Source organism: bacterium (genome assembly GCA_036382775.1).
Lineage (GTDB): Bacteria > Hydrothermota > Tepidihabitantia > SM23-42 > JAOAFX01 > DASVHD01.
This window is the reverse complement of the sequence record DASVHD010000035.1, coordinates 212,672-270,342: the sequence shown is the minus strand read 5'-3', so window position 1 is coordinate 270,342 and position 57,671 is coordinate 212,672. Positions and strand designations below refer to the sequence as shown.

General features: G+C 51.4%; 52 protein-coding genes and 2 tRNA genes (1 of these 54 cut by a window edge). 35 read left to right on the top strand and 19 right to left on the bottom strand.

Annotated features, from left to right (window positions below; translation table 11 throughout):
• Positions 1–160: 160 nt before the first annotated feature.
• Both VF399_08785 and VF399_08780 read left to right on the top strand, forming a co-directional pair.
• Positions 161–4,903 (top strand): alpha-2-macroglobulin family protein, encoded by a 4,743-nt coding sequence (locus VF399_08785; GenBank protein HEX7320435.1) that lies wholly within the window; start codon positions 161–163, stop codon positions 4,901–4,903.
• Positions 4,903–5,241, top strand: coding sequence for a cupin domain-containing protein (locus VF399_08780; GenBank protein HEX7320434.1), 339 nt, complete (start codon positions 4,903–4,905; stop codon positions 5,239–5,241). Before VF399_08785 ends, VF399_08780 begins: the two co-directional genes overlap by 1 nt.
• Positions 5,242–5,463: 222 nt before the next feature.
• Here VF399_08780 and VF399_08775 read toward each other — a convergent pair whose 3' ends face one another.
• Positions 5,464–5,952 carry a pyridoxamine 5'-phosphate oxidase family protein gene (locus VF399_08775; GenBank protein HEX7320433.1) on the bottom strand — a complete coding sequence of 163 codons (489 nt, stop codon included), beginning with the start codon at positions 5,950–5,952 and terminating at the stop codon, positions 5,464–5,466.
• A 94-nt stretch (positions 5,953–6,046) separates the two neighbouring features.
• Between VF399_08775 and VF399_08770 the strand changes: the two genes are divergently transcribed.
• Positions 6,047–7,252, top strand: a complete 1,206-nt coding sequence (locus VF399_08770) for a GWxTD domain-containing protein (protein HEX7320432.1) — start codon at positions 6,047–6,049, stop codon at positions 7,250–7,252.
• 12 nt (positions 7,253–7,264) lie between these two features.
• A complete protein-coding gene (locus tag VF399_08765; protein ID HEX7320431.1) occupies positions 7,265–8,593 on the top strand; it encodes a hypothetical protein in 1,329 nt (442 codons plus the stop codon).
• 24 nt (positions 8,594–8,617) lie between these two features.
• Here VF399_08765 and VF399_08760 read toward each other — a convergent pair whose 3' ends face one another.
• From VF399_08760 to VF399_08750, 3 genes are all read right to left on the bottom strand, one after another.
• Entirely contained in the window at positions 8,618–9,100 is a 483-nt protein-coding gene (locus tag VF399_08760) for an adenosine-specific kinase (protein ID HEX7320430.1), read from the bottom strand.
• 98 nt (positions 9,101–9,198) lie between these two features.
• The gene (gene era / locus VF399_08755; protein ID HEX7320429.1) at positions 9,199–10,065 is read right to left on the bottom strand and encodes a GTPase Era; all 867 of its coding nucleotides are present in this window, start codon (positions 10,063–10,065) and stop codon (positions 9,199–9,201) included.
• 75 nt (positions 10,066–10,140) lie between these two features.
• Positions 10,141–11,379: a hypothetical protein gene (locus VF399_08750; GenBank protein HEX7320428.1), complete on the bottom strand. Its 1,239-nt coding sequence runs from the start codon at positions 11,377–11,379 to the stop codon at positions 10,141–10,143.
• 199 nt (positions 11,380–11,578) lie between these two features.
• Here VF399_08750 and VF399_08745 point away from each other — a divergent pair, with 199 nt between their 5' ends.
• From VF399_08745 to VF399_08695, 11 genes are all read left to right on the top strand, one after another.
• Complete coding sequence (locus tag VF399_08745; GenBank protein ID HEX7320427.1) at positions 11,579–11,770, top strand: twin-arginine translocase TatA/TatE family subunit; 192 nt, start codon at positions 11,579–11,581, stop codon at positions 11,768–11,770.
• A gap of 38 nt (positions 11,771–11,808) precedes the next feature.
• Positions 11,809–11,897: transfer RNA gene (locus VF399_08740), tRNA-Ser, on the top strand.
• Between the two features lie 113 nt (positions 11,898–12,010).
• The gene (locus VF399_08735) at positions 12,011–12,739 is read left to right on the top strand and encodes a PASTA domain-containing protein (protein ID HEX7320426.1); all 729 of its coding nucleotides are present in this window, start codon (positions 12,011–12,013) and stop codon (positions 12,737–12,739) included.
• Complete coding sequence (locus tag VF399_08730) at positions 12,736–13,440, top strand: PASTA domain-containing protein (protein ID HEX7320425.1); 705 nt, start codon at positions 12,736–12,738, stop codon at positions 13,438–13,440. The genes VF399_08735 and VF399_08730 overlap by 4 nt, the downstream gene beginning before the upstream one ends.
• Complete coding sequence (rpe, locus tag VF399_08725; protein HEX7320424.1) at positions 13,437–14,087, top strand: ribulose-phosphate 3-epimerase; 651 nt, start codon at positions 13,437–13,439, stop codon at positions 14,085–14,087. Before VF399_08730 ends, rpe begins: the two co-directional genes overlap by 4 nt.
• Positions 14,072–15,382, top strand: coding sequence for a signal recognition particle protein (ffh, locus tag VF399_08720; protein ID HEX7320423.1), 1,311 nt, complete (start codon positions 14,072–14,074; stop codon positions 15,380–15,382). The genes rpe and ffh overlap by 16 nt, the downstream gene beginning before the upstream one ends.
• A 12-nt stretch (positions 15,383–15,394) precedes the next feature.
• Complete coding sequence (gene yidD, locus VF399_08715) at positions 15,395–15,778, top strand: membrane protein insertion efficiency factor YidD (protein HEX7320422.1); 384 nt, start codon at positions 15,395–15,397, stop codon at positions 15,776–15,778.
• A 3-nt stretch (positions 15,779–15,781) separates the two neighbouring features.
• Positions 15,782–16,525, top strand: a complete 744-nt coding sequence (locus tag VF399_08710; GenBank protein HEX7320421.1) for a hypothetical protein — start codon at positions 15,782–15,784, stop codon at positions 16,523–16,525.
• A gap of 130 nt (positions 16,526–16,655) precedes the next feature.
• Positions 16,656–17,405 carry a hypothetical protein gene (locus VF399_08705; protein HEX7320420.1) on the top strand — a complete coding sequence of 250 codons (750 nt, stop codon included), beginning with the start codon at positions 16,656–16,658 and terminating at the stop codon, positions 17,403–17,405.
• 165 nt (positions 17,406–17,570) lie between these two features.
• Complete coding sequence (locus tag VF399_08700) at positions 17,571–18,164, top strand: YIP1 family protein (protein ID HEX7320419.1); 594 nt, start codon at positions 17,571–17,573, stop codon at positions 18,162–18,164.
• A 154-nt stretch (positions 18,165–18,318) separates the two neighbouring features.
• Positions 18,319–18,792 carry a hypothetical protein gene (locus VF399_08695; protein HEX7320418.1) on the top strand — a complete coding sequence of 158 codons (474 nt, stop codon included), beginning with the start codon at positions 18,319–18,321 and terminating at the stop codon, positions 18,790–18,792.
• 372 nt (positions 18,793–19,164) lie between these two features.
• Here VF399_08695 and arcC read toward each other — a convergent pair whose 3' ends face one another.
• Entirely contained in the window at positions 19,165–20,106 is a 942-nt protein-coding gene (gene arcC, locus VF399_08690) for a carbamate kinase (protein ID HEX7320417.1), read from the bottom strand.
• Positions 20,107–20,198: 92 nt separating this feature from the next.
• On the opposite strand from arcC, the gene alr reads away from it, so the two are divergent.
• The 6 genes from alr (at position 20,199) to VF399_08660 (ending at position 29,372) form a co-directional block, all read left to right on the top strand.
• Positions 20,199–21,365, top strand: a complete 1,167-nt coding sequence (gene alr, locus VF399_08685) for an alanine racemase (GenBank protein ID HEX7320416.1) — start codon at positions 20,199–20,201, stop codon at positions 21,363–21,365.
• A gap of 31 nt (positions 21,366–21,396) precedes the next feature.
• On the top strand, positions 21,397–22,410 hold the full coding sequence (locus tag VF399_08680; protein ID HEX7320415.1) for a LysM peptidoglycan-binding domain-containing protein: 1,014 nt from the start codon (positions 21,397–21,399) through the stop codon (positions 22,408–22,410).
• A complete protein-coding gene (locus tag VF399_08675) occupies positions 22,407–22,871 on the top strand; it encodes a cyclic nucleotide-binding domain-containing protein (protein ID HEX7320414.1) in 465 nt (154 codons plus the stop codon). The genes VF399_08680 and VF399_08675 overlap by 4 nt, the downstream gene beginning before the upstream one ends.
• Positions 22,872–22,947: 76 nt before the next feature.
• Positions 22,948–26,673, top strand: coding sequence for a tetratricopeptide repeat protein (locus VF399_08670; GenBank protein ID HEX7320413.1), 3,726 nt, complete (start codon positions 22,948–22,950; stop codon positions 26,671–26,673).
• Positions 26,673–28,997: a tetratricopeptide repeat protein gene (locus tag VF399_08665; protein ID HEX7320412.1), complete on the top strand. Its 2,325-nt coding sequence runs from the start codon at positions 26,673–26,675 to the stop codon at positions 28,995–28,997. The genes VF399_08670 and VF399_08665 overlap by 1 nt, the downstream gene beginning before the upstream one ends.
• Before the next feature lie 12 nt (positions 28,998–29,009).
• Complete coding sequence (locus VF399_08660) at positions 29,010–29,372, top strand: hypothetical protein (protein ID HEX7320411.1); 363 nt, start codon at positions 29,010–29,012, stop codon at positions 29,370–29,372.
• A gap of 24 nt (positions 29,373–29,396) precedes the next feature.
• Here the strand turns inward: VF399_08660 and VF399_08655 are convergent, their stop codons facing one another.
• Positions 29,397–30,098, bottom strand: coding sequence for a VTT domain-containing protein (locus VF399_08655; protein HEX7320410.1), 702 nt, complete (start codon positions 30,096–30,098; stop codon positions 29,397–29,399).
• A 99-nt stretch (positions 30,099–30,197) separates the two neighbouring features.
• Between VF399_08655 and VF399_08650 the strand changes: the two genes are divergently transcribed.
• From VF399_08650 to VF399_08615, 8 genes are all read left to right on the top strand, one after another.
• Positions 30,198–30,800 carry a hypothetical protein gene (locus VF399_08650; protein HEX7320409.1) on the top strand — a complete coding sequence of 201 codons (603 nt, stop codon included), beginning with the start codon at positions 30,198–30,200 and terminating at the stop codon, positions 30,798–30,800.
• Positions 30,800–34,873, top strand: coding sequence for an acyl-CoA dehydratase activase (locus VF399_08645; protein HEX7320408.1), 4,074 nt, complete (start codon positions 30,800–30,802; stop codon positions 34,871–34,873). The genes VF399_08650 and VF399_08645 overlap by 1 nt, the downstream gene beginning before the upstream one ends.
• A 44-nt stretch (positions 34,874–34,917) precedes the next feature.
• Positions 34,918–35,400 carry an OmpA family protein gene (locus tag VF399_08640; protein HEX7320407.1) on the top strand — a complete coding sequence of 161 codons (483 nt, stop codon included), beginning with the start codon at positions 34,918–34,920 and terminating at the stop codon, positions 35,398–35,400.
• 36 nt (positions 35,401–35,436) lie between these two features.
• The gene (ybgF, locus tag VF399_08635) at positions 35,437–36,147 is read left to right on the top strand and encodes a tol-pal system protein YbgF (GenBank protein ID HEX7320406.1); all 711 of its coding nucleotides are present in this window, start codon (positions 35,437–35,439) and stop codon (positions 36,145–36,147) included.
• A 105-nt stretch (positions 36,148–36,252) separates the two neighbouring features.
• A complete protein-coding gene (locus VF399_08630; GenBank protein ID HEX7320405.1) occupies positions 36,253–36,924 on the top strand; it encodes a MotA/TolQ/ExbB proton channel family protein in 672 nt (223 codons plus the stop codon).
• Positions 36,911–37,321, top strand: coding sequence for a biopolymer transporter ExbD (locus VF399_08625; GenBank protein HEX7320404.1), 411 nt, complete (start codon positions 36,911–36,913; stop codon positions 37,319–37,321). Before VF399_08630 ends, VF399_08625 begins: the two co-directional genes overlap by 14 nt.
• Before the next feature lie 9 nt (positions 37,322–37,330).
• A complete protein-coding gene (locus VF399_08620) occupies positions 37,331–37,957 on the top strand; it encodes a TonB family protein (GenBank protein ID HEX7320403.1) in 627 nt (208 codons plus the stop codon).
• On the top strand, positions 37,954–39,183 hold the full coding sequence (locus VF399_08615; GenBank protein ID HEX7320402.1) for a Tol-Pal system beta propeller repeat protein TolB: 1,230 nt from the start codon (positions 37,954–37,956) through the stop codon (positions 39,181–39,183). The genes VF399_08620 and VF399_08615 overlap by 4 nt, the downstream gene beginning before the upstream one ends.
• 67 nt (positions 39,184–39,250) lie before the next feature.
• Here VF399_08615 and VF399_08610 read toward each other — a convergent pair whose 3' ends face one another.
• The 12 genes from VF399_08610 to rfbD all read right to left on the bottom strand — a co-directional run bounded on the left by VF399_08610 (position 39,251) and on the right by rfbD (position 48,900).
• Positions 39,251–39,703, bottom strand: a complete 453-nt coding sequence (locus VF399_08610) for a hypothetical protein (GenBank protein HEX7320401.1) — start codon at positions 39,701–39,703, stop codon at positions 39,251–39,253.
• A complete protein-coding gene (locus tag VF399_08605; protein HEX7320400.1) occupies positions 39,703–41,151 on the bottom strand; it encodes a cytochrome c biogenesis protein CcdA in 1,449 nt (482 codons plus the stop codon). The genes VF399_08610 and VF399_08605 overlap by 1 nt, the downstream gene beginning before the upstream one ends.
• 233 nt (positions 41,152–41,384) lie before the next feature.
• Positions 41,385–41,457, bottom strand: a tRNA-Lys gene (locus tag VF399_08600).
• 364 nt (positions 41,458–41,821) lie between these two features.
• Positions 41,822–42,046 carry a type II toxin-antitoxin system HicA family toxin gene (locus tag VF399_08595; protein ID HEX7320399.1) on the bottom strand — a complete coding sequence of 75 codons (225 nt, stop codon included), beginning with the start codon at positions 42,044–42,046 and terminating at the stop codon, positions 41,822–41,824.
• The gene (locus VF399_08590) at positions 42,046–42,252 is read right to left on the bottom strand and encodes a type II toxin-antitoxin system HicB family antitoxin (protein HEX7320398.1); all 207 of its coding nucleotides are present in this window, start codon (positions 42,250–42,252) and stop codon (positions 42,046–42,048) included. The genes VF399_08595 and VF399_08590 overlap by 1 nt, the downstream gene beginning before the upstream one ends.
• A 530-nt stretch (positions 42,253–42,782) precedes the next feature.
• Entirely contained in the window at positions 42,783–43,454 is a 672-nt protein-coding gene (locus VF399_08585; protein ID HEX7320397.1) for a class I SAM-dependent methyltransferase, read from the bottom strand.
• A gap of 26 nt (positions 43,455–43,480) precedes the next feature.
• Positions 43,481–43,900, bottom strand: coding sequence for a formylmethanofuran dehydrogenase subunit E family protein (locus VF399_08580; protein HEX7320396.1), 420 nt, complete (start codon positions 43,898–43,900; stop codon positions 43,481–43,483).
• Between the two features lie 240 nt (positions 43,901–44,140).
• Entirely contained in the window at positions 44,141–45,163 is a 1,023-nt protein-coding gene (rfbB, locus tag VF399_08575) for a dTDP-glucose 4,6-dehydratase (GenBank protein ID HEX7320395.1), read from the bottom strand.
• A gap of 216 nt (positions 45,164–45,379) precedes the next feature.
• Positions 45,380–45,850 carry a dTDP-4-dehydrorhamnose 3,5-epimerase family protein gene (locus VF399_08570; GenBank protein ID HEX7320394.1) on the bottom strand — a complete coding sequence of 157 codons (471 nt, stop codon included), beginning with the start codon at positions 45,848–45,850 and terminating at the stop codon, positions 45,380–45,382.
• Between the two features lie 43 nt (positions 45,851–45,893).
• Entirely contained in the window at positions 45,894–46,892 is a 999-nt protein-coding gene (locus tag VF399_08565; GenBank protein HEX7320393.1) for a hypothetical protein, read from the bottom strand.
• 15 nt (positions 46,893–46,907) lie between these two features.
• Positions 46,908–47,975 carry a glucose-1-phosphate thymidylyltransferase gene (locus tag VF399_08560; protein ID HEX7320392.1) on the bottom strand — a complete coding sequence of 356 codons (1,068 nt, stop codon included), beginning with the start codon at positions 47,973–47,975 and terminating at the stop codon, positions 46,908–46,910.
• 70 nt (positions 47,976–48,045) lie between these two features.
• A complete protein-coding gene (gene rfbD, locus VF399_08555; protein ID HEX7320391.1) occupies positions 48,046–48,900 on the bottom strand; it encodes a dTDP-4-dehydrorhamnose reductase in 855 nt (284 codons plus the stop codon).
• Positions 48,901–48,971: 71 nt separating this feature from the next.
• Between rfbD and VF399_08550 the strand changes: the two genes are divergently transcribed.
• From VF399_08550 to VF399_08525, 6 genes are read left to right on the top strand one after another with little or no spacing between them, the layout of a single operon-like run.
• On the top strand, positions 48,972–49,640 hold the full coding sequence (locus VF399_08550) for a YIP1 family protein (protein HEX7320390.1): 669 nt from the start codon (positions 48,972–48,974) through the stop codon (positions 49,638–49,640).
• Between the two features lie 29 nt (positions 49,641–49,669).
• A complete protein-coding gene (locus VF399_08545) occupies positions 49,670–50,905 on the top strand; it encodes a TolC family protein (protein HEX7320389.1) in 1,236 nt (411 codons plus the stop codon).
• Between the two features lie 48 nt (positions 50,906–50,953).
• Positions 50,954–52,096 (top strand): efflux RND transporter periplasmic adaptor subunit, encoded by a 1,143-nt coding sequence (locus VF399_08540; GenBank protein ID HEX7320388.1) that lies wholly within the window; start codon positions 50,954–50,956, stop codon positions 52,094–52,096.
• Positions 52,097–52,110: 14 nt separating this feature from the next.
• Positions 52,111–52,788: an ABC transporter ATP-binding protein gene (locus tag VF399_08535; protein ID HEX7320387.1), complete on the top strand. Its 678-nt coding sequence runs from the start codon at positions 52,111–52,113 to the stop codon at positions 52,786–52,788.
• A complete protein-coding gene (locus VF399_08530; GenBank protein ID HEX7320386.1) occupies positions 52,785–54,029 on the top strand; it encodes an ABC transporter permease in 1,245 nt (414 codons plus the stop codon). Before VF399_08535 ends, VF399_08530 begins: the two co-directional genes overlap by 4 nt.
• A 47-nt stretch (positions 54,030–54,076) precedes the next feature.
• A complete protein-coding gene (locus VF399_08525; protein HEX7320385.1) occupies positions 54,077–57,226 on the top strand; it encodes a diguanylate cyclase in 3,150 nt (1,049 codons plus the stop codon).
• Between the two features lie 75 nt (positions 57,227–57,301).
• On the opposite strand, the gene VF399_08520 is transcribed toward VF399_08525, so the two are convergent.
• Positions 57,302–57,671, bottom strand: partial view of an OmpA family protein gene (locus tag VF399_08520; GenBank protein ID HEX7320384.1) — the 3' portion only. 1,697 nt of this gene lie beyond the right edge of the window; the window shows 370 of its 2,067 coding nt (coding positions 1,698–2,067); its start codon lies off the right edge, out of view; the stop codon is at positions 57,302–57,304.

The window sequence follows — 57,671 nt, the reverse complement described above, 5'->3', positions numbered from 1 at the left end:
TAATACTAAGTTGGATTTGATCGTAAAATATATCAAATTCCATGCATTGGGAATATTTACAGACCGAGTTTGTATTATCAGATATAAAATGAGCAAAAATATATGACAAAACGTCAAAAATACGCAAAAAATCATGCAATAACAAACATAAGGAGGAGTCATGGCTAAATTTTTATCAGCAACCTTTATTATCGGGATCATGGTTTTGGTCGTGGGCATTGCCATGTCCAAGACCGATAATGAAATGCGTCTGAATATCCCCCTGGGCGAGTACCAGGGTGAGCTCGGCAAGCGCAAGGTTGAGCTTATCGATCCCCAGGACAGCGTCGTGGGTACGGCTTCCAAGTTTGTGTATGTGAAAAAAGAAAACTATAGCCTGCCCATCACCGTGACAATGAAAGAGAGCGTCGAAGATCTTGATCTGCTGAGGGTACGCGTCACCTTTAAAAGAGACGTCACGGTCTATTCATTATTCCAACTCCAGGACCGGATGATCGTCAAGATCCTCGGCCAGAACGAGTTCATCAAGGGGACGCCGGCGAATTTCCGGATCATCGTGAAGAACCAGCGCAGCAACGAGCCGATCAGCAGCGCCAGGATCAGGGTTATGATCGAGGCTTCAAGCGGCGACAATGAAATTAAAAAGGACGTGTTCGACGGCGTGACCGATAATTCCGGCACGTGCAACACGGTATTTGACATCCCCGACAACGTGGAACAGGCTTCGGTTTATTTCGACGTGACTTCTGATGTCGGTCGCGATACTTTCAACACCAGCATCAAGGTTCTGACCGGCAACATGACCTATCTGGTGACGGATAAACCCATATACCAGCCCGGCCAAACCGTACATATCAGGACCCTGTCCCTGCATAAACCCGAGCTTTCCGCGGTGAAAGAAAAAGAACTGGTTTTCGAAGTGGAAGACAGCAAGGGCAACAAGGTGTTCAAGAAAACAAACAAGACCGATGAATTCGGCGTAGGCTACGTGCAGTTCCTGCTTGCCGACGAGGTGAATTTCGGCAACTACACGATCCGCTCTATCGTGGACGGCGAGAAAATAGAAAAAACGGTCAAGGTCGAGAAATACGTCCTGCCCAAGTTCAAGATCTCGCTCAAGACGGACAAAGAATTCTACCTCCCCGGCGAAAAGATGACCGGCGACGTCGACGTGCAGTACTTCTTCGGCAAGCCGGTTGCCGAGGGCAAGGTAAAAATTTCGGTTTACAGGTTCGATGTCGGATTTAACGAAGAGAGTGTCATCGAAGGAGCGACTGCGACGAGCGGCCTGTACCATTTTGAGTACAAACTGCCCGGGTATTTCGTGGGCGAACCACTGGAAAAAGGCGATGCCTTTGTCCGGCTGGATATCGAGGTCATCGACAAAGCGAACCACAGCGAAAAAGTCAGCTTGACCAAAAAGGTCGTCCAGGACATCATAACCATATCGGTCGTGCCTGAGGGCGGTGCGCTTAAGCCCGGCCTTGAGAACCGGCTTTACGTCCTGGCCAATTATCCGGACGGCTCGCCGTGCACGGCGCAGGTGGAAATGGAGATCGATGGCGCGAAGATGGTCCCGGCCAAGACCGATGAGTTCGGGATCGCCGAATTCTTATGCACGCCCAAGAACAACCAGGTCAAACTCGACGTGCGTGTGACCGACAGTAAGGGCGAATCCGCAAGTTTGAAAAAGGAGTTCTCGCTCGATGTCGACCGCGATCAGATCATCATGCGCATGGCACGCGGCATCTTCAAGGTCGGCGAATCAATAGACCTGCAGTTCTTCACAACCAAGAAAGCCGGCCGCGTGTACCTTGATATTATCAAAGACAACCAGACCGTGCTGACCAAGTCGGTCGCGATCAGTGCTGGTAAAGGTACGCACAAGCTTTACCTGGGCTCTGACCTGAGCGGTTCGATCTGGCTGCACGCGTACATCGTCACGCCAGGCAGCGATATTATCCGCGATACGCGGTTCTGCTTCGTGCACCCGGCGAACGATCTTGTGATCAATGTCAAACCCGATAAGAACGAGTACCTGCCCGGCGAGGACGGTAACATTCTGTTCACGGTAACCGACCGGGCGGGAAAACCCAGGATCGCGGCATTGTGCGTGGCGATCGTCGACGAAGCGGTATTCGCGGTGTCTGAACTGCAGCCGGGCCTGGAAAAAGTATATTTCATGCTTGAAAAAGAAATCATGGAGCCGCGCTACGAGATCCACGGTTTTGAACCGGCAAACATCGTTAAAAAGGGACCGATCGAACCGCGCGCCGAGAACGTGATGTTCTCGACCCTGGTGCCGAAGGAACCTTTCCCGGTCAACTACACGACCCCTTTGGAAGTGAACGAAAAGGTCTATTCCGCGTTCTACAACCGGCTCTACCAGGCGCGGGATAACATATATGGAGCGATCAATAAATATTACGAAAAGCACAATCAATATCCCAAAACCGAAGACGGCATAGCCGTTCTGATCGAAGAGGGAATGCTCAAGGGAAAAGACCTTTATGATCCATGGATGCGCAAGTACCGCGTCACCATACCAGAGGGCAACGAATACTTCTCTTATTTTACGCTCGCGTGCGCGGGTCCTGACGGCGCGTTCGACAATGCCGACGATATAACCGAATGGGGCTGGGGCGGAGGACGCGGTGACATCATGTTCGACGAGGCTGAGATGGCAATGCCCATGGCGGCAGCCGGAGCGCCGCCGCGCATGGAAAAGCGAGCAATGGCAAAGAGCGCGACGATGGATGACCGCAGCCGCGACAAGGATAAGGGCGGTCCGGGCGAGCCGCGGGTGCGTGAGTATTTTCCCGAGACTTTCATATTCGAACCGGCGTTGATAACCGACTACGCCGGAAAGGCGACCCTACCGGTAACCATGCCGGATGCGATAACGACGTGGCGCCTGACCGCTTTTGGTTCCAGCCAGAATGGCGAGCTCGGTTCGCTTCTGTCCCAGATCAAGGTTTTCCAGGAATTTTTCGCCGACATCGACCTGCCGGTCGCGTTGACCCAGGGCGATGAAATATCGATACCGGTCGCGCTCTACAATTATTTGCCCAAGAAGCAGACCATCAAGGTCGAACTGGAGACCGGTGATTGGTTCGATATCCTGGAAAAGAGCGAGATATCAAAGACGCTAAATAAGGACGAAGTGAGCGTGGTCTATTTCCCGATCCGGGTTAAAAAGCTGGGCGTCAATGCTCTGACCGTGAAGGCGTACGGCGAGGCGAAGTCGGACGCGATCAAGCGCAGCATCGAGGTCCTGCCCGACGGCAAGAGGTTCGACGCGATCATATCAGACCGGCTCGAAGGCGCGGTGGCAAAGACCGTGGCATTTCCAGACAACGCGATAGCGGAAGCCAACAAGCTCTATCTCAGGATCTACCCGGGCATCTACTCCCAGGTTGTCGAAGGACTGGACAAGATGCTGGGCATGCCGTACGGGTGCTTTGAGCAAACATCGTCCGTGACCTACCCCAATATCTTGATCCTGAACTACCTGCGTCAGACCGAGCAGATTAAACCCGAGACCGAAATGACGGCCGAACAGTATATAAGCGTCGGCTATCAACGGCTGCTTTCGTTCGAGGTGAGCGGCGGCGGTTTCTCGTGGTTCGGCGACGCGCCGGCCAACAAGATCCTGACCGCGTATGGCGTCATGGAGTTCCACGATATGTCGAAGGTTTACGAGACCGACGAGCGCGTGATCCAGCGGACCGCTCAATGGCTGAAAGATCAACAGGACAAGAACGGTTCCTGGGCTCCTGATCCATCATACCTGCACGAGGAATCATGGGGCAGGATCCAGCACAGCGAGCTGATGCCGACCGCATATATCTGCTGGGCTCTCGGCGAGATCGGCGACAAGGGGAACGAAGTATCGCGCGGGCTCGATTATCTGTACAAGAACCTCGCGTCCGCCAAGGATCCGTATGTGCTGGCCTTGGTCGCCAATGCTTTTGTCGCAGCCGAGCCCAAGTCTGAGCGGACGGTCGAGGTCTGCAAAAAGCTCATTGAAAAAGCCAAACAGGAAAAGGACGTGGTCTGGTGGGAGTCGGAGATCCCGTCAGTGACTTTCAGCCGGGGCAACGGCGCGGATATCGAGGCGACCGGGCTTGCCGCTTATGCGCTGGTGAAGTCCGGAAAATTCAGCGATACGGTGAACAAGGTCCTGACCTACATCATCCGGTCCAAAGACGCCAACGGCATGTGGTACACTACCCAGGGCACGATCATCTGCTTGCGCACGTTGATCGCAGCGATGGGCGGCGCGTCCGAGGATATCAATGCCAGGATCATCGTGAAGGCGAACGGTAAGCAGGTCGACGAACTGAGCGTTGACAAGACTAACGCCGATGTCATGCAGCAGGTCGATCTGACCGGTTACCTGGCCAAGGCGGGCAGCGATAACTCGGTCGAGATCACGGTCAAGGGTGAGGGAAGCTTCCTTTACGAGATCGCGAGCTCCTATTATATCCCGTGGAAAAACCTGCCCAGGCCTCCGATCCCGATGTTCGCGATCGACGTCAAGTACGACCGCACCAAACTCATGATCAATGACATGGTCAACGTCGATGTAAAGATCAAGCTGAACAAGCCGGGTAAGGCGCAAATGGTCATGATCGATCTTGGGCTGCCGCCTGGATTCTCGGTCGAGACGCCGACCCTTGACGAGCATGTCGGCAAAGAGATCCAGAAGTACAGTCTAACATCGCGGCAGATCATAATCTACTTGGAAGAGATCGATTCTGTCAAACCCGTGGCGCTGTCTTACAGCATCAAGGCAAAATACCCGATCAAGGCCCAGGTAATGTCATCGCGGGTCTATGAATACTACAATACCCAGGATGAGGCGATCGCCGAGCCGTTCCTGATGGAAGTAGGGCTGTGATGGTAATCAAGCATTTATCAGAGATCCCAAAAGAGACCCCGGCCATGAAGGGCACAAAGGCTGTGGTCCTGCAATGGCTGATAACCAAGAAGGACGGGGCTCCGCACTGCGCAATGCGAATATTTACGATCGCGCCCGGCGGCGAGATCCCGCTACATAGCCACGCCGATACCGAACACGAGATGTTTATCGTCGAAGGCGAGGCTATTCTCAAGTCAACCGGCGCGGACCAGGTGGTCCGCGCTGGTGATGCGCTGCTGGTCCTGACCGGCGATCAGCACGGCTTTGTGAACGCTTCAGATAAGCCGTTCCGATTCATCTGCGTTATACCAGTATGAACCTTTGGTTCATACTCGATTTCGCCGTTTTTTGATAAAAGTCTTTAATGTACAAACGGCACGCACAAGTCAGCGCCCCGTTTTTCAATAAAATTCCACAATGAGAAACGGGACGTATACTTCAACGCAGTGATAGAAGATCGATTATCCCGTTTTTTTCATTTACTTCTACGATGAGAAAAGGGACGAACAAGTCAACACGGTGATAAATAATTGGATCAGCTAGTCGGGTTTGTATTTTTTGCCCGTCATTTGTCCGATCTTGATACAGCCGATCGCTACTTTATCCAGGTTTGCCTGCTCAAGCGATCTTTTCATGCGTTTGGGATTTTTTTCAAGATGGTCAAGCATGACATTAAGCGCGTCAAGTTTATCCTTTTTTGATCTTAAAAATTTGACTTTTCCGTTAAATTGCACAGACCGGTATTTGTGCGTGCACCGCCCGTTGATATAGCCGCTGTCTGCCAGCACCTGGCACCAAACCACTGGATGAGCTTTCAAAAAATCCATTTTTTTACCTTTGGTCGCGCAGTGAAAGTAAAGGCAGTTTTTTCTTCGGTCAAAACCGTGGTTGACCGTGACCAGGTAAGGTTCGTTGTCCTTACACATGGCAAAGGTCATGTGTTTTTGCTGCCGGATTATTTTAAAGAGTTCACTTTTTTTGGTAATAGCTTTTTCCTGCCAACGCAGGTGATACTTTTTAACCGCCATTTGTCCTCCCGTGCATAATGCATTCTAATCAGATCGTCCATCCTGTCAATGAATCCCGTTTGGCTTGACTTCATGGGCATGGTCATTATAATAAATGAACGCGATGGGCATACTGATCCTTTATGTCTTACCAGCACTTAGCTTGAACTGCGAGGCGTACCGCTTTGACCAGGGATATTCAGAGATCTGGTATACGCTGCCGGCCGCTGATATTTTTTCCTTTGAGGAACTGGAGAGCGCCCGGCCGAACGTAACTAAAAAATACCATTACCGACTGGTCGTTCATTCCAAGAGCAGCGCAGATTCGGCGGTTCATGAAGGCATGAAAAGCGCAACCGTTGATCCAACCCGAAAAAGCGATTACCTGATAGATTTTATCCCGGTTTTTCTCGGCGCCGGCCAGTACCGGTATCAACTGGATATCGACGCTTCCGGCGATCATGCCGAGAAAAATGGCGAGCTTGAGATCTTTTCGGACACGGTCGCGTTCACGTGCAGCGATCTGATCCTTTCAGAAAAGGTGCAAGCCATCTTGCATTTCGCCCGTGAAGGGGTCGAGTTGACCCCGCTGCTGGCTCCTGAATTCGCGCCGCGTGACACCATGATGGTATATACCGAAGCATATGGATTGATCCCGGACAGCCTTTATTTCACGGTTCGATATATCATCGTCGACACCGCGGGTGCGATCGTCTTTTCCCGTGATGAAAAACGGCTGAAGTACGATTTTCGCCAGATCGATACTGCCTTTATCGCAGTGGGTGACATACGACCGGGGCCATACAAGGTCCACGTGGCGATCTATGAGCCGGTGCTGAACAAGATGGTCACGAAGAGCCATTCCCTGGATGTCAAAGAAAGGGCATTGAGCATTGATCTTGACGCTATGACTTACGCTTTTGAGATCGACGTTTTTTTATCGGCCGACGAGTATCGGCAGTTTTGCGATCTTGACCTGTCGGTAAAAAAGAAATATTTAGACAAATTCTGGTCGCGGCACGATTACAAACAGTTCGAAGAACGGCTTATGGAAGCCGACGCGCAATTTTCCACCTCCAATATCATCGGCCGCCGGACGCACCTTGGCAAGTATTATATCCTCAATGGTCCTCCGGATGAAATTGAATATCGACCGATGGAAGCGACCGGTGATCCGTCCCAGGTGTGGCACTACCACACGCGCGGTTTGAGCATTCTCTTTGTTGACAGCGACGGCGACGGCGATTATGATATGAGGGGTAATGTCAATGTTGAAGACGATTTTCTCCGGGATTTCCCCGGGCCCGGGAACGAAGAATAGAAAGGCGCGGTCATGATCATAAAAAACATGAAAGATGGAAGGAAATTAGTTCGATACTGTCTTCTGGCGATGCTGGTAATGGCGGCTTGCGCATCGAATATCCTCGGCGCACGGTATTACCGCCTGCTTGAGCAAGAACGCTCGGTGTTCCTGGGTTTACGCTCGATCGATACAACATTCGCCATGGAATACCTCAACACCCCTTCGGCCGCGGACCGACGTTTTCTGTATGATAGCTATTGGCGCGACAAGGACAGCGCAAGGATGGATTTTGAAGAACGCACCATGTACGCGTTTCGAACGTTCGGCGCGAACGCGCCCCTTAGCGATGAGCGTTTGTCGACGTACGTGAAATACGGCCCGCCGTCCCGGCGCCAGGAAATATCCCCGCAGAAGTTGATAATGATAACGGCCAAAGAAGTTGTGCGGCCCGCTGAGATCTGGTCCTACCGGAGCGCGGGGCTGGAGTTTGATTTCATCCGCATCGCCCGGGCATACAAGATCCTGGTCAAAAGCGAGTTCGGCGATGCTGTGAAATTGCCCTATCTGAAAGAGGACACGATCCCCGTGCCGGCGTCGTTCGATTCCGTGGGGGTACTTGATTATAGCGCGGCGATCGGTCGGTTCCGGCAAAAAATGAACCTGACGCGGTTGGAACTGTACATCAACGTGCCGGTAAAGGACACGACCGGGCTTAAATTCTGCCGGATGATCAAGGTGTTCAACGATCTGGACAGCCTGATCAGCGAGAAAGAGAAGATCGTGTACCCGCAGAACGGGGATTCCGGCATTTTCTGTGACCAATCGAATTTTTGGCTTGAACCTAAAGTATACCGGATCACTCTGGAACTGGCAGACCTGAAAAATAAGCTGGTCGGTAGAGAAGAATTCACGGTCGATCTCCTTGAGTATGCCGCCGATGCGAAGGAGATCAGCGATCTTATCGCCGCGCGTCTCATCGATGAGTCATTTACCGACGAGCGGTTCAGCAAACCCGTAGGCCGGGTCATCCCCATGACCCAGGCCGCGACCGAGGTCAACGTCCCTTTTTATTTCTACCACGAACTGTATAACCTGCAGACCAGTGGTGGCCGGCATCAGTTGCGGACCACTTATGAGATCTACAGCAAGGAGCGCATGAAAAGGGAGATTCTGGATGTCCTTATCCAGGATGAATCAGGGGAGGGCGATATCGCCTACCTGCCCGCAAAGTATCATCCCATGGACCTGCCTGCCGGGAACTATATTGTGGTCGCGCGGGATACTGATCTGCTGAGCGGCAAGGAAAAAACCGCGGTCAGCGAGTTTGAACTCCTGAGCAGGAAAAATATCATGGAATAGCCGCCCCTTGAAGGCGGGTGATAACTATAGTTTGTATTTTATTTTCCGCAAGAATCCATAACGTTCCTTGCGAGCCGCGTTATCCTCTATACCTACTACGGCGGAGCCGTCAATAACGCCGACCACGCCTTTGCCCATTTCATCATCGACCAGAAGCACCTCGACCGGGTTCGCGGTCGCACAAAAGACCGCAAGCACTTCCGGGCACGCTTTTATCCGGTCAAGAACATTGATGGGGAAAGCGTTTTTTATAAAGATGATGAAAAAATGACCGGCGCCGATCGCCCGGGCATATTTTGACGCCAGCGCAGTAAGTTCGTCATCATTGCCTTCATAACGGACAAGGCACGGACCCGAGGCCTCGTTGAAAGCCAGCCCGAAGGCGATCGTCGGTACCGAGTTCACCAGCGCCTCAAAAAGGTCTTCCGCGGTCTTGATGAAATGGCTTTGTCCGCAGATGACATTCGCACCAGGTGGCGTATCGATCTTGATCTTTTTAATGTCCATAAATCCTCCTAACTCCCACCTTATTCCTCCCTTCCCTAGGGACGCCAGTTATTATAATTTTTTCCACGTTGCCTTCAAGGGGGAAGTAGGGGAGATGGTTAGTATCCTATTTCCTTCAAAAATTTCTTATCCTTGCGCCATTGTTCCTTGACCTTGACCCAGAGTTCCAAATAGACCGGGTGGTCGATAAGGACCTCGATATCCTTGCGAGCGGCTTCGCCGATCCGCTTGAGGGCAATTCCCTTTTTACCGATAAGAATGCCTTTCTGTGATTCGCGCTCCACGTAGATCACGGCCCGGATCAGGTCTTTTCCCTCTTCATGCTCCTTGTATTCCTCGATCTGGACGCAGGTCGAATAGGGAATTTCTTCCTTGAATTTCTGGAATATTTTTTCCCGGATGATCTCAGCCACAAAAAACCGCACCGGGCTGTCCGAGATATCATCCTCCGGATACAAGAATGGATTTTCCGGCAGCAAGTCGCAGAGTTTTGACAAGAGCCCCTCAACTCCGGTGCCTGTCAACGCCGACAATGCAATCGCATCGCTGATACCGGATGACGCGATCTCCGAAAGAGCGCGCTTTACCCGGGGTTCGTCAGCAAGGTCGATTTTATTGACAACCGCAATGAATGGCTTGGTGCGAGCGACTTTGGCCAGGTTCTCCGGGAAACGGACAGATCTAAACCAGGGATCGGTGATCCAGACAACAATGTCCGCGTCCTGGATTGCCTGCTGCAGCTGGTGGATCATATTTTCCTGCAGTGGATAATCAGGCGTGATAATGCCGGGCGTGTCGAAAAAACACAGCTGGCATTGCTCACGCACCAGGATCCCAAGGATGCGGTTCCGCGTGGTCTGTGGCTTGGGGCTTACGGCGGAGAGTTTGTTCTTGAGAAGATAGTTGAACAAGGTCGATTTGCCGACATTGGGTTCACCGACCAGGGCGATATAACCGGCTTTCATGTGGCAATGCGGCGAAAATCACGGCGGCCGGCTGATGTGAAGCCGGCCGCCGTGGAATAAAGTGATTTCAAAACCTTAGGCGTCCTTCTTTTCTTCCGGCGGCGCGTCCGCTGGCTTTTCGCTTTCTTCCTCTTTCTTACGCGGACGTTTTATTTTTTTCTCTTCAGCCGGTTTCTCTTCCTGCTTTTCGTCTTTCTTTTCCTCAAAGATCTCTTCCTTGATCTCAAGCAGGTTCTTGTCATCCTTCTTCCTGACGAGCACGGTGAAGATCACGGTATTGCCCGCCCAATAGATCGCGCAGCTCAGCGACGCGACCCCAAGGACGATCAGATAGTAAATTATGCCCAGTACGAACGAAGAGATCGCGCCCGTCCAGGATTCATAGGATGCCATGTATTCAGGAGGAAAGAGCAGGTTGGGCATGCCGATCATCTCGATGTATTTCACGATATTTACCTGTACCCATTCAGGGTATATTGGCGGTATTGCCAGTTTGACATAGTAGGCAGCATTGGCCATGATATTTTCAAGTTTATCGGCCGGCACGATCAAGCCGATGATATTATTGCCGAGGAAGACAGCTTTGGCAGCGAAGAATCCCAGGATCCCGACACCAAGGACGATGACCAGTTTTAAGAGAAATTCATAGACAAGGTACCGCCAAGGCTGGTCATTGATCACGGAGAATGACTCGAAGAGCGTATCGAACGTGTCGTTACCCGTTGCGCCGACGATCGAGGGACCGATCGTCAACGATACCACGGTAACGACCAGGAGATACAATATGAAGATGCTGACAAAAAATGCCGGGATCGCCATGACGGTTAGAAATAGCTGTCCGAAATACGGTATCCGCGTTATCAGGGCGAGGATCAAGCCCATGACAAGGAGTGAAATGATGAACAGGATCAGGACAAAAGGAGCGGCGATCGCGGACTTGCCGTTTTTCATGGCGAATTTAACGGCTTCCCTTATTTCATAGAATTCGTCGCCTTTCAGCTGCTCATAGGTTATTTTTGATACGGCCGTACCGGTGATGAGGTTGACACATATCCACCACAGAACGCCGACCGCGTAGATGATCCAGGCGAACCAGGGCCAAGGGAAATCAGCCGGGTACATGGGCACGAGACGGAAGGCATCCCAGACCGAACCGATATCCGACCCACTAACCATGTATGCGATATACGTCAAAATATCATACCCAATAAACGCAACGAGCAGACCGACGAAAACAACCCACATCTTCTTGGCGCTAAAACCAAGTCTGCCGGCTCTGAAAACATCCTTGAAATTAAAGTGCAAATTGGTCACTTTTCCTCCTTTACTTAAAGCTATTATAACCATATCTATGGGGATTGTCAATAGTAAAAAATAATGTCTTTTTCTTCTAAAATTTATGTTCCTGATATGTGCAATAAGCGATATGCCATAAGCAGTATCGGGGGCCGTCTTGACAATTTCTTGAAATTTAATATACTTATTTATAATATCGAAAAGTATTGGAGGTCCAATGAATTTTGGCTGGCAAGAGATATTACTGATACTCATTATTGTGCTGATCCTTTTTGGTGCGCGGAAAATCCCTGATCTGGCCCGAAGCCTTGGCCGCGGCGTCAAGGAATTCAAGAAAGGCCTGAATGAGATCGAGGCGCCTGAAGATAAGGACAAGCAAAAAAAAGAAGACGAAAATAAAGAAAAATAATCGATAATTCTTTTATGTTCAGCTGCTATCAGCCAATTGGAGAGGTGTCCGAGCGGCCCAAGGAGCACGACTGGAAATCGTGTTTCCGCCGAGAGGTGGAACGCGGGTTCAAATCCCGCCCTCTCCGTTCACTGCGTGAAATGATGACAGAGATTGAAAGGATAGATTACAGCGATTTCTGTTATCTCCGGTATCTATGTGTTTATCGCTGTGATCATCTTTTTGAATGAAAGGAGAAATATGTATTACAATACGGCTAAAGTTTTTTTGATATCGCTCCTGGTTTCCCTGTTCACATCAGTTATTGTCTGTCTTGTTTTCTTTTTCGTCGTGCCGATGACAAGATCGGGCGGTGAGGTTGAAATCCCGAACGTAGTCGGTTCAACGACCGAGCAGGCGCGCGTGATCCTTGAATCGAAAAGTCTGCTGCTGATGGTGGGCGGCGAGGAAGATAACGACAAGTACGGCGAAAACATAATTTTTCGACAGACGCCTCTGCCGGGATCCACCGTGCGCAGCAAATCAACGATCACGGTGTTCATTTCGAAAGGGACGAGCGCCAGCTTTCTTCCCGATCTCAAGGGTATGGGATTGAGCGAAGCGACGGCGCGTCTATCGCAGTTGAACTTGAAGATCGGCGAGGTCAGGACCGAGGAGAACTCAAGCGTGGAGAAGGACAAGATCGTCTCGACCGTGCCGCCCGCAGGTTCGCGCATCAGGAAGGACGATATGATCACGATCGTGCTCAGCAGCGGGGCGCAGCTCGGTGACGTGCCGCGCCTGGTCGGGCGCGCGCTGTCTACTGCCAAACGGCTGATCGAGGAAGGCGGCTTCGAGGTCGGTTCTGTTTCATACGAGGTCAGCACCGAGATCAACGTGGGTATTATCATAAGCCAGTCGCCGAGCGCCGGCACCAAGCTGAAAAAAGGCAGCAAGATCAACCTTGTGGTCGCGACCGTGCTGGAATGAGAAGATTCCTGGTTTACGCCATTTTCGTGCTCCTGTTCTTCGTCATCGGGATCGTCCTTGCCAATTTCATCATCATGCCGGCCATAGTCCGGATGGGTCAGGAAGTTTCGGTGCCGAATGTCTGCAGCCTGCCCCTGGATTCGGCGATCCATGTTCTGAAAACCAAAGGCCTGCAGGGTGTCGTGAAAGAGCGGCGGTACGATCAGATAATTGACGAGGGCAAAGTGATCATTCAGGAGCCGCTTCCGGACACCAAGGTCAAGCGGAGCCGGATCATAAATCTGTCCATCAGCCTGGGGGTGGAGACCGTGACGATGCCATATCTCTTCGGCACAGGTTTTGACAAGGGCAAGCTCATCCTCCAGAACCTCGGCTTACAGATCGAATCGGTCGATTCCGTTGTGTCGGATTCGGTGCCGGCCGGCGGGATTATCAGGACGATCCCGGAGTTCGACAGCGAAGTGAAGAAAGGCGATCTGGTCAAAATTATCATCAGCAAAGGGATCATCCTGAAAATGCCTAATCTCATCGGCATAAAGCTGGAACAAGCCAAGGATGAGCTCAAACGCATAGGCCTGGTCCTGGGCAGCATTGCCGAAGTGGAGGGCAGCGGGACCAAGGGGAACGTAATGGTCCAGGATCCGCAGGCCGACAAAGTTGTGCATGCGGGAGATACAGTAAGTCTGATGATCATCAAGTGAAGGTAGCCCCTTCCATAATCGCGGCCGATTTTACAAAGCTGCACAGTGAGATCCGCGCCGTGGAAAAAGCCCGGCCCCATTATCTGCATCTCGACGTGATGGACGGCGTCTTTGTGCCCAATATCACTTTTGGGCCGATGATCGTCGACGCGATCGACCGGATGACCACGTTGAAACTGGACGTCCATCTCATGATCACCAAACCGGAGCGTTACCTGAAGCAGTTCATTGAAGCCGGCGCCGACCTTGTTTCATTCCACCTTGAAGCGACCAGGAAACCCCGTTACTGTATCCGTTCCATAAGATCGAGCGGCAAAAAAGCCGGGCTTGCGATATCGCCGGGTACGCCGTTCGAACCGGTGATCCCTTACCTGTCGAACTTGGATTTTATCCTCATCATGAGCGTGCATCCCGGATTCTATGGACAGAAATTCATCACGCCGATGCTGAAAAAGATCGAGCAGGCGCGCGCCTACCTGAAGCGGCATCATGAAAAGTACCTGATCGAAGTTGACGGCGGGATCTACGCTGAAAATGCATGCCGGCTCAAATCCGCCGGCGCGGATATCATCGTATCCGGCGCCGGCGTTTTTAAGACCGGCAATTACACGCGGGCGATTGCCCGGCTGCAATGTTCGACGGACTGATCGACCGTTTCCAGATCATTCAGCGAAAAGTCCGGGGCTACGGCCGCATCACCAAGACCGAGGTGGACGCGATCCTGCGCGACATGCGGATCACACTGCTTGAGGCCGACGTTAACTACGCGGTGGTGAAGGATTTCATCGACCGCCTTGCGGTCAAAGCCCAAAACCTTGAACTCTCCAAAAGCCTGAGTCCCGGCGATCTCATTATCAAGGCGGTTTTCGAAGAGCTGACCGCGCTGCTCGGTTCAAGCGTTCATGATCTTGAGTTCGCCAGCGACGGTCTGACGATTATCAACCTGCTGGGATTGCAGGGGGTCGGGAAGACCACGACCGCGGCTAAACTGGCGTATAAGTTTCGGATGAAAAAACCGCTGCTCGTGCCGGCGGACGCCAAGCGGCCGGCCGCCGTTGATCAACTCCGACAGCTGGCTGAGCGGGCCGGTCTGTCATTTTTTCCGCTCCAGGGCGATGACGCGGTGATCACGGTGACGCAAGGCCGGGCATACGCGCGGGAACACGGTCATAACCTGATGGTCATAGATACCGCGGGCCGGTTGCATATCGATGACGGGCTTATCGACGAGTTGAGGGAGATAAACCGGACCATCGCTCCAACCTACCGCCTGCTCGTCGCGGACGGCATGTCGGGCCAGGACGCCGTAAACCAGGCAAAGACGTTCAACGAAAAAGTCGGTCTGGATGGCGCGATCCTGACTAAAATGGATGGCGACGCCAAAGGCGGGGCAGCGCTTTCAATAACCAGCGCCAGCAAAGTGCCGATCTATTATATTGGCACGAGCGAATACCTCGAGGGTCTGGAGGAATTCCGACCGGACCGGATCGCTCAGCGGATACTGGGGATGGGCGACATCGGGAGCCTCGTGGAGAAGGTAAAAACGATAGAGCGGGAGATCGATCAGGAAAAGATGCAGAAGAAGATCGCAAAGGGCGATCTGAACCTTGAAGATTTCATGGGCCAGCTCAAGGCGGTGAAGAAACTCGGCCCCTTGTCGCAGCTCGCGGCGATGATCCCCGGTGCGAAGAGTGCGGACCTGGATGAGAACGAGTTCAAGCGGATCGAAGCGATCATCAATTCGATGACGGCCCAGGAGCGGCAGCGGCCGGATATCCTTGACGGTGCGCGGAAAAAGAGGGTCGCGGCCGGGAGCGGCACGACCATGGCCGACGTGAACCAGTTGCTCAAACAGTTCTTCTACGCGCGCGATCTTTTGAAGAAGATGAGTTTGGGAAAGAAAAAGCAGAAGATGCCGTTCAATTTGCCTGGGAACCAATAAAGGATTATAATCATGAACATGTTGTGTATGATCTGCCTGTTGGCTCAGCCAACGCAGCCACCGTATGAAACAAACCCCGTTAAGATCGTGTTTCGTACCGCGATCACGGTCTATCAGAAGACGCTTTCCGGAGCCCAGGGCGATGTCTGCAATTTCGATCCGTCCTGCTCCCACTACTCACAGGAGGCTTTTTCGAAGTACGGTTTTTTCTGGGGGTCGCTCATGACCGCTGACCGGTTGATGAGATGCCAGCCCGGCGCGGTCAATTACTATAGCCGGTATTACCGCGGTATCAAGAATAACAAGATGTGCGACCCGGTGGAACAGAACTACATCTTCGGCAAGATCGAATGGCATCGATACGAATACGAGGATTCTGCCGGAGCGGAGGATTAGGATTTGATCGCGATAATTTTTTTCATACAAACGCAGACCGACAGCATGACCATCGGTGTCAACATGTTCGAACCCGGGAATGTACTGAAGTTTGCCGATCACATGTTCGAACAGAAAGATTACCAGACCGCGCTGGGTGAATATAAAAGGTGCCAGTTCCTGGGCGATTCGCAGCCTGAATATATCGCCGACCGCGTCATCGAGTGTTTGACAAATTTAAAAAGGTTCGACGAGGCCCTGGAGGAAACCGGGTATTATCAAAGCGGCCCGCGAAAGCAGTACACAAAAGGGTTGATATATTATCTGGCAGGGAGTTATGATTCGTCGCGGTTATATTTAGTAAAGATAGATCTGCCATATATTGACCGGGCGCGCAAGCTCATGGGCTTGGGGTACGCCGAGGAATTCGATTTTCAAAAGGCTAGCGAGTACATTGACCTCCCAGGTCCCGTGCCGCGGTACAAGAACCCGATGCTGGGTGGATTCCTGTCGCTGGTTCCCGGTGCCGGTCATTTCTATTCGGGACGGGTCAGCGACGGCATTTACGCGCTGGTCATCGTCGGCACCGCTTCCGCGTTGAGCTGTTATTATTACAACCGGGACGAAAATATAAAGTTCGGTTTTTGTCTGGGCGCGGCGATCCTTTTCTACGCGGGCAACATCTACGGCGGGATCAACGCGGCGAGGAACTACAATTTCTACCAGAACCTGACATATTTGGAAAAGATAAAAGAAACGGTAAAATGATATTGCTTGTCCTGACACCGGGGTCAAATCTTGACATTATACATATTTCACGTGCAGGCGCCTCGTCCCAATAGTATGGATATTTCACTTATTCTGTTAATTGTAATGTATAATGTAAAGATTTGACCCCATGGTGGTCTTTTTTATTCTTTCGCAGCTCTTCCTCGCCGATTCGCTGTATGCGCATAAATGCTACGACGTCGCTGCGGTCGAGTACAAGCGCGAGCTCTTTTTTTACCCCCAAATGCGCGGCGATATAAAAAATCGCCTGCCCTATGCCGTATCCCTGGTCAAGAGCGGCAATCAGGCGTGCCTGGAAGAACTCGAGAACTTGTGCCGGGATTTTCCCCAACTCGACAGTGATGTTCGGGTGTCGATCGCCAAATGTTACATAAAACAGGGCTACTATTACACGGCGGCCGATCTCCTGTCACCGACCGCCGAACACCGGCTGCTGGGATATACCATGCTGCTGGATGAAAGATATGCCGAGGCCCGCGATCTATTCGCCGTTCATGGCGATACCGCCCTGGCGGGCGAGGTCGAGCGGTATATTTCAAGCCCTAAAAAATCGGTCATGAAAGCGACGCTGCTCTCGTTCGTAGTACCCGGGCTCGGACAGGTCTACGCGGGCAATGTAAAGCGCGGCATCATGGATTTCACGTTCACGGTCGGTGCCGCCTATCTGATGTATGATGCGTTCCATGACAAGCGGTATGTCGACGCCAGCCTGATCTTCTCCTTTTTGTTCAACCGTTTTTATGTCGGTTCGATCTCCAACGCGCAGAGGCTGGCGCTGGCACGCAACGAGCAGGCAAAAGATAAATGGGTTTATGATGTGAACGCAAAATACTTTAAAGATCTGGACGATGAACCTTGACCCCGTTAGAGAAAACCACCGACAAGGTCGGTTGAATGCATTTAAGAACGGCGGTAGTATAAAGCCAACGTCGCGCAGTGCCCTTGTCAGAGGACGAAGTTCTATAACGGGGTTGACTTGGAATGGAATTTCATTATAATAATAGCACATTAAAGGAGGAGCGATATGATCGAACGGATTAAAAATATTTTGTTCAGCCCCAAGACCGAATGGGATAAGATCAAGACCGAGACCACGAATACCATGCAGGTCTTTACGGGTTACGCGATACCCCTGGCGCTGATCGCACCAGTGTTTGGATTACTCGGATTGGCCATCATCGGCCAGCGGTACGGTTTTGGTCCGATATCCGGGGTCTTTAGGATTCCTATCACCTATGCGATCGTATGGGCAGTGGTATACTACATTTTATACCTGGTCTCGCTATTTGTCCAAGGCATTATCATCAACGCGCTGGCGCCCGCCTTTGGTTCCAAACCGAGTTCGATCAATGCACTGAAGGTCGCGGTCTACTCAGCGACACCCGGAATGCTGGCGGGTGTTCTTCAGATCATACCGGCGCTTGGCATATTGGTTTTCCTGTGTTCGCTATACGGATTGTATCTGCTGTATCTGGGTCTACCCATCATGATGGAGACGCCAAAAGATAAACTGATCGGATATTTCGTGGTCATTATCATTGTCATGATCGTGCTGTACTTTGTCATCGGCGCCATTGCCGGCGCGGTTCTGGCTGCGACCTGGAGGCCGATCTTTTAGGACGCAGAGGGCGTAGAGAAAGCAGCAGACCGCAAAGAAAGCGGAGAAAATTAGACGCAGAGGATTTTTTCCTCTGCGTTTTTTTGTTGTGATCAGGCTTACCCCATGGAATATTTCTCGTGCTGACATGTAATATCATATACCAGGAGGTAACATGCAACCACTTATTGCGGTCTTGATGATGAGCATTTCTTTAAACAATGCCGGCAGCGTGAACGGCAAATATGTCAACCTGCTTTACACCATCAGCATGCCCGAAGATAAAGCCAGTTACGGTGCTTACTGCGAGTGGGGGTACTGGGCAGGAGACTCCTACGGAACCGAGACCGGTCTCAAGCCCGGCTTCTGGGTCTATGTGTATCCAAACTGGTACGTATGGGAAAAACTGTCGGCCGAGAACGATGTTGACACAAGGGCGTACGTGAAAGACAAATACCGTGTGCTTTTGCATGTGTTCAGCGTGCCCGGTGATGCTGGATCTTACGGCCAGATATATGACTATGGCTTTGCCGAATGTTATTCATATGCCGGACATGAGAACCTGACGCCAGGTTACTGGGTATATGTCCAGCCCAACTGGTATGTCTGGGCTGAGGTCAATGAAAATGTTTTCGCCGGTTCAACCTGAGGCGGCAGCTGCAAGGGCGAGGTTAAGTTATAACTTCTGACGTTTTTATGTCAATGCAAGGAATCCCGCATCCTTAGTCTTTTAAACAATAAAAAAGCGGGAGACGAAGCAATCTCATGACCGAAAGATAAAACTGGAATTGCTTCCCCTCGTTCCTCGGGACTCCAGCCATTTTTTTATCATAATTGTTAAGGTTGCGCACCTAGATCGCTCGCAATGACACAAGGACTGGGATTGTTTCCCCTCGTTCCTCGGGACTCCGGTTTCCCCCCACCCTTACCCTCCCCCGCGAGAGGGGAGGAAAAAGGAGGGGGTGTAAGGTTGCGCACAAAAAATGCTCGCAATGAGCAGGAAGGGATGATACAAGTATTCTTAACGGACTATCCTGGTCCCGGCCGTGCCCTTAAGGGCGGCCGCGGATCTTCCCATCGACGTGATGATCACCTCTTCGCCGCCGCCCTCTAAAAAATTAATGGCTGCTTCGATCTTCGGCCCCATGCTGCCGGCTGGGAATTGTCCCTCAGCATGGTATTGTTTGATCTCGGAGAGAGTGGCCCCGGTCAGCTTTTTCTGGCCGGCTTTCTTAAAATTCATGAATACATTCTCGACATTAGTCAGGATCATCAGGGTTTGGGCTCGGATATCATGCGCCAGTACGGCTGAAGCCCGGTCCTTGTCAATGACCGCGTCGATGCCCTCATAGGTCCCGTCGCTCTCGATATAGACCGGGATGCCGCCGCCGCCGGCAGCGATGACAACAACCCCCTGGTCTACCAATTGCTGGATGATTTTGCGGTTTATGATGCTCAAGGGTACGGGCGAAGGCACGACCCTCCTGTAGCCCCGGCCCGAATCGTCTTTGAGCACCCATTCGAATGTAACCGCCAGCATTTCAGCCTGTTCCCCGGTATAGAAAGGGCCGATGAACTTGGTGGGATTGGCGATCGACGGGTCATTGGGATCAACAATGACCTGGGTGATAATGGTCGCGACGTTGCGGTCAATGCCCAGTTTATGGAGCTTGTTCTGAAGGCTCTGCTCGATCATGTAACCCATGCCACCCTCGGTATCGGCGACGATCACGCCCAGGGGTAGAGCCGGGATCTCCCTGGCTGTCCGTTCAACCCGGAGCAGGGCGTTACCGACCTGCGGACCGTTGCCATGGGTGATCGCGCAGTGGTAATCTGACTGTATGAGTTCAACTATTCCCTCAAGGCTCTTGCGGGTATTGGCGAACTGCTCGTGAATATCTTCCTTGCCCGTTGACGAAATGGCATTTCCGCCCAGGGCGATGACCGCTTTTTTTATCCCCATATAATACTATATTATATAAATATGACCGATATGTCAAGCTTTTCCAAAATCTGCCTCTTGATTTTTTTTCAATAGTGTATATTATTATTTTAATGAAAAGTGTGGAAGGTAGAGTATGGGCTGAGATCTATCTTGACCGGCTCATCCATAATTACAATATCATCAGAAAAGCAGCGAAAAATGCTCAAGTAATGGCGGCGATCAAAGCCGATGCTTACGGACACGGTGCCGTGGAAGTGGCAAAGACGCTTGAAGCGCAGGGGATCGAAATGTTCGGCGTCGCCAGTATCGAGGAAGGGGTGGAACTAAGGGAAGCCGGCATTACTTCGAAGATCCTGATCCTAAGCCCGATCCTGTACAACCAGATCGATACCGCGATTGAATACCGGCTGATGCCTACGATCTCGGAACTCAACTTCTTTAAGAAACTGAATGACAAATTAATGCGTTTGAAAAGACCGCTGACCGTGCATGTTGAGATCGATACGGGCATGACGAGAACGGGTCTGCCATATCGTGACGCCGAGGACGCGCTGCTGCGTTTTGGGAGATCACCCTTGATCAGGATCGAGGGCATCTTTTCGCATTTTCCGCTGGCCGATGGCGATGGTGCGTTTTCTAAAAAACAGATCGAGGATTTTACTGAACTCATGAAAAAAATCAGCCGGCAGGGTCAAAAGATCGACTTTTATCACATCGCGAACTCAGCCGGTATCTTCAGATATGCACGGTCGCATTTCAACCTGGTGCGGCCCGGTCTTTCGCTTTACGGCCTGAAACCGTCATCCCACACGCTGAACGATGATTTCCGGCCGGTAATGGCATTGAAATCAAGGATCGTCAACATCCATACTGTTCCGGCCCGGACACCGATCAGCTACGGTCATACGTACCGGACCAAAAAGAAGAGCACGATCGCCACGCTGAGCGTGGGGTATGGCGACGGGTATCCGCGGATGCTGTCAAACACGGGCGCGGTGCTTTATCAGGGGCAGAAGGCGCCGATCGTGGGCGCCATCTGCATGGACCTTATGATGGTGGATGTTTCCCGGGTCCCCGAGGTCCGTATTGGCGATGTCGTCACGCTGATCGGTCAGGACAGCGGTGTTGAGATCTCGGCCGAGGAATGTGCGGCAAAATGTCGAACCATTGTTTATGAGCTTACCTCCGGCATCGGGCCCAGGGTGGCTCGTTTATATAAGTACCGGAGCAGGATCGTAAGCATAAGAAATCTTTTGGGAAGATGGAGAAATCAGTAATAGAACCAGATGTTTCATTAAAGGAGGTAAAATGAAAAGGCTGATTCTTATTCTGTTCTTAGTGTTCTTGAGCGTCGCTCAGGAAACAACCCACACGGTAAAACCAGATGATACGCTCTGGGACATTGCTGGGTTCTATTATCAGAATCCGTTTTTATGGCCCTATATATGGCGCGCCAATCTGACGAAGATCGAGGATCCCCATTGGATCTACCCGGATCAGGTCTTCGTGATCCCGCCCTCGCCGGAAGAAAGCGTTTCCGTGGTCCCGGCCATGGCGCCGACCGAGGAATACGTTTCCGTGGCTATGCCGCCCACCGTCACCAAGCCCGCGGCCGAGGTGATATCGGTCGTGGAGGCCGAACAGCGGATCTGGAGCGAACCCATGATCCACCGCGCCGGGCTTATTATCAGAGAGGACTTGCCGTACTGGGGCAAGATCGTCGGCACTGAACCGCAAGGCGACAAGATCATTGTTACCTTTGACAAAATATATATTGACCGCGCAGCAGACGTTAAGGCAGGCGATATGCTTACGGTTTACCGCTATGGCGCCGGCCTGTCAAGTCCCAAAACGGGCGAATATCTTGGCAAAGAGATCATCGTTCTGGGAAAGGTCGAGGTCGCTGAGGTTGGAGAAGAAGGCTCCCGCTGCAAGACGGTAGCTTCGTACGATATCATAAAGAACGGCGATTTTGTCACCCCCTATGAGCCCTTGCTGGCGCCGCAAAATGTCACTTTAGTCGCGACCACGAAGGAACTTGATGCCTATGTGGTGGCGGTAAAGGCTTTTTCCGAAATAACACCGCCGCACGTGCTGGTCTATATCGACCAGGGGGAAGAAGCCGAGGTGGCGGTCGGTGATATGTTCGATCTATACCAGGAGCGGAACGTCGGCGGCAAGAAACAGCCCGATTATACGATCGGAAAGATCCAGATCGTGAGCGTGTTCGAGAAGGCGTCGATCGGCCTTTTGTTGAACGAACTGGATGTGCTCAAGATAAAACGCGGAGAGAGGTGCCGGCTGACCATGGAGTCGCGATGAGAGAGAAGGAAGCGCTTAGTCAGGTTTACTTGTTCCGCGAGCTGACTCCAAGCGAGATGGACATCCTCATTTCGATCTCCAAAGAACGGCGGCTTAAGAAAAACGAGATCATCTTCAAGGAAGGCGACAGCGGCGATGCTTTTTTTCTCATCGTATCCGGGAGCATCCGCATCTCCACGATCGTGCCGGGCGTCGGTGAAGAAGCATTGACGGTTTTGAGGGAAGGCGAGTATTTCGGGGAGATGGCTTTGATCGACGATGCTCCGCGTTCCGCGTCCGCCATTGCCAACGACGATACGATCGTGCTGTCGATCGGCAAGGATGATTTCCGAAGGTTGCTGGCCCAGGAAACGGGCATTGCGTACAAATTGCTCTGGGTCTTCACCAAGACGCTGTCAGCTCGGTTGAGGAAAACGGATGAGCAATTGAAAAGCATCTTGTCAATTGCCAAAACGTTCTAAAATTCAGGAGAAGGGAACCAGGTTAAGACACTTCTGCCCGCCTGATCATTAAATCATGCAATAAGGATAGATCACGGTGTTCGATATTTTTGCCGGAAAAGACGCGAACAAAGCGCTGCAACGCGCCCGCGAATATATGCGGGAAGGAAGGACCGACGCGGCGATCAAGATCCTTGAAGAAAATCTGACCGAGGGCGAAGAATCATTTGATCTCTACATCGAGCTTGCCAAACTGCATTATGATGCGGAAAACCGAACGCGTGCCGCCGAACTGCTCCGTTCGGTGCAGGCGGTCGCACCGTCGCGTTCGGACGAGCTCGTTGCCGCGGCGTCGGACCTGTTCTACCGGCGAACCTCGATCGATATCGGCGATTTTCTACTTCAGCTTCATATCAACCGGCAGGAATACGATGATGTCAGTAAGGTGTTGCGCGCGTTCAATGAACGCGAGATCAAGCTGCTCATGGGACGTTACGATAAGTTGAATCAGATGATCGCGGAGAAAAAAGTCCTGACCAAGAAGGACTTCGAGCACATCCTGATTCTGGGATCGATAAAATTTTTCCTGCACAGCGGCAAGGAGGCGGCCGCCGAGCTTGAGCCCATCACCGGGGTGCCGGCCTTCAGTAAACAGCTGGTCGCCTGGGTACGGGTCATTGCCCGGGAATACTTCAACGATCAGCATGCCGCGCTTCTTCAGCTGAAGATCCTGGCCGGCGCCCATGAATACGAGGAGCTGGTCAATCTCGCGCACCGCATCCTGGAAAAATTCCCCGATGTCGTCGACCCGTTGATCGAAACGTTCGCGCAGGCCCGCCCGCCCAAGGACCTGGTCGCCTCATTCCAGCAGTTCCTGACCGATCTCTATATCAAAAAAGGGGATCTTGACGCGTCGATCGAACGGCTCAAGAGCCAGTTGAAAAAAGATCCCTCAAGAACGGATGACGTGGTCAAGGCATTGCGCGAACTGGAACGGATCAGTCCCAAAAATTTGAAAGTACACTATGGCCTGAGCGATACGTATCTTGAAGGCCACCGGGTCTCCCTGGCGATCGGCGAGCTGGAAAAGATCCTTGAGATCGATCCAGCCCAGTTCGCAGAGGTTTTGGAACGCTACAAGAAGGCGTTCGCGGTCGAACCCAATAATCCGCAGGTCATTGCCGGACTGGTGAATTACTATCTAAAGCTGGACGCGACCGACTCTGCCATTGATGTCGTCGAGAACGCTTACAACAAGGATCCAGGGCTGCTCGACGAGTATATCCTTAACCTGAACCTGATATTGGAAAAGGAGCTGAGCAATCCGCGCGCGCAATACCTGCTCGGGCTGTGTTACAGCGGCAAGGGGGAGCGGGACTATGCGCTGGTCGTGGTGGAATCGCTGATGGATGACGGGCAATCTGAATATGTCGAGAAGATCCTGCGGGAAGCGGTGAAGCGATCACCCGATGACCCGGTGTATTTGAACCTGTACGCGAAAAACCTGGCGACCCTGGGCAAAGAAGAGCAGGCGATGAAAATGATAAGACCCCTGCTCAAGCAGCCGGACAAGATCCTGGCACTGCTGCCGGCGCTTGACGTGATCATCAATAAAAAGCCGGCGTTGTCAGAGGAGATCATTCCCCTGTATGAACGCCATAAAAAGGATGAGCCTTTTATTTACGAACTGGCGCTGGCGCGGGCATATGCCTTCCGCGGGGAGTTCGATAGATCGGTTAAAAGCTTCGAGATCTGCCTGGCCCAGGAGGATAAAAAAGATATGGCCAAAAGGGCGCTCCTGGAGGTGGTCAAAGAAAGACCGAAAGCGGTCCAGCTGCTGCTTGCCGCTGCGAGGATCTTCATGAAGGACGGCGAAGTGGAGGTCGCTACGGAATTCTTCAAGACCGCGCAGGCGATCGATCCCAAAGCGTTTTTCGAGATCATCGACGAGTTTTATGACACGCTCAAGACCTATCCCAAGGACCGCGAAGTGCGCGTGCTGCTGATCGACACCTATTTCAACCGCAAATTATGGGACCGCGTGATCGATGAGGCAAAAAAGGGGACCGAGGTGTTCGGACAGGAGACGCAGTATTTCAACCTTAAACTGGGACAGGCGCTGGTGGAGAGCGGGAATCTGACCGACGGGGTCAGACCGCTGATGCTGTCGCTGGAGGGTGCTGAGAACTATGCCGAGGATGTGATCCGGTATCTCAACAAGATACTGGAGATCGACAAGAGCAATGTGCCGGCGCATTTCGCCCGCGGCCGGGCGCTCGCCCGGGCGCGACGCACCGAAGAGGCGGTCGAGGAATACCTGTTGACGGCCCGGATCGTTCCGGCACGCGCCGAGTATGTGCTTGACGAATTAAAGTCCCTGGCATCCAAGGCGATCGCCAATCCGAAAATAATTTTTGCCATGGGCTCAGTCGAGATCGCGCTCAAACGGAATGAAGAGGCGATAAAACATCTCCTGCAGGCCTGCGAGCTCGACACCACCCTGGTCAAGCGCGTGATCCCGATCTTTGAAAAGCTGCTCACTTCCGAAACTTCACCGATCCTTCAGTATTCGCTCGCGCGGGTATACCATCTCGCCGGTATCAATAATTCTGCCGTGCAGCTATTTATTAGCGCTCAGGCGCAGAACAAGGAGTTTCGCGAACCGTCCATCACGGAACTCAAGCAGATCTGCACCGAGGATCCTAAAGACCTGGAATCCCGCAAGGGCCTGGCCGAGATCTATTCTGGATACAACAACTATGAAGACGCCCTGACGCTGGTCGAGGAAATATATAACCTGTCCCCGCAGGAAAGCGGGATAAAACCATTTATTTTTGATATCTTGAAAAAGAACCCAACCCATCTTCCCTCGTACTACCTCCTGGTCAAGGTCTTCCTTAATGAACAGAACTATGCCAAGGCCATTGAAGTCGCCAAAAAAATTATCTCGCTGGCGCCGTCGGAAACGATCAAGGTGGTCGAATTGTTGATGCCGTTCCATGAGCAGAGCACGGAGATCCATTTCTATACGGCGGTCGTTTACAAGGACACCGGTGATCTTCAGACCGCGACCGCGCTTTTTGAAAAGCTCTTCCTGCACGACCCGGCTTCCAGCGACGCGATCGCCAAACAGTTGCGGGAAATGCTCGTCAAGAACAGCAGCCTGATCGACGCTTATCTGCTGCTGAGCAAGATCTCGGCATTCCAGCACGAGTATGACAAGGCGATCGAGAACGTAAAGCGCGCCCTCGCGCTTAAACCTGAAAGGTACGAGGAGTTGCAGCTGCGGCTCGCGCAGTTCTGTTTTGACATGGGAGACATCAAACGCGCGATCGGGATCTACAACGAGGTTTTGACTAAAACCAAGGACCGCAAGGCGATCTACCGGATGATCAAGAAGACCCATTACGATTATATCGAGGGAAAAGTAAAGACGATCACCGGGATCGGCGACGATGACCGGCTCAGCCGGGCGAATCTATACCTGCTCATCGATAATGTATCAGCGGCGGAAAAAGAATTACAATTCACGCCGACCAGCAGCCGGGCCGCGAAGCTGCGTACGATCCTGGGGGCGAAAGTTTACCTGAAGATGAACCGACCCATGGATGCGTTCGAAACCCTGCGGAACCTGGTCGTGGATGCGGAAACCGCGCCGGTGTACGCGGATGTCTACGAAGCGCTTGGTTCATACGAGGCCGCTGCCTCGGTGCTCCGGCAATGCGACGCGATCGGTCTGGCGGAACGAATCAGTAAGCTGGAAAAGTTGGCACAGGCACGGATGGTATTCAAAGGCCGGTATTACATTGAAGGGAGGATCTGATGAAGTGTCCATTCCTGGTGAAGAGAAAAGATGTCTTCGATAAAGACGGCAAAAAGATCGGCGAGGACATTGAGATCCAGAACTGCATAAAGAACGAATGCATGGTATACGACAGCGCGATCAAATTGTGCTCAATGCTATCTTCGAACATGAAAACCGGTATCCTGATCGAGGATTTCAAGAACGGGATCAAGGAACTGCGCGAGGAAATGTTCCAGCGGGCGGAAGCGACCGGGATCGTTATTTCATCGACCGTGCAGACAATGCAGGATGCCATGCTTGGACGCTTCGATATCCTGAAGAAACAGAATGAAGTGATCGCACTCGGCTTTGACCGGCTTTTCGAGATGGATAATTCAATGCTTAACGTGTTCAAGGAAAGCGGCACCGCCATGAACACGAGTATCGGTCTGCTGAGGGATGCGATCGAAAACAACGGGAACAACCTTAAATCTACCGTCGCTGCCCTCCATGATTCCGTGCAGCAGATGTCGCAGGCGCAAACCTCGTTCGCGGGCGACATAAAGAACCTGTTCGGTGAACAGAACAGATATCTCGATAAGCTGGACCAGGACATGCTGAACAAGGCCGAAGTGCTGAAGAACGACGTGGAAAAACTGATGGCGACGAGCCAGACCAGCATGGAGACCATAAACACCACCATCGGCAAATCGCTGGCGGTCGCGCAGGACCTCTACAAGAAGGTTGAACTCCTGGACGCGCTGCTTGCCCAGTCAAGCAGCCTGAGCGAACTTGTCAAGAACGAGATCTCGGGAATAAAGGCCGAGGGCATGAACGTCATGGGCAGCATCGCCTTCAAGTTCGATGAACTGGGCAAGGTGTTCGCTGACAATGCGAGATTCCAGGAAAGCAAGGTCCAGGACCTGATGCAGAAGCTGGACGCGATCAGCGATGTCCTCAAGACCGAGCTTAGCGGCGTGAAGTCCGAGGGCCTGGCCGGGTTGAGCGAGATCAAGACCGGCGCCCTGTCCCTGCTCGCCGGCATCAAAGACAGCGTGGAGAGCATGAAAAAGGAAAACGGCGCGGCGACGAGCGATTTAAAACAGGAGATCACAAAATACCTGGAGATGATCACGTCCCTCACGGGAACTTTCAATACCGATATAAAACTTACGCTGAGCGACCTGCAGAAAGGATTGGGCGGGTTTGACAGCCAGTTCGGTCAGATCGAAACCAATTTGAAGAACATCCATGAAGCGCTGGGAACCATGAACCATTCGTATATCGAGTCCCTCGGCAAAATCGCCGGGCTGGCCGAGACCATGCGGCAGGGCGTGGAGAAGATCGGCGATGGCATCAACTTCAAACTCGATGAATTCGGACAAGTATTCAAGAACGAGTTGGCGGGCGCTAGAAGCGACGTGATCGAGCCCATCGCCGACATGAAGAACGGCGTGATAAAACTCGAGGAACTTTTCGGCGAATCGCGGACCAGTCTCGCGGAGATGAGCAGCATGATGAGCAATCTTAACCGCAATTACCTCGAATCCTTGAGCAAGATCGCCGGCCTTGCCGAAGGGATGCGCAAAGGCGTGGATCAGGTCGGTGAGGGCATGCAGGATTCGGTAAAGGACCTGGTCTCGGCAATGAAGAACGAGATCGGAGCGCTGGAAAAGCAATACGAAACGACTTTCCGCGATATCGCGCGGCTGGCCGATAAATTCAGCGAGCTTAACAGCCGTCTGGATAAGATGACCAATGAAGTCCAGCGAGATTTCAAGGAGTCCTTCGAGCGGCAGACGCAAGTGTCTGATTTTACCAGGGACATATTGAAGAACATTAAGGACTACTTTGACCGGGAAGACGCGCGTTATGGGGACGAGAAATCGATGCAAAAGAGAAGAGAAGGGATCGATCATTTCGATCGCTCGACCCTCTATTTCTACCGGGGCAAATACGAACTGGCGCTGCATGAGGTCGACAAGGCGCTGGAAATTGAAAGGACCGCCGAGTATCTAAATATCAAGGGATTGGTCCTGACCGAACTTGCCCGTCAGGATGAGGCGAAAAAAGCGTTCTGGGAAGCGCTGAAAATGGAACCGAACATGTCCGAGATATATAATAACCTGGGCGTGCTGTATCTGAAGATGAAAAAACTGGATGATGCCGTTGCCGCTTTCGAGGACGCGATCAAACGGAACGTCAATTACGCGCTTGCTTACGTGCATCTTGGCAAGGCCTTCGTGGAAATGGAAAAATACGACGACGCGATGAAAGCTTTTGACCGGGCGCTGCAGATCGATCCCGGCAACCGGGAAGCGCAGGAAGCCGTCGCCATGTACCGCGAAGGCAAGGTTGGATGATTGTGAGGCGTTATGGATATCATTAACATGCTCAAAAAGGAAAAAAAATCGGAGTCTGTGTTCGATACGATCATCAAGAAAAAGGATGAAAAAGAAAAAGCGGTCACCAAGTCAACGGACGTTGAGGTCACGCAGCTGACGCCGGACAAGGCGGCCGGTTCCGAGGTGAAAGCCGCAGAGCCCAAGGAAAAAGGAGTCAAGCGCGAATTCAGGACCGAAGGCATGCATGAATTCGATATCGACAGCCTGGGAACAACGGCCAATCAGGGTGCTAAGATCGAGTACAAAGCCCGGATCTCCGTGGCTATTGACGAGAACAAATTCGCGGAAGCGATCGAATTGATCAAGGAACTGCAGCAGAAGATCACGCCATAAAACCGGTGCCCCCTGAACCGCGGGCTACGGCCACGGCAGGTAGCGGTTCCAGATCCCCTCAAACATTTTTTCAATGCGTTTGCCGGCAAGGAAGTAAAGGATAATGACGCACAGGATCCCGATGACACCCACGATCCATTGCCGCGCGAACGCGCCGTAGAATTTATCGCCGATGACCACTGACAATATGATGCCGGGGATGCGTCCCAGAAAGATCAAAGGCATTATGATGCGCAGCGGAATGGCGGTGATACCCGCCAGGTAGAAGAGCCCGTCGCCGATGGGATTTGGAAAAACCGCCAGCAAAAGCAGGAATGGCAGCCCTTTTTTGGATATTTTATTTTCGAACCGGAACGCTTTTTCATCCAGTATGTAATACAGGATTTTTTTGCCGGCGTACCGGGCCAGCAACATGACCAGGGAGCCGCCCGCGGCCATGCCGATCCATGATATTACGATCCCGCGGACCGTACCAAAAACGATGCCCGCGGAAATATTGATGAAATGTCCCGGTATGGGCGCAAATATGATCTGCAGGATGTTGCAGAAGATGAAGAAAGCGAAGCTCCATATGCCGTAACCCAGCGCTGCTTTCCTGATCTCACCGGGATCTGCGAGGATCGAACCGTACCGCTGCAAGATGAGCACGGTCATGGTGATGACAAATGCTGTGAACAGGGAAATACCGGCTATGCCGATTATTTTTTTAAAAGCGCGCTGCTGCACAAGGTCAAATAATAATGATAAATAAGCACAAGTCAATTGTCGGCAGTTGTTGACTTCGCCGTATTTTAAGGGTATAATTTAAATTGTCATGGAGGTATTATGAAACGCATGATGCTGGTATTGATTACGACCACCAGTATCCTGGCGTGGGGCCAGGGTATGTCGCCGGTAAAGTCGTATGCCGGTTTAAAAATAGGCTTTAATTACGGCAATTTTGATCCCGGTAACAGTGGCAATAATCTAAGCGGTGCCGGTTTTCAGGCTGGATTCGCGTTCGGCATGGATCTGGCCAGAGTGCTGGGATTTGAATTCGCGCCGGCGTTCAGGACGAGTGAATACGCGACTACGGTTCTTAACGTACCGGTCGGCGTTCGGTATATTAACCTGTGGTTACCGGTCAATATCGTTTTTAAGGCAGGTATGATTCCAGTCGTTACACCCTATTTTGGATTCAGTATTGCCGGAAATTTCCAGCTTGACGGCACGGGATATATCGGCGAGGCACAGTCCGATATTAGTGATCTGGAAAACGATGCATACACAGGTTTGATCCTGGGCACGGATATCAAACTTTCAAAAGTTAAGATCGTGCCGGAATTCAGTTTCAATTTCAACCTGACCGCCGACAGTGAAGATACGCCCAATGTTACGGAGTCGGTATATGACATACACCTGCAGGTCGGGATGTATTACGCCCCCTAATGCGATTTTACGGTATTGATATCGGATCAGTAAGCCTTAAACTAGCCGAGTTCAATGATGGCTCGCTGGTCCGGACCGAGTACATAAAACATCACGGTAGTCCGTTCGACCTGCTGCTCGAGGTTTTAAGAAAAGCGAATGCGATCGAACACCTGGCGATCACCGGTGAATGTCCTTCCATGCTCAGTGCGATGTTGGGCGCGGTGCGCGTCAACGAGGTGGAAGCTTCGGTATCCGGTGTCCTGCATTTCCATCCCGGCATAAGATCGATAATCGAGATCGGCGGCGAGGATTCGAAGCTGATCAGCGTTGATGGTCGGATCAAGGATTTTTCATCCAACACGATATGCGCGGCTGGTGCCGGGATATTCCTTGATCAGCAAGCGCAGCGTTTGTGTTACCCGATCGAGGAACTGGGGGCCGTCGCAATGCGGTCAAAGAATCCGGCGCGCATCGCCGGCCGGTGCTCCGTGTTCGCAAAGAGCGATATGATACATCTGCAGCAGATCGGGACCCCGCCTGAGGACCTGGTCGCGGGGCTCTGCCTGTCGCTGGCCCGGACATTCAAGAGCGTCATCGCGCGGGGTCGGAATCTTGATACTCCGGTGGCGTTCATCGGCGGCGTCGCCGCCAACCAGGGAGTGGTAAGAGCGTTCAGGACCGTTCTTGGTATCAAAGACGAACAGATGGTGATCCCCCATCAGTTCAATACGATGGGCGCCATCGGTGCGGTTTTGTCCTCGCGCAAGCGCGGGCTCGCCGCGGAATACAAGGGGTTGCGCGAGTTTGAGCGGTGGCTGCAGCAGCCCAAAACGATTTCGCGCCTCCCTGCGCTCAATGGCCGCAAAAAATGGCGGCCGGAACGTTATGCCCGGGCGCCGAGAACAAGAACAAAAACCTTTCTCGGGATCGACGTGGGGTCCATCTCGACCAATTTGGTCCTCATTGATGACGAGGGTACGGTGCTGGCGCGCCAATATTTATGGACTAAAGGGCGGCCGATCGAGGTTGTCCTGGAAGGGCTCAAGGAGCTCGGCGAGCGTTACGGACAGATGATCGACATCGTCGGCGTTGGCACGACCGGTTCCGGCCGGTATCTTATTGGTAACCTGGTGGGTGCCGATATCATCAAGAACGAGATCTCAGCGCAGGCCCGGGCGGCGGTCGAGTGTGACCCGGACGTGGACACTGTTTTTGAGATCGGCGGTCAGGATTCCAAGTACATCAGTATCGAACGCAAGACGATCGTGGATTTCGAAATGAACAAGGTTTGCGCGGCCGGAACCGGTTCGTTCCTGGAAGAACAGGCACTGGCGCTGGGCGTTAAACTTGAAGAGTTTGGGGACCTGGCGCTCGAAGCGAATTCGCCAATGAACCTGGGCGAGCGGTGCACAGTATTCATCGGCTCGGAGGTCGTGCATCACCAGCGTGATTCCGATGAACATAAAAATCTCCTGGCCGGGCTTGGCTACTCGGTCGTTTTCAATTACCTCAACCGCGTAGTCGGCAACAAAAAGATCGGCAGGAAGATTTTTTTCCAGGGCGGCGTCGCGGCGAACAAGGCGGTAGTTTCGGCTTTCGAGGAAACGCTCCATAAACCGGTAGTCGTGCCCATCAACCACGATGTGACCGGCGCGATCGGTATCGCCCTGCTAGCGCGCGACAGCGGGATCAATCGAACGCGGTTCAAGGGGTTCAACCTGATCAATAGACCTTACCGTTCGACGTCCTTCGTGTGCCATCAGTGCAGCAACGATTGCGAGGTTAACCGGATCAACATGGATGGTGAACGGCCCATTTTTTACGGCGGCCGGTGCGAGCGCTATGAGCGGAAAGAAATCAAGCCCCGTGCCGATCATCCCGATCTGTTTAAACTTCGAAATGAAATATTTTTCGCGACCCAGCCGCAGACCGGCATAAAGATCGGGATCCCCAGAGCGCTTATTTTTTATGAATTATTCCCCTTCTTTTACCGGTTCCTGAGCATGCTGGGGTTTGATCCGGTGCTATCGGGGCCGACGAACAAGAAAATCATTGAAATGGGCACCGAGATATCGGCGACCGATACATGCTTTCCAGTAAAGGTCGCGTACGGTCATATCCAAGCACTCTACGAGAGCGGCATCCGGCAATTCTTTATCCCGAGCGTGATAACCATGCCCCCCAACAGCGGTAAGTTCGACCGAAGCTTCGTATGCCCCTATGTCCAGACACTGCCGTACCTGGCGCGGGCGGCGTTTTCAGAAAACATCGAGATCCATTCTCCGTATCTTTATTTCGACCGTGGCAAGGAAGGCTTCTGCCGTGTTCTGTATGACTTCGGCACCAGGGTCGGCAGGTCACGGAAAGATATCGATCGCGCGCTCGCCGAGGGGTTCAAGCACCAGGCCGCGATCCAATCAAAGATGCAAGCTGTCGGTCGGCAGGCGCTTAAAGAACTCACAGATCTGGCCTTTGTCGTTTGCTCGAGACCGTATAACGGATATGACCTCGGCTTGAACCTTGATCTGCCGAAGAAGATCCGGGAACTGGACGTAATACCGGTGCCGGTCGATTTTATACCCCTCGATTATTCGGCGCTTGGAGATGATTTCGTCAACATGTATTGGCATTACGGGCAACGTCTTCTTGCCGCGGCCGAGACGATCAGCCGCGACGAACGGCTATTTCCCGTCTATGTGTCGAATTTCTCGTGTGGTCCCGATTCTTTCATCACACGGTATTTCAAGGAGAAGATCCATGAAAAGCCGTTACTGATGATCGAGATCGACGAGCACTCAGGCGACGCCGGACTCATAACCAGGCTTGAAGCTTTTCATGACAGCATCAAAGGCGCCAGGCGGAGGACCGTGCCGCGAAAGATCCGGGCACTCAGTGAGATAAAAAGTACCCGCACCTTATTCCTGCCCGATATGTGCGACCATGTCCTCATGCTGGCCGGCGCCATGAACCATGCCGGTATTCGATCGCAGGTCCTGCCCCCGCCCGACGAGACGTCGGTGATGATCGGCCGGCAGTTTACATCGGGGCGCGAATGCCTGCCTGCCATCATAACCGCGGGCGACATGATCAAAAAGCTCCGGTCGCCCGACTTTGACCGTGACCAGGCGGCGTTTTTCATGGCCCAGGGATCGGGCCCCTGCCGTTTTGGGCAGTATTACCGGCTGCACCGGTTAATCCTCGATGAGCTGGGGTTCAGCGATATCCCGATCTATGCGCCTAACCAGGGGCCAAGCCTGTTCGATGATCTCGCGGGACCGATGGGATTGAAATTCCTTTTCAGCGCGTGGGAAGGGATCTGCGCCGTCGACGCGCTGGAAGCAAGGGTGAGAACAATACGGCCATACGAGATCGTCAAAGGAGCCACGGACCGGATATATGCAAATACGCTGCGGTCGATCTCCCAGGCGATCGAGCAGGGGAAAGGTATTACGGGCATTGTCCGGCACGGCGCGCGGCAACTGGGTTCTATAGCATGTCATCACCGGGACAAGCCCCGGATCGGTATTGTCGGCGAGATCTACGTTCGTTCACAGAAATTCAGCAACAATAACCTGATCAAACGGCTGGAAGAACTGGGATGCGAGGTAACGATGCCGTCGATCGGCGAGTGGTTCTTTTACACGAACTTTACACGGATCCGCAATTGCTGGTGGTTCAAGCAGTACCGGCGCTCTATTTTCACGTGTGTTTTTGACCGGTATATGAGATGGCGGCAGGATCGTCTGAACAGAATCGCCAGCGTGCCCAGGGAACACCGGATCTCGAGCCTGCTCAAACTCGGCGGCGAATACATTCATCCTTCTTTTGAAGGCGAAGCCATTTTAAGCGTGGGCAAGACCATGGAATACATGAAGGATTCCTGCTCCGGGATCGTCAATGTCATGCCGTTTACCTGCATGCCGGGCAATATCGTCAGTTCGGTATACCGGCGCTTGAAGGAAAAGAACAAGGACCTGCCGTTGTTCATTCTCTCGGTTGACGGCATCGATCACGCGGTCGATGCCATGCGCCTGGAAACATTCGTGAACCAGGCGCGCGATCATGCGCATAGCGTCATCCCGTGCTCTTGACACTATGAAATTAATGGATATAATTCGATATAAAAGGAGGCCTAATGCGGTTCTTGAAATATTGCGTGCCATTCATTATCGTGCTGGTGGCTTTTTTTGGCTGTCCGAAGAAACAGGTGGTAAAGCCGCCGGAAGTCGTTCCCGAAACGACCGTCACGATCGTTCCTGTCCCTGAAGAGACGGTCCCGGTTGAACCTGAAAGACCGGCACTGGTATTGAACAGGATTTTCTTTGATTTTGACAAGTCCGATATCCGGCAGGATGCGGCGGAAGTTCTAAAACAGAACGCGGAAATGCTGAAGATCTATCCCGAAGTAAAAATCGTGGTCGAAGGACATTGCTGCGAGATCGGAACATCGGAGTACAATATGGCCCTGGGTGAAAGAAGGGCTAAGGCCGCGCGGGATTATCTCGTGATGCTCGGGGTCCCGGCCGGTCAGATGACGACCTTGAGTTATGGCGAAGAAAGACCGCTCGATCCCAAGGTACTTGAGAAAAACCGGCGCTGCGAGTTCATAGTCCAGTAGTATTATTCATTGTTGCCAATACTAATGAGAAACGGAATGCGATCAGGGCAGCGGATAAAGTTATCCGCTGCCCTTGGTGTTATCATCATCTTCGCGGTTTCAGCGGGCTGTTTTAACCGGCGGCGGTTCAATAATTTCAACTGGCAGCTGGACAGCCTTAAGATCTACACGGTGAGATCCGACAGTATGATCAGAATGCAGTCGAGGGAGATCGCCCAGCTGCGCACTGACTACTACACGAAATCAGATGAACTGGGCGAAAAACTGGAAATGCTCAATACCCGTCTTGGCGAGACCGAGATGCAGCTGACGCAGTTCAATGAAATGTTCGGCAAGGGGCGCAAGCCGGCGGTGGATTCAGAGGACGTGTCCCAGCTGTCGCCCGAAGCGCGCATGGTGTACGAGTCGGCGTACTTGAATTACGTGAAAGGAAACTATCAGGACGCGATCAACGGGTTCGAGTCGTATCTTAAGATCGCGGCGGATTCGCCGCTATCGGATAACGCTCTGTACTGGATCGGCGAATCCTATGCGGCGCTGGGCAAGCGGCAGGATGCGGTCAACAAGTTCAATGAATTGTGCACGCGATACCCGGACAGCAACCGCAAGCCGACCGCGCTGTATAAAATAGGAATAATCTACGAAGAAGCCAAGGACACCAAAACCGCGCGGACATACTTTGAAAAACTCGTGGCTGAATTCCCAAATTCGCCGGAAGCTGCCCTGGCGAAGGACAAGCTTAAATAAGACTACGAATGAGACGAATGATATGATACGAATGCAACGAATGATACCAAGTGATACGAATACCTATTCGGGCCATTCGCTCGAATTTGTACAATTCGTGACCATATGAACATATTTTCTGTCTTCCTTGAATCCGGACTGGCTGCGCAGATAATCATGGCGGTGCTGGTGATATGCTCAGTATGGTCCTGGGCGGTTTTTTTAAAGAAGATCTTTGACCTGGCGGGTAACCGAAAGCGCAGCCAGGCTTTTTTATCGGCTTACCGTTTCCACCGCGCCATTAAAGACTATGATAATCTCGGGCATTTGTTGAACGATAATCCTTTTGGCCGCGTGATGAAAACAGGTTTGGACGAGTACAAAGATCTAAAAACCGGTAACCTGGGATCAAACCCCAGGATCCTTGAACTGGCAGAAAACATAAAGATGACGATGACCAAAGCGCGCAATGACGAGATCGACAAACTCGGATCATGGCTGCCATCGCTCAGCACGATCATGACCGCCGGACCATTCCTGGGGTTGCTGGGCACGGTGTGGGGGATCATGGAGGCGTTCCTTGAAGTGCGGGCGCGCGGTTCTGCTCATATCACGGTCGTAGCACCCGGTATTTCCGACGCCCTGATCACGACGGTGTACGGATTGCTGGTTGCGATCCCGGCGTTGTTCTTTCATAACTATCTGCGCGGCGCGATCAATAAAGTCGACAACCAGCTGGATGATTTCGTGACCGAGATGTTTGCTCGATTCCGCCGGGGTTTCATTGAGACCGAATAGCCGGCATCGCTTGATCGCCGAGATCAACGTCACCAACCTGGTCGACGTCGCGCTGACGATCCTGACGATATTCATCATTACCGCGCCGATGATGACGCCGGGTATCGACGTGAACCTGCCCCGGTCCGATGCTTCCCTGCCCCGCGACGAAGAAGGCATTACCATCACGATCAAGTCGAACAATGATATTTTTATCGACCAGGACCGCATTCCGATGGACAATTTTGAAGCGAAGATCAGTGAGACAATGAAAGGAAAACCGCCGGGCACCATCGTATACCTTCGTGCGGACAAGGAAGTGGGATACGGTTTTGTGGTTGAAGTTGTCGGGCGTCTCCGGAAAGCAGGGGTAAAAGAACTGGGCCTGGTGGCGGAAATACCGCAAGAAGAAAAGTGAGCTTCGGCCATGAGTAAATCCGTGCTAGTTTCTTTGATCATTCATGTCCTCTTGTTTACCGCGATCGCTTTCTCCAATCGCACGACCTTCAAACCGGTGAAAAAGATCGAGATCTACAAAGTCGGCCTGGCGCCCATGCCCCAGCCCAAGATCCTTAAGACCGACGATGTAAAAGCAGAAGACCTGAAGAGTCCGGTCGAGAAACTGGAAGAAAAAGCAGCGCCATCAAAAGAGGGCGTGCCCAAGAAAAAAGAAGAAGCAAAACCGGCCATGCCCAAAAAGGGCAGTGAAAAAGGCTCGCCGACCGGGTTACCCGATATCAAACCCCAGATCTACACGGGCAGCGGCCGGGGGTTCACATATTCATATTACTTGAACATCCTGCTGAGCAAGATCGGCGATAACTGGCACAATCCTTTTGAAGGCAAGGACGTGGTCATGAAGGCGATCCTGTATTTCGAGGTCGATAAGACCGGAAAGATCTCCAACGTGCGGATCGAGGAAGATTCGGGTGACGACATCTATGATGAATCCGCCATGCGGGCGATCACCCTGACCAAGAAACTGCCGCCCTTGCCCAAGGAATTTTCCGATGATTACCTCAAGGTCCATCTTGAGTTCCTGACCGCCCAGTGAGCGCGAAAGCACTGTTCTTCGGTCTCTTTTTTTCCACCTTATTATTTGCTCAGGAAGTTTTCTTAAGGCTTTCAGATTACGCGGGTGGCAAGAACAACATAGTCATTGAACCCTTCGGCCTGAGCGGATCACCGGATTTCATCTCAAAAGCGAGCACCATCGGCATGGTCATCCGGGATGATCTGGATTATTCGCTGTATTTCGACATATACCCCGACACCTCGTTCTTGCTGGGCGAGCCAAAAAAATCAGGCGTGGTGCTCAAGGCAAAAGGCGTGGAACCGCAATTGACGATCGCGCTGGTCGATTTCGAGTCGCACGAAACGATCCATGAAATGACGTTTGCGTTGACCGGCGAGGTCCGCGCAACTGCCCATCAGGCATCCGACAAGATCATCGAAGTACTGACCGGCGAGAAGGGCATTGCCTCGACAAAGATCGTATTATCCTATGTTAAGGGAAATGGCAAGGAGATCGGCGTGGCCGATTATGACGGTTACAATTTCTCAGCCGTTACGAACAATCACACCTACAACCTGTTCCCGGCCTGGGCGCCCGATGCGGCCAGGATATTGTATTCATCCTACGCCAAAGACCGCCTGAACTTGTACATCTACGATCTGGCGTCGAAAAAAAACAGCCTTATAGCGTCCAATGCCGGGCTCAATTTCGCGCCATGCTGGTCGCCCGATGGCGCGAAAATAGCCCTGACCTTGACCAAGGACGGGAACGCCGAGATCTATCTGCTCGACCTGGGAACAAAAGGGTTGAGCCGTCTGACCAATAACAAGGCGATCGACTGCTCACCGGCATTTTCGCCCAACAGCCGGGAATTGGCTTTTGTGTCCGACCGTTCGGGCAATCCTCAAGTCTACATAATGGATGCGTACGGCAGTAATGTCCGGCGGCTCACGTTCCATGGAAGTTATAATACCTCGCCGGCCTGGTCGCCGAAGGGTGACCTGATCGCGTACGTTTCCCGCGAGGATGACAATACCCAGCAGATCTACGTAACCGATCCCAATGATTTTCTGCCGATAAGACTGACCTATGAACGGAATAATGAGGAACCGGCGTGGTCCCCGAATGGTCTGCATATCGTATTCTCGTCAAACCGGGGCGGAGTATATGAGCTTTTCTCAATGAACTGGGATGGCACCAGACAGCGCCGACTCACGCGTGAAACAGTCGCCCGCTCGCCAGACTGGTCGTCTATTACCGAGTGATAAATACTCAGCTGCGCAGCTATACCATTGATTTTAAACAATTGTTATATTCGTTTACTCGACGCGGTCAATATTCAGCCGAATATAATTCGTATTTACCGGTGATTTTTTTAAAATAAGCCCTGACCGGGGAAGGCTGGATCACGCCGCCGTAAAGCAGGACCTTCTGGCTGTCTACTACCGCAAACACGCGCAACCCCAGGCTGCACGATGCAAAAATTACGCGGGAAGGACCCGTAGAGTCGATCGAGGGTTTAAGGTTGCTCAGGTTGATCTCGATCGATGACGAGTATGAGAACATGTTCTCAATGATCTGCATCAGGCCGTCATAGTTCAGACCTTTCGGGTCATCATAAGAAGCGCTTATGTAGTTAAATGCCAGAGTTTTATTCTTGTGCTCTACCGCCTGTTCGAGAGCCCTGATGTCGCGGGTCAGTTTTTTCTTTTCATTCGGCATCAAGAGGATGATCAGTACGACGGCGATGATAAGTGCGAGCGCGAGTGTCAGATATTTCTTCATTACGAGATTGAAAGCAGCAGGGCGATACCCAGAATGAAGAACAGGACGGCCGTGGCGATTTTGATCAGGGGGATCCTTTTTTCCAGATGACGGGCAATGTTCTTCGTCGAAAAAATAATGGCCGCTGCCGCGATGACCACCAGCGGCACGATGAACGCAAAGTTGTAAAGCAGGAGCGCCCAAAGGGGCTTTAAAGAAGTCCGGGCGTTCGATATCATGAACATTATGGTTGGTAGATAGACCTGGCCGGTGCAGCCGAATTCCAGAAATGAGACAAGAAACCCGGCTGCTGCGGATCCGGCGATTATGCCGCCGGCGCGGGTTTTATCTTTTATGCCGTCATGTATGCGCTGCTTGATGGCGAGGGGCAGCTGGAGGATCATCCTTGAGCGGTCGTTTTTCAGGGCGACGAAAAAATCATAAAGGCTCAAGATTCCAAGAATAATGGCGGCAATTCCGAAAAACAGGAACAGGGAACGGGCGATCGCAGAAAACCGCGCGAGGTATTTCATTAAATTATAGGCACCGATTCCGATGGCAAAATAGCAGGCAAAAACACTGGCAATGAACGACGCGGACATGATCAGGATATCCTTTTGGCGCCGGCCGATAAAGATCAGGTAACTGATAAAGAATACGATCGTAGCGAAGGCGCAGGGATTGATTCCGTCGAGCAGCCCAGCCAACGCAATCCCCAGGAACGAAAAACGGGAGAATCTATCCATAATGCTGTGCGCGCCGGCGATCGTGACGAGCGTGTCGAGCCGGGGACTGCCATTTTTATAACGAACGATAAGCGATTCCAGTTCCGCCGAGTTAAAATCCTTGATCAGATATTGGCCACCGATAAAGACGGCCGGCACGAGCAGACGTTTTTCGTCTGGTATTGAACGCTCGACCGCGAGGGCTTCATACAGCGTTTTACAGGAATCGTCGCGAATATCATACTTATGCACGCGCAACTGCTGTGAATAACGGCTGACCAGCGCCTTGAGAAGGCTCTCGGTGCGGTCGCATTCCGGGCATTCCAGTTGATAAAAGTAGTACAGGTTGATCACCGCGCCCTGGTTATACGACGTGTCGTGTACGACCCCGGCTGTGTCAATAACGGTCGTGTCATGGCCGTGCAAGGCCAGTATTTTAAGCGTCGACCCCAATTTTTTTCTGACCGCGACCGGTCCGTAAAAGGCCGAATCTCCGACAAAGACGACCGGCAAGTCGTCGGTCTTATTGGCGATCCTTTCCTCCATCTTCTCAAGTATCTTTAAATTTTCGAGGATATCGATGTCGTATTTTTTCAATACGAAGGCATATTTCGATTGAAGTTCGGGTATGTCGCTCAGCAGAATGTCCATGCAGTGCCCGCAGCTGGGGCTATAGAAAAAATGGACTGTCGTTTTCGGGGTCTGGCTGAAAAGCGCGATCAGCGCGATAGTTGTTATCGTCATATTCTTAACTTCGTTTAATCCCTATTTGTCATTGCGAGGTCGCTGTGGCGACCGTGGCAATCTCATTATTATCGTTGTTTTTAACCTCTTACCTTCATACCTTCTTACTTTCTTAATAAATTTTGGTAAGCTTTTTCCTAACTTCATACCCTCATAACATCTTGCTTTTAAAGATTTTGTAAGTTTTTTCAAAACCTCTTAACCCCGTAACCTCATAACTTCGTTCTTTAAAATGGGTCATGCAGGATTCGAACCTGCGGCCACCGGATTAAAAATCCGATGCTCTGCCAACTGAGCTAATGACCCGCGGTTGTATTATACGAGAAAACGAAGGAAAGTCAATCCCACCATTGTCATTCCCGCGCATGCGGGAATCCATTGTTTCTGCCTGCCTCGTTAGACTGAAAGTCTAATCGGGGTCATTGCGAGCCCTCCGTTGTCATTCCCGCCCCGTATCGGGTACGGGGTAAACTCCAGCGGGAATCCAGTATTTCTGCAATCGTTGCGCTGTCGTATGCGTCTTCCACACTCCTCTCCCTATTAAATAATTAATTCTAATCGTCCTTCCCGCAGGGAGGGGGTAATCTATCGGCGCAACAGAATGGGGACTAATTTCCAGATTTGATCCTAAATTCAGGGATTTGTCCGACTTATCGATTTCGCAGTATTGCTAGTCCAAGGCAACCAAGAATTCTTCGACTGTTATTCCTGACTTGGTAATTAAGCTTCGCAGCGTGCCACGAGCAACTTCGGGGTGATTTGGAATTGATAAAGTGGCTACGTGTCCTTCTTTTGTCATAATAATATGACTACCTTTTTGGCGAGCTACTTCCCAACCGAATTTTCTAAATGTTCTAACCACTTCACGCGGTTTCAGTATAGGTACTGTGGACATTAAACGTGGACTTCTACTTTACGAGTAGTTACCGTCAGCGGCATTCCTCTTTCCGCCCGCACCTTTAAGCACTCCTTGATCGCATCGCGAATGTTTTTTTCGGCTTCTTTTTCAGTTTTACCCTGACTTACACAGCCGGGAATTGATGGGCACTCAGCTATGAACATTCCGTCTTCGTCACGAAAAACTGTAATAATAAATTTCATAAATCATCCTCCTTGCTTGATTTAACGGCAAAGACATTGAAAGATTCCAAAATGCTTTACTTTCATGCATCAGTATATGTAAAAGTAATCGAGATGTCAACAATGATGCGGATGCTTTGTTTGAACAAAGGCGGGGCGCTGACTTTTGCGTACCGTTTGCACCTAATGGAATTTTATTAAAAAACGGTGCAATCTGCTGGTTTTATCACTACAATCTATCTGCGAAGCACAATAGTTTCTAATTTCGAGGGCTGACCCCATAACCATTCATAAAGATAAAATGATGAAATATTTGAGAAAAATATTCCCCGGCTATATTAAATAATCATTTTTCATATCAGTGATCGACTATCGCAAGATTAACATTATTATAAACATCAGATCTAATGAAATAACGCCGACCAGTTGTAAAAAGCCAACATTTATTAAATCTGCCAGTAATATGTATAAGTTATATAGCGTATTAACGTGCGATAACTTGCGGTAGCCACTATTCGTGTTGATGGACCGACCTTTCGATTTTTCATTTTTCAGAGAATTATTTCGTAAAAAACACTGGATTGATCAACGACTTCGATCCGAATTTCCGCCTTGATCCCTTTCGTATATTCCTTAATATCCTCAGGCCGGACGGTCGTCGCGGTAAACCCGTCCTTACAGACGATAACTCCGTTTTTGGTTTTATCATAATCTATCTCACCCACCAGACCGGCCTTCGCCTGAAGTTCAAACCATTCCAGCCGGAAAGGCCAGAATTCGTCGGTATAGCTGGAAAAAATGGCTGAACCCCCAGGTTTGGTCACCCGGACTGCCTCCCGGATCAGAATCCTGGGATCGACATGGAACGCGGAAATGCCATTTTGAATGCAGATAACCCGGTCAAAGGTCTGATCCGGAAATCCCAGCTGAAGCGCGTTCATCACCAGGAGATGACAATGATTGGTATTCTTTATTACGTTATGTCCGTGCATTATTGATGAATAGGACGTATCAATACCGACGATCAGGTCGGACTGGGCGGCAAGCTGCGGAATGATCCGTCCGTAACCGCATCCCAGTTCAAGAACCCAATCCCCGAGTTGAATTTTCCGGCGGACAAAATCGATTTCCGCTTCCAGATACTGCCGGACCCGGAGCGTCGCGAGTTCATAGCAGCGTCTGAGCCTTTCTGCCGACAGTTTATCAGAATAGTAAGCATCCATTTATTATCGATAGGGATAAATTCCGGTTACGATTTTTTGACGGTAAAGAGAATCCGGTCCGGGGTATTGAAGATGAGCCTGGCTGCTTTCTTTAGATCGCCGCCGGTCTGACAGATCTTCATGGCCTGATTGCTGATCAGGATTTTTAGCTTTTTCGTGTTCCTGGCCGCGGTTACCGATATTATTTTGGTCGGGCGGTCCATGATCCGAAGGTTACCCTTGCCAATGGTCGCGAAAGTCGAGCTTTGCAGACCGTCGATTAGACAGGTATAAGGTTTTTCCAGGCGGGTTCTGACGGTTATAGTCAAATCCATAATGCCTTTTGGGTTGAGACGGTCAACCAGATACTGCCCGAGCTTGTAACCCAAAGCGAGGAACGGCCCATCGTGGCCGTGAAATTGGATCGTCTGTGCGTAGGTAAGGTGTTTTGGTCTCTTATATTTCATGCTTGCCTCCGGGGCATCGATAGTTTATCTGGGATAATCCTTGTGTCAAGGATTCTCTCCAGAATAATGTATACGGTCATCCATTGGGCAACGTCTATCATTGTCTGAGAATTCTATTTAGAAAATGGAACGAAAATTGACCTGCCATACATAAAGCCATTCAGGAATCAGCTGATGATCTTAATAATCGGCTGGACAGAAAGTAACCTCGGATTGATTACAGTAAGAATTGCGAGAGGGTCAGCGGGTATCGAGCCCGAGCTGCGAATAGTATTTCGCGTAGAAGTTGCGGTATTCGCCGGTCTGGGCGCTTTTGATCCATCTGGTGTTCTTCTTGTACCACTCAATGGTCTTTTTCAGACCACTCTCGAACGACGTCGAGGGATGCCAGCTCAGGTGCCGGCGGATTTTGCTCAAAGACAATGAATACCGCCAGTCATGCCCGGGCCGGTCCTGAACAAACGTCATGAGCTTGTCTGGTTTCCCCAGAATGCGGACGATCATTTTTACGACGTACAGATTTTCCAGCTCATTCTCGCCGCCGATATTATAGACCTCGCCGATCTCTCCGGAGTGAAAGACCGAATCGATCGCGCTGCAGTTGTCTTCGACAAAAAGCCAGTCCCGGATATTCATGCCGTCGCCGTAGACAGGGATTTTCTTGTTGGTCAGCGCGTTGATGATGGTCAGCGGTATCAATTTTTCCGGGAACTGGTACGGTCCGTAGTTGTTCGATGAGCGGGTGATGATGACGGGTAAGCGGTGCGTTTTGTAATAGGACATAACCAGCGCATCCGAAGAAGCTTTGCTCGCCGCGTAAGGGCTGGAAGGATCGAGCGGGCTGTCTTCCCGGAAACGGCCGTGGAGGATGGAGCCGTAGACCTCGTCGGTCGATATCTGGACGAAACGCCTTACCTTGTGCTTCAGCGAAAGGTTGAGCAGCACGCTCACGCCGATCACGTTCGTCTTGATAAATGGCGCCGGGCTCAGGATGGACCGGTCGACGTGGGTTTCGGCGGCAAAGTTAATGACCGAGTCAGGATTGAACTTGTCGAACAGCTTTCTCATCATCGAAGCGTTACTGATATCGGCCCGGGCGAATTTATAATTTTTTTTCCTCTCCAGCCCTTTCAGGTTCTCGAGATTGCCGGCGTAGGTCAGCTTGTCGACGTTCAGGATCTTATAATGGGGATACCTTTTGTTGAAATACTTGATGAAATTCGAACCGATGAAACCGCAACCGCCGGTGATCAGTACCTTCATAGTGCTGTAATCCTTCGTCGACCTGACGTCTCCGTATTAAATTCTAATTTCAAAATCCGAAATCCCGCTTCGTGTCGAATACTCAGCATGAGACATAAACAATATCTAAATATAAAATTCAAATTTTCAAAAAACGGATTTTTTTGTTTTGGATTTTGAATTAGAAAAATTTGGATTTGTTTAGAAATTAGAAATTCGGATTTAGAAATTGATGGTCTAGCCATCTTTTCTGTTCCAGTCGTACGGAATGTCGGAATCGTGAGGGTGTTTGCGGTATTCATCGGGTTTTTCATAATCATAGCATTCGGTGACCGTGTTGACGATGATGCATTCCTTGTTGCTGATGCACTTGAAACCATGCCAGATGAGTTTCGGGATGTGGATCAGGACGTGATTGTCATCGCCTGCGAAAAATTCATTGATCACGCCCTTGGTCGGACTTTTGGGCCGGTTGTCGTAGAGCACGATCTTGGCCATGCCTTTGACCACCGTCATGTTATCGTTCTGGAGCTTGTGATAGTGCCAGGCTTTGACCACGCCCGGGTACGCGGTCGTCATGTAGACCTGGCCGAATTTCTCGAACAGTTCATCGTCACGGCGCAAGATCTCCATGAGCCGTCCCCGTTCATCCGGGATCAAGCGCAGGCTTTTAACCGTGACGCCATCAATGATCGATTTCTTTTTCATGTTATTACCTGCCTGATAATATTCCCTTTCTCATGTGTACTCATCACCGCAGTACAATCAACAAGAAACTCAGGATTATGTAAACGGCCATGAAGACAATGAAGCATGTTTTATCCAGGTTCTTTGACAGTCCTTCCCGGTCGGTTGAGAAAAGCCTGAGTGACAGGACCGATTCGGCGATGGAAAGAAAGATGAAAATGAACGCCAGGATGTGCAGCTTGTCCGCCATCGTTATGAGATTTGTATCGGGCAATGCGGAGGCGATCACGTATTCGCTGGCCACGGCGGCGAATATCGCTCCGACCCCGAGCCCGAAGCGCGGGTCAAGGTCAGTGGGTTTTATAAAGAACGTCAAGAAGGCGATCATGGCCGCGATAAAAACCCCAAAGAACAGCTTGAAAAAATAACCGTAGCCTGGCCGCACCACCGCGATGGAATATATGAAACGGGAATAGACGGATTCATTGTTGCTCGGCAGCGAGATATCGCCATAGTTCGTCTGATAAGAATGGCCGACAACGCTGGCGCTGGCGGTGGATACCTTCCAGCCCGGTACTTCCACCTGGGGATTGATGCCGCAATTCCCGGTATCGGGAATGTACGTCAGCTTGAAATCCTCGTTTTCGTTATCCTCGATCTCGATCGTCATGATGTGATCATCAAGGGGGAATTTTGAAATATCCCAGAACTTGGTCATGGTGGCGACGACCCGGCAGCTGGCATACTGGTAACCTTTTATTTCATCCTCGTAAACGCCATTTTTTGAATCCATCCGGCCGTTGACTACCTCAAAACTTTCGACCGGGTTTACGCTGTCCCCGATCCAGCGGAACCAGACATAAAAATCAACCGAGAATTTATTATCCTTGAGGCTCACATCGAAGATCTGGTTAACATAAACACCCACATATACGTCGACCGGTTTCACGGTCTCTTCTCCATCTTCTCCGGAAATAAGCGAAACCGGCAGGAATATGGTCGCGACGATAACAAACAAGATACCTGAGAGCTTCCTGGCAAACACCCTGGTTGCGAAATCCATCGTCTATTCCTTCCTTTACTTCACCAGTTCAATGTTGCTCTGATCGCCCACTATGAATTTATAGGTGCGCGGCGATTGGTCCACCTGGCTGATCTCGACGTTCTTGCCGATGATCGAGCGGTCGATCCTTTTTTCGATATCCTTGATCTTCGCGCCCTCCATGACCACGCTGCATTCGATCTCTGAGTTTTCGATAATGGCATTATTCCCGATCGATGAAAAAGGACCGATGAAGGAATTGATAATGCGCGCTCCCTGGCCTATGATCACCGGTCCCCGGATCACGCTCTTTTCGATCCGGGCGCCTTTTTCGATACGGACGCGTCCGTTGATGACCGAATCAACGCTTACACCCTCGTTGAGAGGTTCGATCGATTCCAGGACCAGGAGGTTCGCTTCAATAATGTCCTCGGGCTTACCCGTGTCCTTCCACCAGCCCTTCACAATGTCGGAAGCGACATTGTATTTGTTCTCCAGAAGCCACTGGATGGCGTCGGTTATTTCCAGTTCATTGCGCAATGACGGTTTAATATTGTCGATCGCCTTATATATGGTGGTATTGAACAAATAGACACCGACGAGAGCATAGTTTGAAGGCGGTTCCTTGGGTTTTTCAATGAGTTTTATCACCTTCCCGTTTTTGTCGATGACTGCGACCCCGAATTGCTGGGGATTAGGCACCTCGGTCAGCAGGATCAAGGCATCAGATTTCATGTTGTTGAATTTAGTGATCAGTTCGGCGAGATCCTGTTTTAGCAGATTATCGCCAAGGTACATGATAAAAGGATCATTGCCTAAAAATTTTTGGGAGATCTTTATGGCGTGCGCCAGGCCCAGCGGCGCCTCCTGGCGGATATAGGTGATCCTGATATTGAAAAGATCGCCATTGCCCAGGGCCGCTTGTACTTCGGCGGCAGTTTCACCCACGACAACGCCAATGTCCTTGATACCGGCCCGGGCCAGGGCTTCAATACCGTAGATGATTATCGGTTTGTTGGCTACCGGTATAAGCTGTTTTGCCCCGGTATATGTTAAAGGCCGCAGACGCGTTCCAAAACCGCCGGCAAGGATGAGGCCTTTCATACCGTGAATTATATTGATTGTTGGAGGAAAGTCAATATTTCATGACTTTCTGAGAACAGCGCCGCCTTCATTATTTGCCCGGCCCTTGAATTGACTTTATGAAATCCGCTAAAGCATCGGTCCATACCCTTAATTTTTTTTCGAATAAAAATTCATAATTTTTTGACGCCAGCGCGGCAAACCTCGGACGCGGCGCGGCAAGGTCGAGTTCCTCGGTTTTTACAGGTCTGATCTCGGTGTTGAACCGCATGAGTTCTTTGGCCCGGAGCATGAAATCGAGCCATGTACCTAGCCCTGAGTTCACGATATGATAAAGGCCATAATGGTCTGATACGATCAGCGACAGGATCGTTCGTGCAAGGTCCGGGATATATGTAAAAGAACCGGTCTGATCGCAAATAACGTCGAGGTACGAGGGCTTTGTCTTTGATTGCAGGAATTTGGAAACGAACGTCTTGGAATTGAACCCAAAGAGCCAGGCGGTACGGATAATAAAGTATTTTTCACAGGTGTCGCGCACGCACTGTTCCCCCAGATATTTTGTCCGGCCGTATTCGTTTATGGGGTTCGCCGTGTCATATTCGCCATAGGCCTGTTCGGCTTTACCGTCAAAGACGAAATTCGTACTTATATATGCGATCTTAGCATCGATCTTGTTTGCTATGATCGCCAGTCCGAGCGTGCCCAGAACATTGATCCGGTATGCCAGATCTTTGGTTTTTTCGCACTCGTCGACGTCGCTTATTGCGGCACAATGGATTATGACGTCAGGCCGGTAAGCCATGACCGATTCATTGACTTTCTTAAAATAAGTAATGTCGAGCTGATTGATGTCCGTGGGCAGGAAATTAACTTTTTCGGCCCTTAGGATGTTCTGCATTTCCTGCCCCAGCGCGCCATCGGCTCCGGTTATGAACACCTTCACGCGTTATTATATGCCTTAAAATCACAGTGTCAACGGGGTTGACACGCGGTCATTATTGGTTAAAATACTGAATGTTAGATATCTTTTTTTCACCAATAAAAGTTTTTGAAAAATTGAAGGAAAAACCGAAATGGATAAAACCCCTGATCATAGTTTTAGTGGTCATTGTGCTTTCAGCCGTAATTACTGTCTTTTTAACCAAGGACACAGCGCTTACCCAACAAGAAGAAGCGATGCGGGAACGCGGTATGTCCGACGAGCAGATCGAACAGGCGAAACAATTTATCGGTGGACCTATCGCGGCGGTATTGGGCGGAGTGTTCGCGGTCATTATAACGGTAGTCATTCTGTTGATATTCAGCCTTTTGATCAACGTGCTGATACCGGTTTTCGGCGGAATGAGTTCATTCAAAACGGTTTTTTCCGTAGTGAGCCATGCCGCGCTGGTTCGCATCCCCAGCACGATCATCAGGATAATCCTTATTTTACTTACGAAATCCCTGTATGTTTCGGCTTCCCTGGCATTGATCGTTCCGGGTATGGACAAAGGTTCATTTGCCTACCGCGTACTTGCCGGTTTTGACGGGTTTGTCATATGGGAAATGGCCCTGGTGGCGCTGGGGATCAGTATAACCAATAATCTATCGAAGAAAAACGCGTTCATCCTTATATTTCTGATCCTCTTAGTATCGATCTTCATCGGTGCCGCCCTTGGAGGCCTGGGCGGCCGTCCAGCCTAGGACAACAAGTTTTTTCAACGTAAATCCGTATGCTACTGATCATATTGCTGACCCAGGTTCAGGTTGATTCGATAACCATGCAGGATGCCATCGAACGCGCATTTATGAACAGCCCTGCTTATTTTGAATCGCAGTTGTCTGTGACAAAAGCGCGGATACAATTCTACCAAAGTCTTTTTAACATCCTTCCTACTCTGTCCGCAACCACGACCATGTCGACCAATGAATTGAACGATGTTGAAACATCTCAATGCACCAATGCCCTGAATGCCACGCTGCCGGTATTCGATCTGGACATCATAAGCTCGATCTTCGTCGCCGGCGGACAGCTTACCGGAAGTAAGATCCAGCACCGATCCGACGTTGCCGGACTGATCCTGCGGATCAAGACCGCTTATTACAATCTCATAAACGGACGGGAACTCGTGCGGTCATCGACGGTCGCGATCGAGCGGGCTCAGAAGAACTATGACCTGGTGAAGACCAAGCTGGATCTTGGTTCAGCGTCCCGGCTGGAAATGCTCCAGGCCGAGGTTTTTCGACTGCGCACACTGCAAGACCAGGCGCGGGCGAAGACCATGGAAGCTACTGCCCGGGAAGAGCTCAAGACGCTGCTGGGCGCCGACCGGATTTACGTGCCCGTGGACTCAATAACCGAACCCGATTCGGTGGTTTTCATGGATATCGATTCCCTGCTTGCCCTGCTGGAAAGGGTGAATTACTCGATCCGGGTCGCAGACCAGGTGCAGCGCATCTCCCGTCTTAACCTGTACGCATCATACCTGTCTTTCATGCCGCGAATATCTTTTTTCTACTCAAAAACCCTCTATGCCGATTCGTTCAAGTTCGATTTTGAGTACTTCAGCGACCGCGCGGCGACGAACTACGGTTTTTCCGTAGCCTTGCCGATCTTTGAACTGAAAGGATTGATCTTCAAGGTCCTGAATGCGCGAGCTGATGCGCGTCAGAAAAGTTACGCCCGGGTCCGGACGATAATGGAAGCTAAAAAATCACTGCGGACCGCATATTTTTCACTGCAAGAATCGTACGACCGTCTGCAGTTTGCTAAAAAAAGCTATGAAGCTACGGATGAGGCGGCAAAGATCGCGGCTGAGCGGTATGCTTTGGGCGCGCTGTCACTGCTCGATTTGTTGACGATCGAGTCCAGCGGATACGATGCACGGGTGACCTATGTTCAATCATTGACCGATTATTACGTGCAAAGGGCGAATTTATCCTATCTGATCGGCGAACAGGAGCGGTGATGCACGTTTGGCCGGGCAGGCAATAATGGTTTTGATAAGGAGCAGCTAATGAATAAAAAGCTACTGATCGTGGTCGGGGCGGTGGTTCTGATCGCGTTGATCGTCGTTTTGAACTTGCGTGGCGCCAGCAAAGGCAAGGAGATCGAGGTGGCGGTCGTCAAGAAAGGCGAGGTTGTTACAAAAGTGTCCGCATCCGGCGAGCTGAAGGCAAAAGCCCAGGTCGATATCGCGGCTGAAATAATCGCCAAGGTCAAGAAATTATATTTCAAGGAAGGCGATTACGTCAAGCAGGGGGACCTGATCATTCAATTTGATGACGTGCAGGCGGCCGCCAATTTCAAGCTGGCGGAGGCGCGGCGTAAACAAGCCGACCAGGATTACAGCCGGATCAAGGTCCTGTATGAAAAAGAGATGATCTCCAAAGGCGAGTACGAGCAGACCCAGCTCGCTTACGGGTCGGCGCAGGCTCAGTACGAGCAAGCCCTGGACACCTATCAGAAGACCAGGATCCACGCGCCCATTTCGGGGCGTATCATGAAGATAAACATCGAGGAGGGAGAAACGGCCGTGATGGGAACGATGAACTACCAGGGAACGGTCCTGGCCACCATCGCCGATCTGTCAAAGATGCTGGCGATCGTGAAGATCGATGAAACAGACGTGCCGTCGGTCGCGGTCGGGCAGGAAGTGGATGTCATGCCGGACGCGCTGCCCGATTCAACTTTTCACGGCAAGGTCGTAAGGGTCGGTCTTATGCCCCTGACCACACAGCTCTCGACCGAAAAGACCACCGACTTTGAAGTTGAGATCGAAATGGCTAACTTCTCGCCGGTCCTGAGACCGGGCATGAACGTGAATGCCAGCATCATCACGCACCACCTAACCGACGTGCTTGTTGTGCCCGTGCAGGTGATCGGAAGCAGGAAGATCAAGGATACGCTGAGCGAAACCGCCTTTGTCATCCATGGCGGCAAGGCTCATTTGGAAAAAGTGAAGATCGGTGTTTCCAGCGACACCGAATCCGAGATCCTGGAAGGGCTGGCCGAAGGCGACACGGTCATAACCGGACCATTTCGCGTTCTGTCAAAACTCAAAGACGGTGACCCGATCAAGGTCCGTTCGTCCGGAGAGCAGGAAAAACAATCGATGAGGACACGTTCAGCGATCAGGTTTGTCCGAAAACACGCATAACGAAAAGCCGGCTTATGTCCGCTAACGCAGTGCTCTGCAAACTACAAGATGTCCACAAGACTTACTGGCGGGGCAAGGTCGCGGTAAGGGCATTGGATGGCATTGATTTCGAAATCCGTCAGAACGATTACCTTTCGATCATGGGGCCTTCCGGCTCCGGGAAATCAACGCTCGTGCACATCTTGGGTTGCCTGGATACGCCGACGACCGGTGACTACTACCTCGACGACAAACTCGTGTCGAAGCTGTCGGATAACGAACTGGCGCATATCCGGAACCGGTTCATCGGTTTTGTGTTCCAGAACTTCAGCCTGTTGCCGCGCCTGAGCGCGCTGGAGAACGTCGCCATGCCGCTCATCTACGCGGGCGCGGGCCGGCGCGAGCGTCTTGAAAAAGCCCGGGAAATGCTTGACAAGGTCGGACTCGCCGACCGGATGGCGCATCGTCCGAACGAACTGTCGGGCGGAGAATGCCAGCGGGTGGCGATCGCGCGGGCCTTGATCAACAATCCCAAGATCATCTTTGCCGATGAGCCGACCGGCAACCTGGATTCCAGTACCGGTTCGGAAATAATGGACATGTTTGACAGCCTGGTGAAAGAAGGCAACACGATCGTGCTGGTCACGCACGACCTTCAGGTGGGCAACCATGCCCAAAAGATCGTGACCTTGAGAGACGGCAAGATCGCATGAACGATATCCTGCAGACCATCGCCTTATCGCTGCAGACATTCAAGACCCACCGCATGCGTTCTTTCCTGACGACGCTGGGAATAATTATCGGCGTGACCACCGTGATCGCGATATTGTCGCTGATCGAGGGACTCAACCGTTCGGTCGCGTCGTCCATCAATTCGCTTGGTTCTAACGTCATTTACGTGATGAAGTACAGTTTCATGATGGGACACACTGATTTCGAGGAAATACAGAAAAGGAAAGACCTCACCATGGAGGACGCGGAGGCCCTGAAGAAACTGCCTTCCGTCGGCAAAGTGGCGCCGGTTTTTGCGAACCAGCAGGTGTCCTGGCTTTATTATAAGGACAAGAAGGTTAACAATATCGAATTCATCGGGTCGACTGAGGATTATTTTGAAGTCCTTAACTACACGGTAGTATCCGGCCGACCGCTGACCCAGGACGATATCACGCACCGCCGAATGGTGTGCATTATCGGCGATTACGTGCGTGAGAACCTGTTTCCCAACGAATCCCCGGTCAGCCTTCATCTCAATGTCCGCGGCAAGACGCTGGTCATTATCGGCGTGCTGGACGCGAAGGGTTCGTTCCTCGGGCAGACCATGGACAACAATGTCCTGGTGCCGATCAGCGTGATCGAAAAGATCTTTCCCAAGCCGCAGGGCATGGAAAGGGTCTTCAATTCATTGATGATCGCCACGACGCCAAAAAATCCTAAAAAGATCGACCAGACGATCGATGACATACGCGAGCTTATGCGCCGGCGGCGCGGTTTGAGCCTTGATGATAAGGAGGATTTTTCCATTAATACTCAACAAATGCTGATGGACATATACAAAAGCATCACTCAGGTCGGCTTCGTAGCGATCATCGCGATCGCGGCGATATCGCTGATCGTCGGCGGGATCGGGATCATGAATATCATGCTGGTCTCGGTGGCTGAGAGGACGCGCGAGATCGGGATCCTGAAAGCTGTGGGCGCTTCGAACAACAATATCATGCTGCAGTTCCTGGCAGAGTCGATTACGCTCGCTCTGATCGGCGGCTTGATCGGCATCATGCTCGGCATCCTCCTTGCCAAAGTTATTTCAGCGGTATCGCCGCTGAAAGCGGCGGTGGCTTTCTGGATGATCGTTCTCGGTTTCGGTTTTTCAGCGGCGGTCGGTATTTTCTTCGGTATTTACCCGGCAAGAAAGGCCGCTTCCTTAAACCCCATCGAAGCGCTGAGGTATGAATAATGGTCCAAAGTTTTCGTATGGCAGCCTGATCACCATTTCTTTACCGCATGAAAGAGATCTATTACGATGAGCTAACCGGGGTTTATAACCGTAAATTTCTGTATTACTGGATCGACAATGAAATAAAGCGGGCAAACCGTTTCGCGACGAAATTTGCCCTGCTTTTGCTGGATATCGATAATTTCCGGGATATCAATAACACCTATGGTCATCTGGAAGGCGATAAGGTCTTGATCGAATTCACCCGATTTTTAAGATCAAGCGTGCGTGAAGTCGACAACCTGGTGCGTTACGGCGGCGACGAATTCATAATTCTTGTTCCCAATACCGATCTAAAGGGTATACTAGACCTCGCTCAGCGGATGATCGCCAACCTGAATAGCCTGAAAATGATCGGCCACAAGATCCTATGCAGCATGGGTTTCGCGATCTTCCCGGATGACGGCATGACCATTGAGACGCTGATAAGCAAAGCCGATAACTTGATGTATCAGGCCAAAAAAGAAGGCAAGAACCAGATCGGCCTGAAGCCGGAAGTCGTGAAAAAACTGGTCATTCCATCGCCGGTAACGATCGGACGCGAAGACGAGGCTAACTGGTGCCTGGGTAAATTAAAAGAATACAAAACCATTTTTATCGCCGGTGAAGCGGGTATCGGCAAGACCCGGCTCACGCACGAGATCAAGAACAAATTCGTGAAGGCGACGATCATGAGGGGTAATTCTTACGCCGCCCTGTCTTCAGTGCCGTATCACCCTTTTAAAAACCTGTTCCGCGAATTGTTCGCCAACGAATTCACGGTCGTCCAGGAGGCCTTGAAGAAAATGCCGCTGACCCAGCGCGCCGAAGTGATGAAATTCTTCCCCGACAAAAGCGCGCTTAAGACCGCGCTGGTGGATGACCTTGATAAATACAGCCTGTTTAACAGCATTAGTTCGTTCTTCATAAGCATGGCGCATAGTCTGTCGCCGCTCGTGATGATCCTGCTTATCGACGACCTGCACTGGACCGACCGTCCCAGCTGTGAACTGTTGGATTTTCTTATACGCAACATCAAGGAAAACATCTATATTTTTGGGACTTACCGCGTTGAGGAGATCAAACAATCGCAGATCAACGGATTCTTCGGACTCTGGGCGCGCGAGAAGCTTTACACGCAGCTAACCCTGTCGCCGTTGAACTCCAACCAGTCATCCAAGTTGCTGGAGGCGATGATGGGCACGGTTCCGCCGGCGCTGGCCAGGTTCGTTTACCAGCAGGGCGGTGGAAATCCGTTTTACACCGAAGAGATCATGCGGGAACTGGAGCGACAGAAGAAGATATACTGGAACGGCAAGGAATGGGTATTCATGCACAAAGAAGGCTTTGTTATCCCCTCGTCGATCGAGGAGACGATCCTGAGAAAGGTCAATCTGCTGGACAAAAACATACGTCATTTCCTTGAGATCGCCGCGGTCTTCGGACAGGAATTCAACGCCGAATTCCTGGCGCTGGTCAGCAAGCGTAATGTCGGGGAGGTCCTTGATGCTCTGGATGAATTGATGATTACGGGTTTAATAAAGGAAAGGGCGCGCGACATCTTTTTCTTCAGCGAAGATATCGTTCGGCAGATCTCGTACCATTCCATTTCACGCGCCGACAACGCCAAACTGCACCGCGACGTAGGCGTTGCGATCGAAAGCTATTACCATGCTAATCTGCCCGAATATTACGAACAGCTGACAGAACATTTCACCCGCGCTAATGATGTCAGCAAGATCCTGTATTATTCCGAACTGGCGGCACTGAAAGCAAGGGACCATTATGCACACAGGGTGGCGATCAAATTCTATGAACACTGCCTGCACTACGAGGATAACATCGAGAAGATATACAGAATAAAGTACGCCATCGCCGAGATCGCCCATTACGCGGGAGAGTACAAGCTGGCCATGGAAAATCTTCTGGTCTGCCTGAATATCAGACCCAACGATCACAAGATATACGAGAAGCTGGGCCAGGTCTGCGAGAACATGGGCAACTTCAAGGAAAGCATGGGTTATTACCGCCGCGGTCTGGAACTCGTGAAGGGAACTACCAATGAGTACGCGTTCAAATCCGCTCTGGCGTTCATCCAATCACGGTTTGGTCACTTCAAACGGACCCAGAAAGAATGCGAAGCCATACTGAAGAACAAGAAATCGGTCAGTAAAAAAGACTTGGCGGTGACATATGTGACCATCGGGATCGCCCATCAGAACCTGGGTGAGTTCGACCGGGCGCGGAAGTATCTCCATGAAGGGCTGATGTTAAGACAGGCGCTCGCCGACAAGAAAGGCATCGCGGCGTGCTATCTGAACCTGGCGATCATTAACGAACATGAGTTCAAGATCAGGGAGAGCGAAGAGCTGTATCACAAGGCGCTCGAATTATATGAAGAGATCGGCTACCAGCAAGGGATCCTGATCGCGCTGCTGGATCTGGGAGTGCTTCATGTCCATTTTGATATCGCCAAGGCTGAAGAATATTACCAGAAGGCGCTAGCCAAGGCAAAGCTGATCGGCGCGAAACGGAACCTGGCGTATATATATAACAACCTGGGCTGGATATATTTCCGGCGTTTGATGTACGACCAGGCGATGAGCAACTACCGGCTGGCTATCCAGTATGCGAAGGAAACCGATTTTACCGAGGGCCATATCTTCACCAATCTCAATATCAGCGAGCTTTGCCGCGAGATGAAACAGGTGCGCAAGGGTCTTGCGGCCATGAAAGCGTGCAACGAGTACTTGAAGAAAGTCGACGTTAGCAGCTACTATGTCAGCTGTTTCATGGAAGAGATCGATTACGCATTGATGGCAAACAATATCAGGCGCGCCAGGTCGCTGATCGCGCGGCTGAACTTGCAGGTAAAATCAGAACATGATTATTCGAACTTGGTTTACGCCGATATCCTGCGGGCCAAGGTCTCGATCGCATGCCGGGAATACGCGGCGGCACGCCGGCAGCTTGACAAAGCCTGGGACCGCTTGAAGTCATTGCCGGCCAGCGATATGGCGGCCGAGATTCTTTTCCTCAAGGGATTTGCCCTGAAGCGGGAAGGGAATGATAAAAAAGCGCTGACCATGTTCTTGGGCGCCAACCGGATGTTCGAGACGGTCGGCGACCTCAGATTTCTGGACAAGATCGAAAAGGAGATCGTGCGCGGCGTAAAGTAGAAACTGAGTTGCTTATAAAAAGAAAAGTCCCGCGCTAGGAACACCGCGCGGGACTTTAAGTTTTCAGTTTTATTCCTACTGGCTCAGTACTTTGAACTCGATCCTTCGGTTGAGGTCACGGCCTGCTTTGGTTCGGTTATCCGCTATTGGCTGAGCTTCTCCATAACCAATGGCAATGATGCGCGACGGATCGATCTTGTGATAGGTGATGAGGTAGTCTCGCACTGCATTGGCCCGCTGGTAGGAGAGTTTCTGGTTATACGAATCCGAGCCGATGCTGTCAGTATGTCCGCTGATCTCGACACGCATGGACGGTTTAGCGAGCAGTACCTTTGCCGCGTCATCCAACACAGGATATGATTCGGGCTTGATCATCGCTGAATTGAAGTCGAAATAAATGCCCTTCAAAACCCAGCTCTCGCCGGTTTTGGGGATCCGGCGCAGG

Bases quoted from the DNA above. Each gene is read 5' to 3' on its own strand.
- VF399_08780 (HEX7320434.1), top strand. From the start codon at position 4,903: ATGGTAATCAAGCATTTATCAGAGATCCCAAAAGAGACCCCGGCCATG.
- VF399_08745 (HEX7320427.1), top strand. From the start codon at position 11,579: ATGAATTTTGGCTGGCAAGAGATATTACTGATACTCATTATTGTGCTG.
- VF399_08540 (HEX7320388.1), top strand. From the start codon at position 50,954: ATGAATAAAAAGCTACTGATCGTGGTCGGGGCGGTGGTTCTGATCGCG.
- VF399_08775 (HEX7320433.1), bottom strand. From the start codon at position 5,952: ATGGCGGTTAAAAAGTATCACCTGCGTTGGCAGGAAAAAGCTATTACC.
- era (HEX7320429.1), bottom strand. From the start codon at position 10,065: ATGAAAGCCGGTTATATCGCCCTGGTCGGTGAACCCAATGTCGGCAAA.
- VF399_08525 (HEX7320385.1), top strand. From the start codon at position 54,077: ATGAAAGAGATCTATTACGATGAGCTAACCGGGGTTTATAACCGTAAA.
- VF399_08640 (HEX7320407.1), top strand. From the start codon at position 34,918: ATGCGGTTCTTGAAATATTGCGTGCCATTCATTATCGTGCTGGTGGCT.
- VF399_08695 (HEX7320418.1), top strand. From the start codon at position 18,319: ATGCAACCACTTATTGCGGTCTTGATGATGAGCATTTCTTTAAACAAT.
- VF399_08650 (HEX7320409.1), top strand. From the start codon at position 30,198: ATGAAACGCATGATGCTGGTATTGATTACGACCACCAGTATCCTGGCG.
- VF399_08700 (HEX7320419.1), top strand. From the start codon at position 17,571: ATGATCGAACGGATTAAAAATATTTTGTTCAGCCCCAAGACCGAATGG.
- VF399_08735 (HEX7320426.1), top strand. From the start codon at position 12,011: ATGTATTACAATACGGCTAAAGTTTTTTTGATATCGCTCCTGGTTTCC.
- VF399_08535 (HEX7320387.1), top strand. From the start codon at position 52,111: ATGTCCGCTAACGCAGTGCTCTGCAAACTACAAGATGTCCACAAGACT.
- VF399_08765 (HEX7320431.1), top strand. From the start codon at position 7,265: ATGATCATAAAAAACATGAAAGATGGAAGGAAATTAGTTCGATACTGT.
- VF399_08565 (HEX7320393.1), bottom strand. From the start codon at position 46,892: ATGGATTTCGCAACCAGGGTGTTTGCCAGGAAGCTCTCAGGTATCTTG.
- VF399_08610 (HEX7320401.1), bottom strand. From the start codon at position 39,703: ATGAAGAAATATCTGACACTCGCGCTCGCACTTATCATCGCCGTCGTA.
- VF399_08665 (HEX7320412.1), top strand. From the start codon at position 26,673: ATGAAGTGTCCATTCCTGGTGAAGAGAAAAGATGTCTTCGATAAAGAC.
- VF399_08770 (HEX7320432.1), top strand. From the start codon at position 6,047: ATGAACGCGATGGGCATACTGATCCTTTATGTCTTACCAGCACTTAGC.
- VF399_08605 (HEX7320400.1), bottom strand. From the start codon at position 41,151: ATGACGATAACAACTATCGCGCTGATCGCGCTTTTCAGCCAGACCCCG.
- VF399_08595 (HEX7320399.1), bottom strand. From the start codon at position 42,046: ATGTCCACAGTACCTATACTGAAACCGCGTGAAGTGGTTAGAACATTT.
- VF399_08545 (HEX7320389.1), top strand. From the start codon at position 49,670: ATGCTACTGATCATATTGCTGACCCAGGTTCAGGTTGATTCGATAACC.
- ffh (HEX7320423.1), top strand. From the start codon at position 14,072: ATGTTCGACGGACTGATCGACCGTTTCCAGATCATTCAGCGAAAAGTC.
- rfbB (HEX7320395.1), bottom strand. From the start codon at position 45,163: ATGAAGGTACTGATCACCGGCGGTTGCGGTTTCATCGGTTCGAATTTC.
- VF399_08530 (HEX7320386.1), top strand. From the start codon at position 52,785: ATGAACGATATCCTGCAGACCATCGCCTTATCGCTGCAGACATTCAAG.
- VF399_08560 (HEX7320392.1), bottom strand. From the start codon at position 47,975: ATGAAAGGCCTCATCCTTGCCGGCGGTTTTGGAACGCGTCTGCGGCCT.
- VF399_08645 (HEX7320408.1), top strand. From the start codon at position 30,800: ATGCGATTTTACGGTATTGATATCGGATCAGTAAGCCTTAAACTAGCC.
- VF399_08680 (HEX7320415.1), top strand. From the start codon at position 21,397: ATGAAAAGGCTGATTCTTATTCTGTTCTTAGTGTTCTTGAGCGTCGCT.
- VF399_08705 (HEX7320420.1), top strand. From the start codon at position 16,656: ATGGTGGTCTTTTTTATTCTTTCGCAGCTCTTCCTCGCCGATTCGCTG.
- yidD (HEX7320422.1), top strand. From the start codon at position 15,395: ATGAACATGTTGTGTATGATCTGCCTGTTGGCTCAGCCAACGCAGCCA.
- ybgF (HEX7320406.1), top strand. From the start codon at position 35,437: ATGCGATCAGGGCAGCGGATAAAGTTATCCGCTGCCCTTGGTGTTATC.
- VF399_08660 (HEX7320411.1), top strand. From the start codon at position 29,010: ATGGATATCATTAACATGCTCAAAAAGGAAAAAAAATCGGAGTCTGTG.
- VF399_08620 (HEX7320403.1), top strand. From the start codon at position 37,331: ATGAGTAAATCCGTGCTAGTTTCTTTGATCATTCATGTCCTCTTGTTT.
- VF399_08550 (HEX7320390.1), top strand. From the start codon at position 48,972: ATGTTAGATATCTTTTTTTCACCAATAAAAGTTTTTGAAAAATTGAAG.
- VF399_08760 (HEX7320430.1), bottom strand. From the start codon at position 9,100: ATGGACATTAAAAAGATCAAGATCGATACGCCACCTGGTGCGAATGTC.
- VF399_08730 (HEX7320425.1), top strand. From the start codon at position 12,736: ATGAGAAGATTCCTGGTTTACGCCATTTTCGTGCTCCTGTTCTTCGTC.
- VF399_08590 (HEX7320398.1), bottom strand. From the start codon at position 42,252: ATGAAATTTATTATTACAGTTTTTCGTGACGAAGACGGAATGTTCATA.
- VF399_08580 (HEX7320396.1), bottom strand. From the start codon at position 43,900: ATGAAATATAAGAGACCAAAACACCTTACCTACGCACAGACGATCCAA.
- arcC (HEX7320417.1), bottom strand. From the start codon at position 20,106: ATGGGGATAAAAAAAGCGGTCATCGCCCTGGGCGGAAATGCCATTTCG.
- VF399_08675 (HEX7320414.1), top strand. From the start codon at position 22,407: ATGAGAGAGAAGGAAGCGCTTAGTCAGGTTTACTTGTTCCGCGAGCTG.
- VF399_08785 (HEX7320435.1), top strand. From the start codon at position 161: ATGGCTAAATTTTTATCAGCAACCTTTATTATCGGGATCATGGTTTTG.
- alr (HEX7320416.1), top strand. From the start codon at position 20,199: ATGAAAAGTGTGGAAGGTAGAGTATGGGCTGAGATCTATCTTGACCGG.
- VF399_08570 (HEX7320394.1), bottom strand. From the start codon at position 45,850: ATGAAAAAGAAATCGATCATTGATGGCGTCACGGTTAAAAGCCTGCGC.
- VF399_08630 (HEX7320405.1), top strand. From the start codon at position 36,253: ATGAACATATTTTCTGTCTTCCTTGAATCCGGACTGGCTGCGCAGATA.
- VF399_08585 (HEX7320397.1), bottom strand. From the start codon at position 43,454: ATGGATGCTTACTATTCTGATAAACTGTCGGCAGAAAGGCTCAGACGC.